Annotated in this window: 50 protein-coding genes, 1 tRNA gene and 1 pseudogene (2 of these 52 cut by a window edge); 20 read left to right on the forward strand and 32 right to left on the reverse strand. The window is 47.6% G+C overall.

Annotation, left to right across the window (positions count from 1 at the left end):
* The 5 genes from NDI44_RS17065 to NDI44_RS17085 form a co-directional block, all read right to left on the reverse strand.
* Positions 1–56 carry the 5' portion of a PP2C family serine/threonine-protein phosphatase gene (locus NDI44_RS17065; protein ID WP_190414405.1) on the reverse strand. 673 nt of this gene lie to the left of the window's left edge, so only the first 56 of its 729 coding nucleotides appear in the window; the start codon lies at positions 54–56; the stop codon falls past the left edge of the window.
* 39 nt (positions 57–95) lie between these two features.
* Positions 96–1,853 carry an AarF/UbiB family protein gene (locus tag NDI44_RS17070; RefSeq protein ID WP_190414482.1) on the reverse strand — a complete coding sequence of 586 codons (1,758 nt, stop codon included), beginning with the start codon at positions 1,851–1,853 and terminating at the stop codon, positions 96–98.
* A gap of 140 nt (positions 1,854–1,993) precedes the next feature.
* Positions 1,994–2,320, reverse strand: coding sequence for a DUF6825 family protein (locus NDI44_RS17075; RefSeq protein ID WP_190414406.1), 327 nt, complete (start codon positions 2,318–2,320; stop codon positions 1,994–1,996).
* A 69-nt stretch (positions 2,321–2,389) separates the two neighbouring features.
* Positions 2,390–3,838 carry a serine/threonine-protein kinase gene (locus tag NDI44_RS17080; RefSeq protein WP_190414407.1) on the reverse strand — a complete coding sequence of 483 codons (1,449 nt, stop codon included), beginning with the start codon at positions 3,836–3,838 and terminating at the stop codon, positions 2,390–2,392.
* 139 nt (positions 3,839–3,977) lie between these two features.
* Positions 3,978–6,713: a CBS domain-containing protein gene (locus tag NDI44_RS17085; RefSeq protein ID WP_190414483.1), complete on the reverse strand. Its 2,736-nt coding sequence runs from the start codon at positions 6,711–6,713 to the stop codon at positions 3,978–3,980.
* Positions 6,714–6,871: 158 nt separating this feature from the next.
* Here NDI44_RS17085 and psbZ point away from each other — a divergent pair, with 158 nt between their 5' ends.
* Positions 6,872–7,060, forward strand: a complete 189-nt coding sequence (gene psbZ / locus NDI44_RS17090; protein ID WP_190414408.1) for a photosystem II reaction center protein PsbZ — start codon at positions 6,872–6,874, stop codon at positions 7,058–7,060.
* Positions 7,061–7,185: 125 nt separating this feature from the next.
* Positions 7,186–7,668: pseudogene (ribH, locus tag NDI44_RS17095) on the forward strand (6,7-dimethyl-8-ribityllumazine synthase); the annotation flags it as partial.
* A gap of 262 nt (positions 7,669–7,930) precedes the next feature.
* Here the strand turns inward: ribH and serS are convergent.
* Together serS and NDI44_RS17105 are read right to left on the reverse strand one after the other, a co-directional pair.
* A complete protein-coding gene (gene serS, locus NDI44_RS17100) occupies positions 7,931–9,223 on the reverse strand; it encodes a serine--tRNA ligase (protein WP_190414410.1) in 1,293 nt (430 codons plus the stop codon).
* Positions 9,224–9,358: 135 nt separating this feature from the next.
* The gene (locus tag NDI44_RS17105) at positions 9,359–9,952 is read right to left on the reverse strand and encodes a DUF3611 family protein (protein WP_190414411.1); all 594 of its coding nucleotides are present in this window, start codon (positions 9,950–9,952) and stop codon (positions 9,359–9,361) included.
* 136 nt (positions 9,953–10,088) lie between these two features.
* Here NDI44_RS17105 and NDI44_RS17110 point away from each other — a divergent pair, with 136 nt between their 5' ends.
* From NDI44_RS17110 to NDI44_RS17120, 3 genes are all read left to right on the forward strand, one after another.
* Positions 10,089–10,682 carry a hypothetical protein gene (locus NDI44_RS17110; RefSeq protein ID WP_339380741.1) on the forward strand — a complete coding sequence of 198 codons (594 nt, stop codon included), beginning with the start codon at positions 10,089–10,091 and terminating at the stop codon, positions 10,680–10,682.
* 188 nt (positions 10,683–10,870) lie between these two features.
* Entirely contained in the window at positions 10,871–11,224 is a 354-nt protein-coding gene (locus NDI44_RS17115; protein ID WP_190414485.1) for a PadR family transcriptional regulator, read from the forward strand.
* A 100-nt stretch (positions 11,225–11,324) separates the two neighbouring features.
* Positions 11,325–11,858: a cofactor assembly of complex C subunit B gene (locus tag NDI44_RS17120; RefSeq protein ID WP_190414412.1), complete on the forward strand. Its 534-nt coding sequence runs from the start codon at positions 11,325–11,327 to the stop codon at positions 11,856–11,858.
* 164 nt (positions 11,859–12,022) lie between these two features.
* Here the strand turns inward: NDI44_RS17120 and NDI44_RS17125 are convergent, their stop codons facing one another.
* Complete coding sequence (locus NDI44_RS17125) at positions 12,023–12,343, reverse strand: DUF3155 domain-containing protein (RefSeq protein WP_190414413.1); 321 nt, start codon at positions 12,341–12,343, stop codon at positions 12,023–12,025.
* 443 nt (positions 12,344–12,786) lie between these two features.
* Between NDI44_RS17125 and NDI44_RS17130 the strand changes: the two genes are divergently transcribed.
* Positions 12,787–14,286, forward strand: coding sequence for an ATP-binding protein (locus NDI44_RS17130; RefSeq protein WP_199304901.1), 1,500 nt, complete (start codon positions 12,787–12,789; stop codon positions 14,284–14,286).
* 317 nt (positions 14,287–14,603) lie between these two features.
* On the opposite strand, the gene NDI44_RS17135 is transcribed toward NDI44_RS17130, so the two are convergent.
* From NDI44_RS17135 to NDI44_RS17145, 3 genes are all read right to left on the reverse strand, one after another.
* Complete coding sequence (locus NDI44_RS17135; RefSeq protein ID WP_190414415.1) at positions 14,604–15,854, reverse strand: S-layer homology domain-containing protein; 1,251 nt, start codon at positions 15,852–15,854, stop codon at positions 14,604–14,606.
* Positions 15,855–16,190: 336 nt separating this feature from the next.
* Positions 16,191–16,613, reverse strand: coding sequence for a TerB family tellurite resistance protein (locus tag NDI44_RS17140; protein WP_190414416.1), 423 nt, complete (start codon positions 16,611–16,613; stop codon positions 16,191–16,193).
* Between the two features lie 72 nt (positions 16,614–16,685).
* Complete coding sequence (locus NDI44_RS17145; protein ID WP_190414417.1) at positions 16,686–18,071, reverse strand: 16S rRNA (cytosine(967)-C(5))-methyltransferase; 1,386 nt, start codon at positions 18,069–18,071, stop codon at positions 16,686–16,688.
* 365 nt (positions 18,072–18,436) lie between these two features.
* Here NDI44_RS17145 and NDI44_RS17150 point away from each other — a divergent pair, with 365 nt between their 5' ends.
* Positions 18,437–19,585: a GerMN domain-containing protein gene (locus NDI44_RS17150; RefSeq protein ID WP_190414418.1), complete on the forward strand. Its 1,149-nt coding sequence runs from the start codon at positions 18,437–18,439 to the stop codon at positions 19,583–19,585.
* 18 nt (positions 19,586–19,603) lie between these two features.
* A complete protein-coding gene (locus NDI44_RS17155; RefSeq protein WP_190414419.1) occupies positions 19,604–19,783 on the forward strand; it encodes a hypothetical protein in 180 nt (59 codons plus the stop codon).
* Between the two features lie 45 nt (positions 19,784–19,828).
* On the opposite strand, the gene NDI44_RS17160 is transcribed toward NDI44_RS17155, so the two are convergent.
* A complete protein-coding gene (locus tag NDI44_RS17160; RefSeq protein WP_190414420.1) occupies positions 19,829–20,974 on the reverse strand; it encodes a PspA/IM30 family protein in 1,146 nt (381 codons plus the stop codon).
* Between the two features lie 193 nt (positions 20,975–21,167).
* Between NDI44_RS17160 and NDI44_RS17165 the strand changes: the two genes are divergently transcribed.
* Positions 21,168–22,364 carry a Coenzyme F420 hydrogenase/dehydrogenase, beta subunit C-terminal domain gene (locus NDI44_RS17165; protein ID WP_190414421.1) on the forward strand — a complete coding sequence of 399 codons (1,197 nt, stop codon included), beginning with the start codon at positions 21,168–21,170 and terminating at the stop codon, positions 22,362–22,364.
* 61 nt (positions 22,365–22,425) lie between these two features.
* On the opposite strand, the gene NDI44_RS17170 is transcribed toward NDI44_RS17165, so the two are convergent.
* Positions 22,426–23,655, reverse strand: a complete 1,230-nt coding sequence (locus NDI44_RS17170) for a methionine gamma-lyase family protein (protein WP_190414422.1) — start codon at positions 23,653–23,655, stop codon at positions 22,426–22,428.
* Positions 23,656–23,827: 172 nt separating this feature from the next.
* Between NDI44_RS17170 and NDI44_RS17175 the strand changes: the two genes are divergently transcribed.
* A complete protein-coding gene (locus tag NDI44_RS17175) occupies positions 23,828–24,679 on the forward strand; it encodes an acyl-CoA desaturase (protein WP_190414423.1) in 852 nt (283 codons plus the stop codon).
* A gap of 81 nt (positions 24,680–24,760) precedes the next feature.
* On the opposite strand, the gene NDI44_RS17180 is transcribed toward NDI44_RS17175, so the two are convergent.
* The 3 genes from NDI44_RS17180 to NDI44_RS17190 form a co-directional block, all read right to left on the reverse strand.
* On the reverse strand, positions 24,761–26,020 hold the full coding sequence (locus NDI44_RS17180; RefSeq protein WP_190414424.1) for a glutamate-5-semialdehyde dehydrogenase: 1,260 nt from the start codon (positions 26,018–26,020) through the stop codon (positions 24,761–24,763).
* Positions 26,021–26,024: 4 nt separating this feature from the next.
* Positions 26,025–26,441: a hypothetical protein gene (locus tag NDI44_RS17185; protein ID WP_190414425.1), complete on the reverse strand. Its 417-nt coding sequence runs from the start codon at positions 26,439–26,441 to the stop codon at positions 26,025–26,027.
* 275 nt (positions 26,442–26,716) lie between these two features.
* Positions 26,717–26,788: transfer RNA gene (locus NDI44_RS17190), tRNA-Gly, on the reverse strand.
* Between the two features lie 275 nt (positions 26,789–27,063).
* On the opposite strand from NDI44_RS17190, the gene rseP reads away from it, so the two are divergent.
* The 3 genes from rseP to rpsN all read left to right on the forward strand — a co-directional run bounded on the left by rseP (position 27,064) and on the right by rpsN (position 29,322).
* Positions 27,064–28,155: an RIP metalloprotease RseP gene (rseP, locus tag NDI44_RS17195; RefSeq protein WP_190414426.1), complete on the forward strand. Its 1,092-nt coding sequence runs from the start codon at positions 27,064–27,066 to the stop codon at positions 28,153–28,155.
* 89 nt (positions 28,156–28,244) lie between these two features.
* The gene (nth, locus tag NDI44_RS17200) at positions 28,245–28,961 is read left to right on the forward strand and encodes an endonuclease III (RefSeq protein WP_190414427.1); all 717 of its coding nucleotides are present in this window, start codon (positions 28,245–28,247) and stop codon (positions 28,959–28,961) included.
* Between the two features lie 58 nt (positions 28,962–29,019).
* The gene (gene rpsN, locus NDI44_RS17205) at positions 29,020–29,322 is read left to right on the forward strand and encodes a 30S ribosomal protein S14 (RefSeq protein WP_190414428.1); all 303 of its coding nucleotides are present in this window, start codon (positions 29,020–29,022) and stop codon (positions 29,320–29,322) included.
* A gap of 63 nt (positions 29,323–29,385) precedes the next feature.
* Here the strand turns inward: rpsN and NDI44_RS17210 are convergent, their stop codons facing one another.
* Positions 29,386–29,715, reverse strand: coding sequence for a hypothetical protein (locus tag NDI44_RS17210; protein ID WP_190414429.1), 330 nt, complete (start codon positions 29,713–29,715; stop codon positions 29,386–29,388).
* Between the two features lie 189 nt (positions 29,716–29,904).
* Between NDI44_RS17210 and aat the strand changes: the two genes are divergently transcribed.
* Entirely contained in the window at positions 29,905–30,480 is a 576-nt protein-coding gene (gene aat, locus NDI44_RS17215; protein ID WP_190414430.1) for a leucyl/phenylalanyl-tRNA--protein transferase, read from the forward strand.
* A 46-nt stretch (positions 30,481–30,526) separates the two neighbouring features.
* On the forward strand, positions 30,527–31,366 hold the full coding sequence (crtA, locus tag NDI44_RS17220; RefSeq protein WP_190414431.1) for a cyanoexosortase A: 840 nt from the start codon (positions 30,527–30,529) through the stop codon (positions 31,364–31,366).
* 157 nt (positions 31,367–31,523) lie between these two features.
* Here the strand turns inward: crtA and NDI44_RS17225 are convergent, their stop codons facing one another.
* The 7 genes from NDI44_RS17225 to kdpA form a co-directional block, all read right to left on the reverse strand.
* Positions 31,524–34,694, reverse strand: coding sequence for a VIT domain-containing protein (locus NDI44_RS17225; RefSeq protein ID WP_190414432.1), 3,171 nt, complete (start codon positions 34,692–34,694; stop codon positions 31,524–31,526).
* A gap of 82 nt (positions 34,695–34,776) precedes the next feature.
* Complete coding sequence (locus tag NDI44_RS17230) at positions 34,777–36,045, reverse strand: anhydro-N-acetylmuramic acid kinase (RefSeq protein WP_190414433.1); 1,269 nt, start codon at positions 36,043–36,045, stop codon at positions 34,777–34,779.
* A 43-nt stretch (positions 36,046–36,088) separates the two neighbouring features.
* The gene (locus NDI44_RS17235; protein WP_190414434.1) at positions 36,089–37,222 is read right to left on the reverse strand and encodes a sensor histidine kinase KdpD; all 1,134 of its coding nucleotides are present in this window, start codon (positions 37,220–37,222) and stop codon (positions 36,089–36,091) included.
* 75 nt (positions 37,223–37,297) lie between these two features.
* Positions 37,298–37,906: a K(+)-transporting ATPase subunit C gene (gene kdpC, locus NDI44_RS17240; protein ID WP_190414435.1), complete on the reverse strand. Its 609-nt coding sequence runs from the start codon at positions 37,904–37,906 to the stop codon at positions 37,298–37,300.
* Positions 37,907–38,012: 106 nt separating this feature from the next.
* Positions 38,013–38,276, reverse strand: a complete 264-nt coding sequence (locus NDI44_RS17245; protein ID WP_190414436.1) for a potassium-transporting ATPase subunit F — start codon at positions 38,274–38,276, stop codon at positions 38,013–38,015.
* A gap of 48 nt (positions 38,277–38,324) precedes the next feature.
* Positions 38,325–40,427 carry a potassium-transporting ATPase subunit KdpB gene (kdpB, locus tag NDI44_RS17250; protein ID WP_190414437.1) on the reverse strand — a complete coding sequence of 701 codons (2,103 nt, stop codon included), beginning with the start codon at positions 40,425–40,427 and terminating at the stop codon, positions 38,325–38,327.
* Between the two features lie 60 nt (positions 40,428–40,487).
* Complete coding sequence (gene kdpA / locus NDI44_RS17255) at positions 40,488–42,179, reverse strand: potassium-transporting ATPase subunit KdpA (RefSeq protein WP_190414438.1); 1,692 nt, start codon at positions 42,177–42,179, stop codon at positions 40,488–40,490.
* A 315-nt stretch (positions 42,180–42,494) separates the two neighbouring features.
* On the opposite strand from kdpA, the gene NDI44_RS17260 reads away from it, so the two are divergent.
* Genes NDI44_RS17260 through NDI44_RS17270 form a run of 3 tightly spaced genes read left to right on the forward strand, consistent with a single transcriptional unit; the run spans position 42,495 to position 45,045 of the window.
* Positions 42,495–43,550 (forward strand): HAMP domain-containing sensor histidine kinase, encoded by a 1,056-nt coding sequence (locus NDI44_RS17260; RefSeq protein ID WP_199304903.1) that lies wholly within the window; start codon positions 42,495–42,497, stop codon positions 43,548–43,550.
* A gap of 48 nt (positions 43,551–43,598) precedes the next feature.
* Complete coding sequence (locus NDI44_RS17265) at positions 43,599–44,279, forward strand: response regulator transcription factor (RefSeq protein ID WP_190414440.1); 681 nt, start codon at positions 43,599–43,601, stop codon at positions 44,277–44,279.
* A gap of 37 nt (positions 44,280–44,316) precedes the next feature.
* A complete protein-coding gene (locus tag NDI44_RS17270) occupies positions 44,317–45,045 on the forward strand; it encodes a Uma2 family endonuclease (protein WP_190414441.1) in 729 nt (242 codons plus the stop codon).
* A gap of 29 nt (positions 45,046–45,074) precedes the next feature.
* On the opposite strand, the gene priA is transcribed toward NDI44_RS17270, so the two are convergent.
* Positions 45,075–47,693 carry a primosomal protein N' gene (gene priA, locus NDI44_RS17275; RefSeq protein WP_190414442.1) on the reverse strand — a complete coding sequence of 873 codons (2,619 nt, stop codon included), beginning with the start codon at positions 47,691–47,693 and terminating at the stop codon, positions 45,075–45,077.
* 808 nt (positions 47,694–48,501) lie between these two features.
* Here priA and NDI44_RS17280 point away from each other — a divergent pair.
* Positions 48,502–49,632 carry an RNA polymerase sigma factor, RpoD/SigA family gene (locus NDI44_RS17280; protein WP_190414486.1) on the forward strand — a complete coding sequence of 377 codons (1,131 nt, stop codon included), beginning with the start codon at positions 48,502–48,504 and terminating at the stop codon, positions 49,630–49,632.
* Positions 49,633–49,700: 68 nt separating this feature from the next.
* Positions 49,701–50,216, forward strand: coding sequence for a GNAT family N-acetyltransferase (locus NDI44_RS17285; RefSeq protein WP_190414443.1), 516 nt, complete (start codon positions 49,701–49,703; stop codon positions 50,214–50,216).
* On the opposite strand, the gene NDI44_RS17290 is transcribed toward NDI44_RS17285, so the two are convergent.
* The 7 genes from NDI44_RS17290 to NDI44_RS17320 all read right to left on the reverse strand — a co-directional run.
* Positions 50,181–51,002, reverse strand: a complete 822-nt coding sequence (locus tag NDI44_RS17290; protein WP_190414444.1) for a phosphate ABC transporter ATP-binding protein — start codon at positions 51,000–51,002, stop codon at positions 50,181–50,183. The genes NDI44_RS17285 and NDI44_RS17290 overlap by 36 nt on opposite strands.
* Positions 51,003–51,062: 60 nt before the next feature.
* Positions 51,063–51,980 (reverse strand): phosphate ABC transporter permease PstA, encoded by a 918-nt coding sequence (pstA, locus tag NDI44_RS17295; protein WP_190414445.1) that lies wholly within the window; start codon positions 51,978–51,980, stop codon positions 51,063–51,065.
* Positions 51,973–52,827, reverse strand: a complete 855-nt coding sequence (pstC, locus tag NDI44_RS17300) for a phosphate ABC transporter permease subunit PstC (protein WP_242037128.1) — start codon at positions 52,825–52,827, stop codon at positions 51,973–51,975. Before pstC ends, pstA begins: the two co-directional genes overlap by 8 nt.
* Positions 52,808–53,647 (reverse strand): phosphate ABC transporter substrate-binding protein, encoded by an 840-nt coding sequence (locus NDI44_RS17305; RefSeq protein WP_348235301.1) that lies wholly within the window; start codon positions 53,645–53,647, stop codon positions 52,808–52,810. Before NDI44_RS17305 ends, pstC begins: the two co-directional genes overlap by 20 nt.
* A 36-nt stretch (positions 53,648–53,683) precedes the next feature.
* The gene (locus NDI44_RS17310) at positions 53,684–53,998 is read right to left on the reverse strand and encodes a metalloregulator ArsR/SmtB family transcription factor (protein WP_190414447.1); all 315 of its coding nucleotides are present in this window, start codon (positions 53,996–53,998) and stop codon (positions 53,684–53,686) included.
* A 294-nt stretch (positions 53,999–54,292) separates the two neighbouring features.
* Positions 54,293–57,130 carry a GAF domain-containing protein gene (locus NDI44_RS17315; protein ID WP_190414488.1) on the reverse strand — a complete coding sequence of 946 codons (2,838 nt, stop codon included), beginning with the start codon at positions 57,128–57,130 and terminating at the stop codon, positions 54,293–54,295.
* Between the two features lie 462 nt (positions 57,131–57,592).
* Positions 57,593–57,671: the 3' portion of an ATP-binding protein gene (locus tag NDI44_RS17320; protein ID WP_190414448.1), read on the reverse strand. Its footprint extends 2,543 nt past the window's final position; only the last 79 of its 2,622 coding nucleotides appear in the window; its start codon lies beyond the right edge, outside the window — the gene reads right to left on this strand; its stop codon occupies positions 57,593–57,595.

Genomic DNA, 57,671 nt, shown 5'->3' on the forward strand with positions numbered 1-57,671 from the left:
TGGTTGACGGAACGAAGAAGTCCCGCATCAGAGAGGCCCGTGGAGCGAGGAATCATATATTGTCTGCTGGCAACAGCAACTTTACTTTACCCGAATCAAAACATCCGATCAAATCGGTCGAGGCGCATGAGCAAGCGAATGAGGACAAACGCGATGGCAGATGCCCCCAGAGCAACCACGACTGCCAACCCGACATAACCCTGAACGAAAAGGATGGTGGCTGACAGAGTGAAGGCACTGATGAGCAAAGTATAGTTGGTTCCTAACTGAATACTGCTCATTCGCCGAAGAATGCGATCGCTCTCAATAGAGCGCACTCGAATTCGCAGGTCGCCCTGCTCTAATTTCTCAATCGTATCCTCAATCCGCCTGGGCAAACTCAAAGCCGTACTGCTAACTTGAGCCGCTTGCCGTCCTAATTCATTCAAGAAGCTACTACTACTATTACTGCCATTACTATCTGCCATAAGCTGCATTGCAAAGGGTTTTGCAACCTCCATAAAGTTAAATTCCGGGTCTAAGCCTTTTCCAACCCCTTCTAAAGTTGAGAAGGCTCGCATCACAAAGGTAAAAGTCGCCGGAAACCGAAAAGGTTGGTCGTAAGCAATTTCATAAAGGTCTTCACTAATCTGACTCACCGATTGGTTTTCAAACGGCTTGTCCATAAAGTGATCCAGCATATACTGAATCGATCGCCGTACGGGTCCCATATCATCAACCGCTGCCAGCGCTCCCATTTCGACGAGCGAATGCATCACTCGGTCGCCATCTTTTTGGGCAATGCCAAACAGCGTTTCCATTAGTTGCTCGCGAATGTTGGACTTAATCCGCCCCATCATGCCGAAATCATAGAAAATTAGGGCACCTTCGGGACTGACTGCGATATTGCCAGGATGCGGGTCGGCGTGGAAGAAGCCATCGTTGAGCAATTGTTGCAGGTAAGCTTTAGCACCCAGATGAGCCAGTTCCTTTCGATCTAGCCCTGCTGCTTCCAGCGCTTCATAGTGACTAATTTTGATGCCCGGAATGTACTCAAGAGTGACAACCCGTGGCGACGTATATCGCCAGTAGACACGCGGCACTTTTACCCAATCATAGGCGCGGAAGTTGCGGCGAAACGTATCGGCGTTGCTGCCTTCATTCAGGTAATCAATTTCTTCCCAAAGAATTCGGCTGCACTCCTCATAGATTCCCAGCCAGTCACGACCCCGACCCCAGTCGGGATGGTTTTGAAAGAAACGGGCAATTCCTCTAAGAATTTGCAAATCAACCGTAAACAGCTGCCGCAGTCCGGGTCGTTGTACCTTGACCACGACTTCTTCGCCGCTGTGGAGAGTTGCTTTATGTACCTGTCCCAAGCTAGCAGCCGCGAGGGGAATCGGGTCAAAAGTGCGGTAAAGCTGCGAAACTTTCTTGCTGAAGTCCTTCTCAATCAACACCTCAGCTTGTTCGTAGCTAAAAGCAGGCACTTTGTCTTGCAGCTTAGAAAGTTCCTCCACATACTCCACAGGGAATAAATCGGCACGGGTGGAGAACAGCTGCCCAACTTTAATAAAAGTCGGCCCTAGGTCTAAGAACGTCTCTCGAATCCAAATCGCTTGTGCTCTGCGTCTGTGGGCTTGTTTTTCCTCTGTAACTCCGCCCGGATAGCTCCAAGATTTGTTGTAGCGCCAGAGCTTAAACAATAAGGTTAAAACAAACCCCCAAATATCTACGAAGCGCCGTTGATGGGAGTAACTTTCGCGGTTCCACCGATAAGCCTTATCCTTACGGGCCTTATCAGCGGCACGCTGGGCACTCGGCGTGCTAGCCGCGTATCGCTTCAGTTTAGAGTCATTAGGATAGGCTGACACTCGGATTCCTAAGTCTGTTTTTTCAAGTAGTTGGCGCGATCGCAGTTGAGTGCGTGAGTTTTGGATAACTAACAACTCACAACTGAACTTTTAACTGAATTCCCCCTCAGCACGCGAACAGAGCGCTGCGCTCTCAGGATTTATACTGAGCTGCTGCGATAGCGTTGTAATTCGGCGCGAAAGCGAGCGACTTCTGCCCGAAGTTCATCAATCGTCGCTTGCAAATCTGTTGTTTGGGTGCCTTGAGGCACAATGCTGGTAGTGGTTCGCCCCCGCATCACCGTTTCAGCTTGGGCGTTAGAGCGTTCGGTTACTCGTGAGGTGAAGTGCCGCAAAGACTCTCGTTGTTCAGCATCAAATTTGCCGAGTTCTGAGAGAGCATTGGTGACGGCGTTTTCTACCTGTTCATTGAGAGCTTCTGCAACCGCTCTGCCGACAAAAAAGGCATGAACTACAGGATTCGTCATGAAAAAATCTATTTGTGCGTCCGAAACAAATTATAACTTGCTTGCTCTCGATACTACATACAGCCTAGGTTACAGCTTAGGCTTTGGCAGTGTACCTGAGGAAGGTGGTACGGGTGCGACAACAGCAGCGGGGGGTGATAGCAGGTTAGCGTTGGACGTGGGATCGGGGGTGTCTGAGATGGGCCAGTCGTCGCGGGGTGGAAAGGATTGTTCGGTATGCAGGATAGAAGATCCCGGTCCCATTGCTCCGTTCAAGCGAACTGCCAAGCCGAATCCAGCACCCGTACAGGTAGCGATCGCAGCGGTCATCATCAGCCCTCTGCCTAGTGTCAGTTTGGGAAACTTTAAGTTTTGTAAGCTAGGAAGGTTCGCTGACGAGCCAAGCTTTGTAGAGACGCGATTCATCGCCTCTGGAATCTTGAAACTCTCTAGCGAGATTTTCAGTTTGGCAAAGGCAATCGGGAAGTTTGCCCGTATCGCTGTTTTGAGTTTTTTCGGGGCAGCACTCACTTTGGCTAGTCGAGTTTTGTAGGGGCGGGTTTTGCCCGGTCGCTTCACATCCTGGCTAAGATTCCAGTTCACTCCGCTAGCAAGCGATATCTTCGGTTTCGTGTTGCTGGCTGGTTGCGGCTTTTGGGGGGCAGGCTGAGATTTGGGGATTACAGGGCGACGAGCCGTTTGGGTCGCGCGGGGAGCCTGTGGAGCCTTGCTAGCTGGCAACAGGGAGAGCCAATCTTCTACTTTTTGGGGACGCTTCTCGGCTTTGATTTCTAAGCCACACAAAATCGCAGCGATCGCAGTCGGGCTGAGTTTGGGTTGAATTTCCCGTAAATTTGGCAGAGGGATGCGATCGCGTAGCGGTGCCGGAACCGGCGGTTGCCCTGTCAGCAAGCAATACAAACTTGCTGCTAAAGCATAGACATCTGTCGCTGGGGTGAGTTGTTTCGGGGAAAGATATTGTTCGATTGGGGCATATCCGGGACTCAGCAAACTGGCTTGGGTTTGCGTCACTCCCTGCGTAAATTCAGCACAAAAACCAACGTCAATCAGCACAACATCATCAGTTTCTTGACGCCGGATGATGTTTTGGGGTTTGACATCTCGGTGCAGTAACCCTGCCTTGTGGATAACCGTTAAGGCACTGCCAATTTGACGAATATAGTCAAGGGCTTGGGCTTCTGGCAAAATCTGACCCGCGGGCAGCGATTGGGCCAGGGTCTGCCCCGGTATGAACTCCATGACGATGAAACATCGCCGAGATTCCTCAAACAAGTCGAGAACCCGAACCAGGTGAGGATGCTTGCAGCGAGCGAGGCGACGTACCTGGGTGAGAAATTGCTGCCCAAACCGCTCAAAATCGGGATGAGTCCTCAGACTGTCGTTGAGGGTTTTGACGACGACCGCTTTCCCCGATTGAGTATGAGTCGCCCGGTAGGTGATCCCAAAGATACCTTGACCCAGTGGGGCGTCGAGGACGTATTTGCCGTTCTTCAGGACTGCTCCAGCCGTTAAGTTCATTAAAGATTTGTTACAGTTTTCCCAACTATGCTACCGTCTTGGTACGAATTTTGAGTCTCAGGAGGGAGGGAAGCGGCGGTTGATTACCGGGCTTGCTTAGGGCGGGTGTTTCCGCTCCTGGATTTGACTCTTAGCCGCTTCAAAGTGGATAATACTCTGCCAAAAATTTTTCAGCATCAGCGCGATCGCGGATTTCTCCATCCAGCGTTGCTGCCAACAGACGATCTAACATGGGTTTAAATTCACGCCCCGGTTTGTAGCCGAGGGTTTTCAAATCATTGCCGTTTAATATCGGTTGAATATTCGCCCAGATAGTGAGATATCGCCAAATTAGCCGCCGAATCAGACGCGAATTTTTGACAGCAATCAAAATCAACGTAGGCAATTCGTACCGTCTCAGCAACACGACAATTTGACTCGGTCGGTGACATTCGGGCAAAAATTTCACCACATCCGCTCGATCCCGATCGAGTTGCTCTAATCGTTCGATACTGTCTGTCGGTAATTGCAGATTGATTGCCACTTTCGCGCGATATTCGCCAGCGAGGTAGGCAATTAAAATTTCTAGCCGCATCTGCCAATGATCGAGGGTTTTCTGGGGATCAAATCGGCGCAGACACCGATCTAGTAAACGCACCTGCTTCCATAATGGCTCATCTAACTCTAGCGTGGGATGGAGGCACCGCAACGCCCCCAGATCGGCAAGTAACTGCAACGCGGGTTTCCAGTAGGGCGCTTGGAGGATGTATTTGAGTTCTGCTTTCAGCCGTGTTTGTAGCGCTGGGGCTTTGCTATTTTCAGAGAGCGATCGCTCGTAAATTCCACTCTCTAGCGCATAGCGGATATATCCTTCCGTCTGTGGCTCAATCTGAAATCCCAGGCGCACTGCAAACCGCACGGCGCGATAAATGCGCGTCGGATCTTCGATAAAGCTATTGGCATGGAGGACGCGGATTTGGCGCGATCGCAAATCTAGCATTCCGCCAAAGAAATCTAATAATTCACCCGCGCGGGGTGGCGTCAGTCGCATCGCCAAGGCGTTAATAGTGAAATCTCGCCGATATAAATCTTGGCGAATTGAACTTGCTTCAACTTCTGGGTTCGCCGCTGGGTAAGGGTAAAACTCGGTTCGAGCTGTCGCAATATCTACCCAAAGAGAGTCTAAAACTGGGTCATTGTGCCACAGTAGCGCGGCTGTTTGAAATTGACCGTGGACTTCTAGACGGGCATTTGGATAGGTTTGTTGAAGTGCTTTCGCCAGTTCTACTCCAGCACCGACATCCGCCGAACGGTGAAAGCCATCTACTACCAAGTCAATATCTGAAAGCATCAAGGTTTCATGGGGATTGGCGAGCAGTAAATCCCGTACCCCTCCGCCAACCAGATAGAGATGCCAGCCGCGTTGTTCTGCCTGCTGGGAGGCTCTGGTGAGAAATTCCCACAAGGGAGGAGCAAGGCGATCGCGCAAAATATCGGTCAGGGGTTGATGAGTATTCGGAATTGATAATCGGGAATTGGGAAGGGGATTTTTTCTCTCGTCATCTGTAACATATCCTCCATTCCCTCTTCCCTGATGCAACTGCCGTAAGACATCGGTGCGCGTCACCATTCCGACAAGTTGCCCATCTTGCAATACTGGCAACCGCCCGATATCGTAAGTCACCATAATCGATTCAATCTCTGGCAAGGACGTATCCGGGGTAATCGTCTTCAGATTGTTAGCCATGTAGCCTTTTACCGGCGCATGACTAAAGCCATGATGCAATGCCAGATCGATATCCCGCCGGGAAACAATCCCCACCAGTTGGTCTTCGGAATTCACGACCGAAAGACCAGAATGCCCATAACGTAATAAAATTCTCTGGGCTTGCTCAATGGTCGTGTCCGGGCGAATTGTTCGCACTGGCGATGACATCAATTCCCGAGCTGTCAGCGGCTGGGGAATTTGATGTTTTAGCTGACTGACGAGCTGCTCCAGGGTTGCCTGGGAATCGACGCCGCGAAGTGTCACCGACGCCGCCTGGGAATGCCCCCCGCCACCCAGCGGTTGAAATAATTCATTGAGATTGGTGCCTTCAATACGCGATCGCCCAATGACCGTAAATCGCTCTTCACCTCCATCCCCCACTGGATACGCCGTAGCGAGTAGCAAAGCATCGCTTTCGCCCAGATCCAGAAGTCGAGTCGCAAGCGTTGACAAGCCGGGAACGTAGTCAGAGGTTTTGAGCAGCACCCAAGAAACGGTATAGCCGCACGTTGTCGCTCTTTGCAAGTTGTCCAGGGCTTCCGTCAACAGTTCCTGCAATTGAGGCGATAAACCCGGCTCAACATAATCGGCAATTAAGCGCAAGCTTGCCCCCTGTTCCATTAACCAAGCCAACGCGATCGCATCTCTTGCCGTCGCCCCTTCATAAGTTAACGATCCTGTATCCACATGGATTCCCAACGCCATCACGGTTGCCTCAGAAGGTGTCAACTGGATGCCTTCTTGCTGGAGTTGCTCGGCAATCAGAGTAGTGGTTGCACCGACAGGCTCAACTTGGGTGCGGGTAGCGGGGATATCTCCGTCCCCATCTGGGTGATGGTCGTAAACGACAACTTCCCATAAATCCGGTAAATCCAGCCATTCAGACGCCTTTCCCACGCGATCGCGTTTTTGAGTATCCACAACGGCAATCGACCGAATCTGCTCTGGGTTCACAGCGCGACGCTCAATCAGCGCATACTCATCTCGGTGCAACGCCAAAAAATCCCGCACTGCTGGATGGCAACCGCCGGTCAGCACGACCCTAGATCCCGGCTGGAGACGGGTTAGCCCCACCGCCGCTCCCAAGGTGTCAAAGTCCGCTGTTGTATGGCACAAAATCACATTCATCATCATGAGTCCTTAGTCATTAGTCCTTTGCCCATGACCCATAACCAATGACCCATGACGAATGACCAATGAGTGTCGATTTTTGATACGGTACTACTGTATAGAATTGCGGCTGAACTATTTCTATCCAGCCCATTGCTGTCTTGGGAGAAGAGAAAATGACAATTTTATTTCAGTTGGTACTAGGTGCTTTAGTCTTTTTATCATTCGTCATGGTCATTGGGGTTCCAGTTGCCTATGCCACTCCTCAGAACTGGGATCAGTCTAAGCGCCTCCTTCTTTTAGGATCTGGAGTTTGGATTGCTCTGGTATTTCTGACAGGTGCCCTAAGCTATTTGGTAGTTTAAGGATAGTCAGAGTCAGTCATCGGTCAGGGTTCGATGGTCATCAGTCCACTGCACCCGACTCAGGACTAAAGACAAATGACTGATGACTCAAAACAACTGACAAAAAGCTTCTTATATCTAAAATCATGGCAGTTTTCGAGGGAACGTTTACTCAGACTCAACCCCTACGGTTTGCGATCGTCATCGGTCGCTTCAACGATTTGGTGACGACTAAACTATTGGAGGGGTGTCAAGATTGTCTGAAACGCCACGGCATCGATGTCAATCCTCAAGGCACTCAAGTGGACTATGCTTGGGTTCCTGGGAGTTTTGAGGTGCCTTTGGTGGCTCACCAGTTGGCACTCACGCGCCGATATGATGCTGTAATTTGCCTGGGTGCAGTCATTCGGGGTCAAACTCCCCACTTTGATTATGTCTCCTCGGAAGTCTCCAAGGGAATTGCCAACGCTGGGTTTCAAACGGGTGTGCCGATAATTTTTGGCATTCTGACGGTAGATACAATGCAACAAGCCTTGGAAAGAGCTGGCATCAAGAGTAACCACGGCTGGGAATATGCGATGAATGCCCTAGAAATGGCAAGCTTGATGCAGCAGCTCAAAGGGAATGTAGGTGGCGCATCCTACGGTAATAATGCGGTTCATACAGTAACAACTCAAGCACTGCCAGTTTCGCCGAACCTGGCGATTTCTCCAGAGTCAGCAGTTGAACGCAACGCATCTGATTCTCTTTGATCGTTGCACTGAGAGCCAGGCGCGCTGGAGCTGGGGCGGGGTTTTCCCGCCCAGAGCTGCGAATTTAGGCCGCGAATTTAGAAAGATTGATCTCTCGTCTTTCATGCCACCCTTCAGGAAGGGCAAAGCCGGACATCCTTCATTTTTGCCCTAGCACTTCTCGTCCTAGGTAAGGTTGCAGCGCTTCGGGTATCTTGATGGTGCCATCTGGTTGTTGATAGTTCTCCAGAATCGCTGCCATTGTGCGCCCGATTGCTAATCCGGAACCATTCAACGTGTGGACAAACTGGGTTCCTTTTTTTCCAGCTTCTTTGAAACGAATGCTGCCGCGTCGAGCCTGAAAATCCATGAAGTTAGAGCAGCTAGAAATCTCGCGGTATTTCTCAGCAGACGGCAGCCATACCTCTAAGTCGTAGCACTTTGCTGCCCCAAACCCTAAATCCCCAGTGCATAACTCAATGACGCGATAAGGCAACTTCAATGCCTGCAAAATTGCCTCGGCATTTTGTACCAACGATTCATGCTCTGCGGCAGAGTTATTGGGATGGACAAGTTTTACTAACTCGACTTTATTAAATTGGTGCAGTCGAATTAGCCCTCGCGTGTCTCGTCCGTAGCTACCTGCTTCCCGGCGAAAACAGGGAGTATAGGCACAGTGATAGATAGGCAGCTGCGACGCCTCTAAGATTTCGTCTCGATAGAGATTCGTCACCGGCACTTCAGCAGTGGGAGCTAGCCACAAGTCATCTTGAGCGCATTTAAAGCTTTCGTCGGCAAATTTGGGCAGCTGACTTGTGGCGGTAAGCGATTCGCTGTTGATCAGAAAGGGGGGAATCACTTCTACATATCCAGCCGCGATTTGCCGGTCGAGCATGAAGCTAATTAAAGCTCTTTCTAAGGCAGCACCAGCACCAATTAATGTGACAAAACGACTTTGTGCAACTTTCGCAGAGCGCTCAAAGTTGAGAATTCCTAATTGTTCGCCGATTTCCCAGTGGGGAAGAACTTCGGAATTTTTAGGTAAGTATTCATCCCCCCAACGGCGGACTTCTACATTCTCTTCTTCAGTTTTACCAATCGGTGTGGACTCACTGGGTAAGTTAGGAAACGATAACAAGAGCGCTTCTAACTCGGCTTTCAGGGTTCTTTCCTGGGGTTCAAGTTCGGCAATCTGGTTTTTGATTTGGTTGCCTTCTTCCCGCAATGCTTGGATTTCTGAGCCGTTGGGATCGCTACCCGATTTAATTTTTTGACCAACTAATTTGCCGATTTCGTTCCCACGAGCTTGGAGCTGACTTCGCTTTGCTTCTAGTTCTCGTTGCTGCTGGTCGCGCTGCAAAATCGGCTGTATGTCATATTGCCCGATCCCGCGACGATTCAGGCGCTCTTGTACACCTTCTGAATTTTCCCGTATCTGCTTGAGGTCTAGCACAGATTTTTTCCAGCTTTTTTTGCCAATTAATCAGAATACACTGCGATCGCGCGATCGCGATGATACAGCCGAGAGTCTGTATGCGCTCTCAGCCTTCTTTACTTGCTGATGCCGCAATTCGACCCTTTGCCTCCATTACTGTCGGTTGATGCGACTATACAACCACAAGGAAACAACAATCCCGGCAAAATGAGCGGTAATTGTATGTGTATTCGCCAGCACCACAAAAATATCTAAAGGTTGAATCAACCGATTAATAAATTGGGGATCGTAGATGGCTACCCCACCTTGAGCCTGAGCCAGCGACTTTGCCAGCAGAGTGCCGGTAATCGCTTCTGCGCCCAGAACTGCTAATAATAATCCTCCTAAACTAACGAGTAATCCAAACCTTAAAACTTTAATCGTATCTGCCTTTTTCGGGCGGAGGTTGGGATTAGAATCTTTTAGCTGTATGCCCAAACGGGTGTAACGCCAAGCTTGATAAACACTGAAATACAGCACTAAAAGACCGCAAACTGCAAAAAAGATACTGCCACCCGTCCCTGGGCTAGCAGCGGCAGCGCCACTGGCACGCGGCTGGGCGGCGGGGATGGCAAACAAGAAAATTATGCTCGAAACAACGGCTAGGACTAACTGAACCCAGAAGCCAGCCCAGCCAGCGATCCGAAAAGAGCCAGCGATTCGCTGTAGAGCTGAAGGAACGGGAGATGAATCGAACTGTTCTCGCATAAATTGATTTTAAATCGGTTTAATTCCGGATTTATCTATAAACAGAGCGTTTTGTTGAACAAGTAATGCAATCCCAAATTTATACGGTAATCTTCCTAACCACCAGTTTGAGGCAATGGGGCAGCAAAATTCAAAGATGTTTAACCTCTGGAGAACTTTTAACCCAATGGAGCCGTCTTTCTTTCGAGAGCAGGCTTCTAATTTACTTGGCTTTGATGACGGCCTGCCATTTCCAGAGCAGCCCTCTCGAAGTGGAAGCAGCATGATGAAATTCCTGCAACCAAATCTCAGGAAGCATTTACTCTCCGTCGCTTATGCAGTTGCTTTGGTAGGTAGTTTGGCAGCCTATCAAAGGACGGTGATGCCGAAACCGCTTTCGGTAGCGCAAAAACATTGGGCAGCGATCGCTACGGAAAACCCGGAGCGAACAGTCACGCAATACAGTGACAATGCCATTTTAATGCGCTCCTATGGCGTTCTGGACGAAGTCTATCAGGGGAAATCCATCTACCCAGCCTGGGAAGAATTCTTCTCGAAGTACAAAATCCAAGATTTCCAGGTTGTTAAACAACAGCAACGCGATCGCGCTGTCGAAGCAGTCATCACGATCTATGCCAAGTCCAAGCACGGAACCCCTGTTGTTTTGTCGCTTTCCTACCAGGTGCAATTTGATAAGGATGGCAAAATCATCCGTGAAGTCTGGCAGGCCAACCCAGAATTGAGTGTCTAAAATTGATGGTATCGTTCTGTCATTTTGCCAGCTGACATCACGCGCTGCTTTTGATCGTTCGCGGTCTTAATACACCAGTGATAGCAGCCTTGTTTGGGGTGTGTTTTCTGATTGATAAAGGCATCGTTAGATTGGGCAAACCGATCCTAATCCAATTTATTTGGCTGGGAGTTCAGTGAATTATGCAGATGAAATTTGAGGATATTTATCAGTTTTTTCAAGACCCTCCTCCCACTTATCTCAACAAGGAACTAGCGGTGTGTTATGTCCTTTCAGTTTTGATGAGCGGAGAATCCTATGGAACAGAACTCATCGGGCGACTAGAGAGTGAATATCCTACCTATCGGCTTTCTGATACCGTTTTATACAGCGCCTTAAAATTTCTGGAAGACCAAGCCGCTATCACAGGGTATTGGAAAAAAGTGGAAGGCAGAGGAAGACCTCGTCGAATGTATCAAATTCGCCCAGAGTGTCTGGAACAGGCTCATGACCTGGCTCGCCTTTGGGATGAATACACAATGAGAGAATCTCAAGCCATCTGAGCCAATCCCAAAGAAGCTCTCTTGCGATAGGCTATAGGTTATAGGCGATCTTGTATCTCTTGGACAAGAGCCTATTTTCCATTGTCCTATCTAGAAATTCGTGAATACGACAATTCTCTTTTCAACATTTCTGCTAACACTGTTGTTAGCAGTCGGTCTATTTTTCTTTATTCGAGCCTCCGCTAAGGATCGAACGCAACAAGTGAAACTGATTGCGGAGCAACCAGAAGAATCAATTTTAATTCAATTGCAACAATATTTCGATCGGCGTGCTTACCGGATTGCGGCGGTGGATGCAAAGCAAAATCAAGTTACATTCCAAGGCTTTGTCCGCCCCAGCTGGTTTTTGGCAATTTTTCTGAGCTTATTAGCTTTTTGTGGCTTTCTTTGTTTGGCGTTAGTTTTAGCAATTTTATTTCCCCCATTCGCTAAAATCTTTCTAGGTTTGGTTCTCCTTTCACCAGCCGCTGGCGTTTTTTACTGGAAAAAAGCTGGACGCAGCGAACAAGTTTCCCTGAAGGTGGAAACATTTGCAGGTGTCGAAAAAGAGACCAGAAGTTTAATTACTGTCATCGCCCATCGTGATGAATTGGCTCAATTGCAACAGGAACTGCAATTAAAGCCTTGCGAATGACAACTCTCTGGCTAAAAATCTTAAAAAATTCTAAAACCTGGTCAGTTTGTGAATCCAAAAGAATTTTAATTATGAGGAAAAATTCAAAATTCCTCCTATAAAACAATAGGGGCGGTTCGCGAACCGCCCCTATAACCGAGTTTTCACGTTTAATGCCTAAAACTTCAGCTGCTACGAACAGCGGCGAGGGTAGGCTTTTCCACAGGATTGTCGATTATCCTAAGGCTAGGAAACAGAAAATGATTTTCTTCAACATATTGGGCACCAAATAGCCCCTTTTCCGCCCAAAAGTACCGATCTGTGGTGTGTTCGTTCCGCTTCACGAGCAGCAAAGCAGGCGGAAGGATTCCTTCGGTTTGAATAAACTTTCGCGCGGCGGTGACTGGTTTATCTTCGCCACTTTCAATACTATACTGAGGGACATGCTCTAAAATTCTACGTCCTTCCTGGCGACGGCGACTTTTCCGCTTGCGTCTTCTAGCCAACCTCCTTACCTCCCCTTTAATTCTGACAGTTGTAATGATAGATACAAAAACCGTCGCAAGTATATCGGTTTGAGTTCAAAATATCAACCGCTTTTTACCGATTGATACAAACATTACAGCCCTCAGAAATTAAAATCGACAGCAGCAGAACGGGCAATAGACGCTATATATGCAAGCTTGTCCAAACTAGAGCCTAGATATAGCGTATAAAGGGCTATATTTATTCGACCTTGACAAAATTTAGCCAGTTTGGAAGCAGTTTCGTAACCAAACTATCATGAAAGCTCGCTAAAATTTTTGTAATAAAAAGAAACAAAAATGACGTCTTTGCACGACCTTTGCCGCTTCAGCGCAATTGCGTGTCAGGATCGACGGAAGAAAACCCGATCCGATGAATGCAATTTTCCTCGCTGTCAAGTACCCAAGTATAAGCGAATGTGTCTATGTCTACCAGTTCAGAATTCATAACTTTGTGCCAATCACAAGTAGCACTATTAACTCAAGGACTGGAAGCTGCCTTGAGTGTTGTGTATTTAACGGAAGAACTGGTAGAGGGCGTCCCAACTAAGCTAAGGCCGGTTGTTGCTTACCCACAGACAGCGGTGGAATGGGAAACGGATGAGATTTCGGCTTTGGGATTTTCCGATCGACCGTTGGCATCCATTCCTCGGTTATTGTCAGCGGCATCTCCGGTTTCTCAGGAGTCCGATGCGGTTTCTGAGATGGGTTCAACGGAATCGGCGGCTGAAGTCGGGAAAGAAGAAACGATTGATGAATTGCAGGCAAAGGCGGGGACATCGCCCCTCCAGCGATCGCTCTTCGCCGATGCTGACTTGAGTAGCTCCTCGCGCCAAATTGTGGTGCCTTTGTTGCATGAAGGTGTGGTGATGGGGCTGCTGGTGACAGCTCGTGAAGATAGACCTTGGAACCAGCGGGAACGAACCGCGATTGAACGGATTGCCGATACACTGGCGAGCGCTTGTATTCTGGATCGGCGTTCCCAATGGTTTGAGCAACAGCTGAGTCAGCAGCGTCATCTTCAGGCTCAACAGCGCGATCTCATGGACGATCTGATACATCAGTTTCGCAATCCCATGACCGCCTTACGGACGTTTGGCAAGTTGCTCCTCAGACGATTGGTACCTGGAGATGCGAACCGCGAAGTTGCCAACAGCATCGTGCGTGAAAGCGATCGCTTGCAAGAGTTGCTTCTACAGTTCGATCGGGCAGTGGATATGGACGAAGGAGAGTTAGTGCCTTTGTACGGGCAAATCGCGGATCGTTCTTACGATGCAGTTCCCGTGCCGATTGCCCCGTCTTGCCCGCTTCCCCGAAAAGGTGAAGATTTAGGAAATCTCTACTCTCCCTTGGGATTGGAGCCTCAAACAATTCCGACGAGAGCGCTGGCATTGGAATCCTGCTCGGTGGCGAAAGTTTTGGAACCGCTAGTGGTGACATCCAGCGCGATCGCCCAAGAAAAAAATCTGGCTTTATTAGCAGAAATTCCTCCGAATTTGCCGCCAGTACAAGCCAATGCCAAAGTGCTGCGCGAAGTGTTAAGCAATCTGATTGACAATGCTTTGAAATATACCCCGGCGGGTGGGCAAGTTTACATTCAGGCAGGAAATCGACGACATACTTCTCAAGGAGATTTTCAGGCGATCGCAATTAGCGATACTGGCCCTGGCATTCCCGTGCAAGATAAAGAGCATTTGTTTGAGCGACATTACCGAGGCGTCCAGGCAGAAACTGAGATTCCGGGGAGTGGATTGGGTTTAGCGATCGCGAGAGATTTAGTAGAACAAATGCAGGGCGAAATTGAAGTCATTAGCCCCGCCGAACACAACTGGCTCGATCGCAGTATTCCCCACACTCAAGGACCCGGAACGACCTTTATTGTCTGGTTACTAACTGAAGCCTTAAAGGGCGAAGATGAAGTTTGATAAGTTGCTCTTACATTTATTTGTATTTGAGCTGGTAATGGGTAATACGATTACTTATCTGAGGCGATCGGTCTGCATGGTATAGCAGTCATCAATGATTCGTGAAAACGAGATGCCCGACTTCCTGGAGAAGTTGGGCATCTGAACTGCTGGCATCTCACAACTTAAATAGGATTGTGATAAGACGCCATTTAGAATTAAAAACCCGATTTCTTCTAGAAACCGGGTTTAGAAAATACTTATTTCTTTGTGCCTATCTGCTTAAAGAATGAAGCAATCAGCAGTCAACTAGAATTGCACGCTTCATTCTGCAAATATTACTGCTCTAGCACTAACTCGTCATTTAACCGCAGATTCAGATCCGTATCCGGATCAATCGCAATCAGATCCACTCTATCCCGACCGAGGAACAGTCCGATGAGTCCACCAATTCCCAGACCGCCCAAGACTTCTTCGGTAGCGATCGCTTTGTCACCCGTCACCGCAGAAACCGCAGCAGCAGCAGCAGCACCTAATGCGGCATTCTTGAGGATCCCACCAACGCTAGTACCCTTGGTAACGGATTCGGTTTTGGTAATGGTTTGAGAAGTAGCATCGATAGCCACCCGTTGACCGTTCGTGAAAACCAGTTCCTTCGCCACAAACTGAGAGCCTCCCTGAGCCGGTTGCAGTTCACCGACCACTTGGCTGCCAGAGGGGATTAGCACCGTTCCATCAGATGTGGTGATATTTGCTGCCACCGTTAGCGTCAGCGGTGCCCTTTCGTCCTTTGTAACCAGAATTTTTTCTTTCTCGTACCTAACTGGGATGGTGGTTCCAGCCGGAATCGCGACTGTCGTGTCCTCTGGCGGTGTGTCGTTGAGAGAGACAATATAGGGCGAATTAATTGCCGCTACTTGTCCAGAACTCACCAATGCCTGATAGATGAAAGCTGCTACCTCCGCTCTGGTGGCATTCCGAGTTGGATTCAGCGTCTGGAGAGTCGGATAGTTCACCACAATGCTCTTTTCTGTTGCCGCAGCAATGCTACTACGAGCATAGGTAGAGATGGAAGAAGCATCGTTATACACTTGCAAATCAGCCGATACGGGATTGCTGGCAGTGTAATTCAAGCCATTCGCCAAGGAAACTAGAACTTGTTCGCGGGGAATATTTTGTGTAGGTCTAAAGACGTTACCGGGATAACCCGACAAAAATCCCATTTCGTAAGCTTCACGGATAGCCGAGTATGCCCAGTAGGTCGATGAAAGATCCACAAAATTAACAGCATTGCGGATTTTATTCTTGTTGAAGGCCTTACGAACCATCGCCGCGAATTGGGCACGAGTCACCGGATCGTTGGGTCGAAACGTACCATCGGGGAACCCGGCAATTACATCACGTTGTGCCAGTTCTTGAATAAAACTAGCAGCCCAGTAGCTTGAGGATACATCACTAAAATTGATAGCTTGAGCAACAGCTGGTGCCGGTGACATAATTGTTTCTACTAGGGGAGCCATCGAACCTGCCGACATTCCCAGCATTAGTAGTAAAGCTGTTCCAGATTTCAAGCGCTTTAAGTTAGACATTGAGAACTTCTCCACTTTTCGCATTCCTTTGATTATTTAGACCTAAGATTACCTGATAGGTTCCTAGAAATTTCAATCTCAACAAATTTATTTACTGCCGTGACAGATTATAGAGATATAGACAGTTTCAGCGGAAAGTTCTGGACTGCCTAAGAAGGAAAGACGCATATTTTGCAAAAATAGTTGCTTGTTGTAGAAAAAATTGGCTTCCGGAGCCTCTAGAAGCCGATCACAATATAGATTGGGAATGCAAAAAAAAGGCACGCTATGTGTAGCGTGCCCTAACTTGTGGAATGATGATGTCAAAATTCGGGTCTTTATCTATTAGTCTTAAAGCTAGTTCTGATGGTCAACCCACCGACGGTAGAGTTTTTGAATCGCTTTGAGGACAGGACTAGGGGCTGACTTCTGAGAGGCACTGTTGGGATCTAGAAGCTGTAATCGAGTCAGGAGTTTAGCTTCCTCAATCGCTACCTCGCCATCGCTATAAATTAAAGCGCTGAGGGCTTCGATGAGGCGCTGGTAATCGTCGGTGCTGGGGCGATCGCCTAAATAATCTTGCACCCAATTGTAGACCTCGCTTGGGCTTACAGCTACGAGTTCATACAACAAAGGCTGAATCTCTGGATCGTCAGCAATGCCCTTTTCCTTCGCCACTCGCTGAAGATATTGCCGTTCCTCTGACTGAATTTTGCCATCAATCCAAGCTGCGCCGATGAGAATTTTAACAAGCTGTTTAACACTAGAATTGGCTACCATTGGCTTTTCCCTTATTTCCCCTAACAGATTAATCCATCAACAGATTTCTGCAACCACAACTACCATAGAGGTTTAGCTATTTTTCTTCTGTAGCCGTACCATAAAGAATCCATCCATTTGATGCCGGTGGGGCCAGACTTCGATCCATCCAGCAGGGGTAGTATAAGCTGCCGCTGGTGAATTGGGGTTGGGGGGCAAAATCTGCCACTGGGGGTAACGCTCTAAAAAGGCGCGAACAACACCTTCATTCTCCAATGGATGCAAGGTACAAGTTGCATAAACCAGAATGCCATTCGGTTTAACCCAGGTAGCCACTCGATCTAATAGTTCGCCTTGCAGAATTGAAAGTTCCTGAACTGTCTGTAGAGTTTGCCGCCAACGGGCGTCAGCATGACGATGTAGCGTCCCCAGTCCAGAGCAGGGGGCATCGAGTAATACCCTATCAGCTTGATTGATAAACTGGGGTAGGTTGCGGCTGTCCCCCTCCTGAATTTGAATCGAGTGCAAACTTAACCGTTTGGCATTTTCTTGCAGTTTCCGAAGACGGGAAGCAGTCTTGTCACACGCCCAAACAGTTCCCCGATCTTCCATTAATTCTGCGATGTGCGTTGTCTTTCCCCCTGGTGCTGCACAGGCATCAATGACTACTTCGCCCGGTTGGGCATCTAGCAGATAACTGACTAGCTGGGCACTACTATCTTGCACCGTCCACCAACCTTCGCTAAAACCAGGTAAATTTTGAATTGCACCTGTGCCACCAGTTAGCCTCAAAGCTTGCGGTAGATGGGGCACCCGACTAACTGAGATATCCGCAGCTTGCAGTGCTGCCTCAACTTTCTCTATCTCAGCGCAGAGGGGATTTACCCGCAAGTCAATTGCTGGTGTTTGGTTCATCCATTCACACAGCTGTTCTGTTTCTTCTAAACCCAGACGTTCTAGCCATACTTCGATAATCCAGTCGGGATAGCTGTGTAAGATGCCTAATCGTTCAACTGGGTTTTTTGGCAGATGTAGCGGGTCAGATTCTAAGTTCTGAACTTCTCCTCCCCGGTTCCCCGGCTTTTTGCTTTCCGCTAGACGAATATACTGTCGCAATAGACCATTGACAAAGCCGGAAAGCCCAGAAAATCCGTTTTCTTTGGCTAATTGCACGGTAGTATTCACAGCTGCCGACACAGGGATTCGGTCTTGATAACGAAGTTGATATAAGCCTAGATGCAGAATTGCGCGGAGGTCTAGGGGTTGTTGGTGGGCTTTCTTTTTACCTAGATGGTCGATGAGTGCATCGAGCGATCGCTGTCTTCTCACACTCCCATAAACTAACTCTGTCACTAAGCGCCGATCGGTAGCACTTAAGTCTGCTTGGCGCAGCAGTCGGTCGAGTGCCACGTCAGCAAAAGCGCCTTTACGGTGGACATCTCGAAGTGCCAGAAATGCTATTTGACGAGGATTTTGCATACTAAATAGTATGCGTTAGCAGATACATTTGGAAGCATTGCTGTCTCACTTTGACTCAGCCGGTTTCTCTTTATGTTTTCATTAAAACAACGATTTACACGTTCCCTTCAACTGTCTGTGTCACTCTCTTGATTGTCCCAGCGACCGCCACAAGGCTTCAGGAGACGCAGAAAACCCCTGTTAGCCTTCAAACCCCATTTTTTCTCAGACAGAACGTCTCTGCTTTTTCTGGAAACAACTCACAAGGGCTTGTTTCCACTTAATGTCACTCCAAGTATTGACACACCACCTCACCAGTTTTCTGCTGACGGCTTTCTACAGTAGAGAACGTAAGTAATTAGTCATTCATCCATCTCAGAAACAAAATGTACCGCATCCGTAAATCAGCTTTATTTTCTTTTGGCTTGTTATTAATAGTTTCGGGTATCAGTGCTTGTGACACTCAAGTTACAGATGCCGCACCCTCCTCAGAAACACCCAAACTCGTAACCGAATCATCAATTAAACCCTCGACGGAACCAACTCAACCCCAATCAAGCTTAGAAGTATCTTCTTCAGAAAAAACCGCTCAAACTAAACAAGCTGTTCAAAGCAGCTTCGAGCCGGTGAAAGCAACTCCAAAAAAGGTAAAAGTCTTTTTTCCTAAAAACCCCCAAAGCGGGCAAGATTTCACTTATGTTGAGCCAGTTTGGCGAACAACAAACAGTCCGAGTACAGCCCAGTTTGCCATTGAGCAATTAATCGCAGGGCCTACAAGTCAGGAAAAAGCTCGTGGTTTAATCGACCCTATTGAATTCAAGGGCAGTTCCAACTGCGGCAAAGATTTTACGATTTCCATCACGAATGGAATTGCTAAACTGAAATTCTGTAAGTCGGTAATTTCAGGAGGTACTGGAGATGATGCTCGTCAAAAATTCTCTATTAATACCACCCTTAAGCAATTTCCAACTGTCAACTCAGTTATTATTCTGGATAGAAACGGCAAATGCTTAAACGATCAAAGTGGCGAGAATACTTGCCTCAAGAAAGCCGAAAAACTGACAACCGAATCGGGACTGTCGATTAACGGCATTGGGTCAGTTAAAATTAACATGACTGTTGCTGAGGCATCAGGCGTTGCTGGGACTCCAATCGTGCCATCCCGGCAAAATCCCAATCGCGTCTGTGACTATTACAAGCCAGCAAATGGGCCTGAGGGTGTTACTTTCATGGTCACTCAAGGTCGTATCGCTACGGTAGAAGTTGAAACCAATAAAATTACCACTGTTCATGGTATCAAAGTTGACGATACAGAAAGCACGATTAAGTCTGCCTATCCCGGACAAATTCAGGTAAGTCGTCTTCTCAACAGCGAAAAAGGTAAAGCCTGGGTCGTTCAACCAAGCAGCTTTGCTAACAAAGACTTCCGTCTCGTTTTTGTCTCTCCGAATGGCGAGACTGTATCGCGCATGATTGCTGGTAAAGTTCCAGAAGTTAATTATGCAGAAGGCTGTCTTGATGTTCGCCCTGGTTGATAGGGTTTTAGTGTAAATTTGTTAACCCAGCTACCAAAACTAGCTGGGTTTCGCGTTTTAGTGGAAGGTGGGAGAGCGATCGCGCTCCTACATTACCTATCTGCACGGAAGAAGTGGAACCACGAAGACGCAAAGAACACGAAGGAAGAGAAAGAAAGAGCGATCGCGCTTTTTCCTTTCCCCGTCTGCCCTAAATAATGAAGCAGGGTAAGCGAGTCTATTTCCTATGCGACAGTCTGCCTTTTAAAGGTTATCTAGTTGCTTTTTTAAGTCTTCTAATTCGTTATCAACTGCTAAATTAGATTTAGAGGAAGTAGTAGTTGGGTTAGCTGCCGGTAGTTGCGCTTGGGTGGTGGAAGAACCAGTCAACTGCGCTTTCATTGCTGCCAATTCATCATCAACGTCATTGCCGGATTCGAGCATGGCAAATTGCTGATCTAAATTATTGCCAGTAAGCTCGGCTGCTGCTGTGGAACGAGCTTCTAGTTCCAACACTTTTTCTTCCATCCGCTCAAAGGCTGCCATCGATCTGCTGGTATTCAGCCGACCGACTGTGTTTTGCAGCTGCTCTTGAGCCTTGGCAGCTTGTATTCGTGCCTTAAGGATGGGCTTGTACGCTTTGGCTTCAGAAACCTTACTTTCAAAAACAGCTAAATTGCGCTTGAGCGTATCTACCTGAGCTGTTCCCTGGTCTATTTGGGCTTTTAGAGTGCTTGCGGTTTCAGCGTGAATCTTTTTCCTCAAGATCGCTTCACGAGCCAAATTCTCATCCTCTTTTTGGAGAGCCAACTGAGCGCGTTGATGCCAGTTGTTCACTTCGGTTTGAGCTTGGTTGTACTGTTGCAGGAGGCGTTTTTGAGCGACTATGACTGGAACAACAGCTTTACGCAACTTCACCAAGTCTTCGTGCATATCCTCAATAGCTAGCTCTAGCAGCTTTTCGGGGTCAATTCCTTGTTGAATGAGCCGAGCCAAGCTAGCGATACCAAGGCCAGCTACAGCTCCAGCAGCTGCCATAGGAGCCATACCAACAGCAAATGCAGTTCCCCCAGCAGCTACTCCTACGCCGCCAATAGCACCTGAAATACCCGCACCTGCTGCTGCTCCTGCTGCTGCCGCACCAAGAGACCGAGTATTTCGCTCTGCTATTGCTCTTATTGCTTCATAAAGGGCAAGACCAGTTAATGCTCCAGCCGCACCTAAGGGAACTGCGCCAACGCTAAAACCACCGCCTTTTGCGACTATTCCAATTTTGCCGATGGCAGCACCAGATGTAGCCCCTCCAGCCGCAAATGCTGTACCATCTCCGAAGTTACCTGTATAGTTTTCACGGTTAATATGGTTAATCTCAGCTCTGACTATGCGGCTGATGCGCTCAAATAATCCCATAGCTATATGTTCCCGTTTGCTTATTAACTTTCTATTAAGCAGTCTGCACCCTCATAAGCATAGAAAAAGTTACTTGTTGCGTCTTCGTAATAATTACTGAAATCCTTATCACCTCTCTCAGTTTTTATGTAAAAGTAAGCTTTGAGCTATCTTGCTCAGATAGATGTTTTTAGTTAATAAACTGCCCTTAATTATGACTTCGGTGCGCCCTCACGATAAAGCCAAAGCCCTCAAACCTTCTAGTCGTCGCCCTGCTAAAGAACTCTGTAGCGAGTGTGGGCTATGCGACACATACTATATTCACTATGTCAAGGAAGCGTGTGCATTTCTTAATCAGCAGATAGCGGAACTAGAAGAAGAAATCCACGGAAGAAGCCGCAATCTGGATAATCCCGATGATTGGTATTTTGGGGTTAGTCAAGAGATGATGGCGGCGCGGAAAACTGAGCCAATCGAGGGGGCGCAGTGGACGGGAATTGTCAGCACCATTGCCATTGAAATGCTCAATCGCGGCATGGTTGAGGGCGTTGTCTGCGTCCAGAATACGAAGGAAGACAGATTTCAGCCGATGCCGATAATCGCTCGCACGCCAGAAGAAATTCTGGCAGCGCGGGTGAATAAACCAACGCTGTCGCCTAATCTTTCGGTATTGGAGCAAATTGAGCAATCTGGGATGAAGCGGCTGTTGGTAATTGGTGTTGGTTGCCAAATTCAAGCATTACGAGCCGTTGAGAAGGAACTGGGATTAGAAAAGCTTTACGTTTTGGGTACGCCCTGTGTCGATAATGTTAACCGCGCCGGGTTGCAAAAATTCTTGGAAACCACTAGCCGTTCCCCGGATACAGTGGTGCATTACGAGTTTATGCAAGATTTCCGGGTTCACTTCAAGCACGAAGATGGCTCTACGGAAATGGTGCCTTTCTTTGGACTGAAGACAAACCAGTTAAAGGATGTTTTCGCTCCTTCTTGTATGAGCTGCTTTGATTATGTGAATTCTCTGGCAGATTTAGTCGTAGGCTACATGGGCGCACCCTTTGGCTGGCAGTGGATTGTGGTGCGGAATGACACTGGCAAAGAAATGCTGGATTTGGTGCAAGATCAGATAGACACGCAGCCAGTGATGTCCCACGGAAACCGCAAAGAAGCGGTACAACAAAGTATTCCCGCTTACGATAAAGGCGTTACTCTCCCGATGTGGGCGGCAAAGCTGATGGGAGTCGTGATTGAAAAAATTGGCCCCAAAGGTTTAGAGTATGCCCGTTTCTCAATTGATTCCCACTTCACCCGCAATTATTTGTATGTGAAGCGCAATCATCCGGAGAAGTTAGAGGCGCACGTACCAGAATATGCCAAGCGAATTGTCGGGCAGTATAAATTGCCGGAATCTTGAAGGTTTCGCGCCAAGACGCAAAAGCGCAAAGTTTTTCTTGGCGTCTTGGCGCGAAATTATTCTAAGCTGGCCCCACAGCTTCAATTGCGGCTTCTAGCGCGATCGCTACATGAGTCCAATGGGTTCCCCCTTGACAAAATACAACGTATGGCTCTCGTAGTGGTCCATCGGATGACAATTCAGAGGTGCTGCCTTCAATAAAGGTACCTCCAGCCATCACTAGCTGGCTCTCATATCCCGGCATATCACCGGGTATCGGATCGACATAGGAATCGATAGGCGAGTGCTGTTGAATGGCTTGACAAAAGGCAATCATCTTCTCACGCGAACCCAATTTGATGGCTTGAATCACGTCGCGGCGGGGTGCCATTGGTAAAGGATTCACTGCATAACCCAATTGATCGAAAACGTAAGCCGTCAGGTGATTCCCTTTCATGGCTTCCCCGACCATTTGTGGTGCGAGGAACAATCCTTGGAACATCAGGCGATGTTGATCGAAACTGGCACCACCACTACTGCCAATTCCTGGTGCCGTCAAACGACAGGCGGCGGCTTCTACTAAGTCTGCCCGCCCCGCAACATAGCCGCCAGCGGTTACGATAGTACCACCAGGATTTTTAATCAAAGAGCCAGCCATTAGATCGGCACCGACAGCGGTAGGTTCCTGTTCTTCAATAAATTCCCCATAACAATTATCGACAAAGCAAACTGTGTTGGGATTTTGTTGTTTGACCAGGAAAACAATTTTTTCGATGTCGGTAATGGAAAGACTGGGACGCCAGGAATAGCCGCAGGAACGCTGGATTAACACGAGACGAGTGCGATCGCTAACTCCTGTCGCCAGCGCTTGCCAATCAATAATTCCTTCTTCCGTAAGAGCCAATTCTTTGTAACTAACGCCAAAATCAAGTAAGGAGCCTTGGCCTTGCCCACGCAAACCAATAACTTCTTCTAGCGTGTCATAGGGGGCACCGACCACTGCCAGCATTTCATCTCCAGGACGAAGAACGCCAAATAAGGCACAGGCGATCGCATGAGTACCGGACACAAACTGCACTCGAACCGCAGCAGCTTCGGCACCCATCACGTCCGCAAATACCCGATCGAGCGTCTGACGCCCTAAATCATCGTGACCGTAGCCGGTGACACCAGCGAAATGGTGCGCCCCCACCCGATGGTGACGAAAGGCTTCCAGCACTCGTTTAAGATTTTGCTTGACTGTTGCGTCAATTGCGGAAAAAATCGGAAACAGTACCTTTTCTGCTTCCTGTAGCTGTTGAAAGCTGTTCATCAATACCTGGAGAAAGAGATTTCTTATTTATTTTAGATTTTGGAGCTTTTGGCAATGTAAAAATTTGCATTTCCAGTAAAAGCAGGGCAAACAAGCCGCCCTTACAAGACCAAGATCAAAATCCCAAATCCAATAGCAGGTTGGGCTGCACAATTTTTATCAAGGTTACTGCATGACTGTTGCGACCACAACTAAAGATCAAGAACAGGTGAGACAAGACTCGCCTCTCCGTCCTGATTGGGTCATTATTATCTACATGGCTGCGTTACACATCGCAGCGCTTTTCGCCCTATTTCCCAGTAACTTCAGTTGGGCTGCGGTTGGTGTCGCCGTCTTTTTCCACTGGGTAACGGGTGGCTTGGGAATTACGCTGGGATTTCATCGTCTGGTAACGCATCGTAGTTTCCAAACCCCTAAGTGGTTAGAATACTTCTTTGTTCTCTGCGGCACCCTTTCCTGCCAAGGAGGTCCGATTAACTGGATAGGCATACATCGCCTCCATCATTTGCACTCGGATGAAAACTTAGATCCTCATGATTCCAACAAAGGTTTTTGGTGGAGTCACATGGGCTGGATGCTTTATCAAAACCCTGCGGATACAGACATCCCTCGGGTTACTAAAGATATTTCTGGCGATCCGGTTTATCAGTTTTTACAAAAATATTTCATTCCCATTCAGGTTGTCTTAGGTTTAATTCTTTACGCCTTGGGCGGTTGGCCTTTTGTGGTTTGGGGAATTTTTGTTCGGATCGTTGCAGTGTTTCACTGCACTTGGTTTGTCAACAGTGCAACGCATAAATTTGGCTATCGCACTTACGAATCTGAGGATCGCTCGACTAATTGTTGGTGGGTGGCTTTACTCACCTATGGCGAAGGTTGGCACAACAACCACCATGCTTTTCAATATTCCGCTCGACATGGCTTAAAGTGGTGGGAAATTGACCTAACGTGGATGACCATTCAATTTCTTCAGTCGCTCGGTTTAGCCTCAAAGGTAAAACTGGTCGAAGAAAGTAAACAATAAACAGTAAAAAGGCAAAAGAAAGCGGAGAGAAGGATAAAGTATGAAGCAGTTTTTCCCTTCATCCTTCTCTCTTTTGCCTTTTTAGTTGTGTCCCTGCACGACGTGCTTAACGGTGGTAAAAGATTCTAAGCCAATCGGCCCTCGGCGATGTCCTTTTTGGTTAGACATTCCCAGAAATAAGGAGTCTCCGCCCTTGGGGTTACGCGAAAATCGGGGAGAAGAATTGAGATAGACTGAGGCACTATTAACGCCGAGAGCAAATTGGCGGCTTTCTTGATAGGATTCAGAAACTAGACAGTCGGCGTGACCGCTGCTGTATTGATTAATACAAATAATGGCTTCCTCGATACTCTCTACCAGTTTAAAAGCCACAATCTTATCAAGATAGGCTTGACTCCACTCTAATTCATCAGCTAGTTTCAAATCTGGAAATTGTGTCACCAAATCCCTATCTCCTCTGAGTTGAAACCCTTTTTCCTTAAGACTGTTCCAAAGCATTGTTAGAGAAGAAGGTTTGCAAGCTGGATGAATCAAAACCTTTTCAATCGCATTAACAGGGTCTGGCTCGCTTTGATGACTGTCTAAAATTGCGTTCCGAGCCATCTCTAAGCTACCCGTAGGCGACCAATAGAGGTAGCAGTTTCCCATCGCCGACTTCAAGACGGGTGCAGTTGAGAGCTGGATCACTTTTTGGACTAAACTAGGGCGACCATAGGGAATCACCAAATTAATGTATCGGTCTTGAATGACTAAATCCCGAATGGAAGCGCCTTGCTCTGATGGTAGTAGCTCCAGACAACCCGGTGGCATACCTGCTCGTTCTAAGGCTGATTGTAAAACTTGGGCAATGACCGTATTAGAGTGGCTAGCTTCACTTCCACCTCGGAGAATCAGGCTGTTGCCAGTTTTCAGACACATCCCGGCAGCGATCGCTCCTAGCTCCGGAAAGGCTTCGTAAATCAATGCAATGACCCCCAGCGGCATTAGCTGGGAGTAAGTTTGCGAGTGTTCTAGCTGATAAGTCGCGTTCATCACCCGCCGGATCGGATCGGACAACTCAGCTAACCGTTGCAAAATGTGGATGGTGGTTTGCAGCCGCTCAGGTGTCAGCTTCAGCCAATCTAAAATCAGCTCATGTGCTGCCATTTCGCGACTGGCTTCCAGATCCAGGGTGTTTGCTTCCAAAATATCGTCTAAGGATCTCTGAAGTGCCTGCGCCATTGCGGCGACAGCACGGCTGCGCTCTACTCCCTTGGTAGTTGCCAATTCCAGGGAAGCTTCATAAGCGCGACGAACAGCGTTCATTGGGTCGGGGGTCGGAGTAATATCGTTGATTGCCATTGGGCTAACGTCGGTGAGTCAGCCAGATGATCAGCGCTGGCACCAATAGCGCCAACACGCTCACCATCGCACACAGCACAATAATGATACCAGGAGGGGCGGGAGGTGAAATCTGAGCTAAGCAAAGCCCTGCGATCAGTACCACCGCAATGATTCCTAAGGAAACAGGTAGGTAGCTGTCCCCAAGCCCTGGATGAGCAGTACTCCAGCGATGACCCGTCCACCGCCACGAGCGCTTGTAGGGATAGCTTGTAGACAGTTGTTCGATCGCATACCCACTCTCTTCAACCACGAAGATTTGCTGACAGCGATCGCAGCCAAACGCTTCTGTCAGCGTAATCGGTACTAAACGCCCTCTACGTCGGCATGGGCACGGGTAATCGTTATTTAAGTCAATCTTCTGATCTTTCTGAGATGGCACAAGCGCTATTTAAACAAAGATATGAAAGTGTCAACTTAAGATTTTCGGAACCGGGTTCGTCTGTTAGACTTTTTTTAGTTTGCACCTAGTAGCCGCCTTTCTTCGGACTAGGTACGACTGAATGCCTTTAAATACACAGACAATCTAGGCGAATTTTAACACTGTAAACCTTTGCCTAGAAATGCTCCGACTTATAGATAATCAGATTTATCCTCTCTACCTCTGAAGACCTACGCCTGAAGAAAGGCTACTTCTTATATGATTTTAACCAGAAGAGCGGGTAACGCGATTCGAACGCGCGACATTCACCTTGGCAAGGTGACGCTCTACCACTGAGCTATACCCGCAAAACTTTATCTTTATCTAGATTCTCAAAATTTTCAGCATCTGTCAACTATCTTTTTTAATCATTTCACTAACCACTCGATGAAATTTGAAGTTGGCGAGAGTGGGAGCGCTTGGTGAAGCGATTTCTGCGGGGAGGCGAGGAAGGAATTCCTCACGCTGTATTTGGAACTCTGTATTTTGATGCTTTCCGGCTCCTCTTCCCTGAACTCACCCAGCTTCCGGACGCAACACCGTAGAATGAAGAAGTATGTAGTTAGTTGAATTAATTATTAATATGCCTGTTTTTGCGGCGATCGCAGTCTTGGCGCTTTTGATTGTGGTACATGAGCTGGGTCATTTCATGGCAGCTCGTCTTCAAGGAATTCACGTCAACCGCTTCTCCCTCGGTTTTGGCCCGATCCTCTGGAAGTACCAGGGACCGGAAACCGAATATGCCATCCGGGCTTTTCCCCTAGGCGGATTTGTTGGTTTCCCTGATGATGATCCCGACAGTGATATTCCCCCAGAAGACCCCAATCTACTACGCAACCGACCCATCCTCGACAGAGCCATTGTCATTAGCGCTGGTGTCATCGCCAACTTGCTATTTGCTTACTTGCTGCTAGCGACTCAACTGGGTCTGGTGGGCGTTCAGGAATTTAATTATCAGCCTGGTGTCTTGGTTCCCCAAGTCGCCTCAGAGGTAAGTTCTGCTGCACTTAAGGCTGGCATCAAAGCAGGAGACATTATTCTCTTGGCAGACGGTCAACCACTGAAAGCCTCCAAGGAAGCCATTCCAAAGCTTATGGAGGTCATTCAAAATAATCCCAACCAGCCGGTCCCCCTGAGCGTTGAACGTCAAGGTCAAATCATTTCCCTGACCGTGACACCGCAACCCGGAAGCGATGGGAAAGGTCGCATCGGTGTCCAGCTAGCTCCTAGCGGCAAAGTAGTGCGTCGGCACCTCAAGAATCCTGTAGAAGTTTTGACCACTGCGGCTACAAAGTACCAAGAATTTGTCGTTTTAACGGCTCAGGGCTTTGTACAACTGATCAGTAACTTTGGCGAAACAGCCGATCAGGTTGCTGGGCCGGTTAAAATTGTGGAACTTGGTGCCAGTATTGCCAAGTCAGACGCAGCGAATCTGTTTCAGTTTGCTGCCTTGATCAGCATTAACCTTGCGATTATCAACATATTGCCGCTACCGGCTCTCGATGGTGGTCAACTAGCTTTCTTATTGATTGAAGGCTTGCGGGGTAAACCTTTGCCGACTCAAATCCAAGATGGCATTATGCAAACTGGTTTGATGTTGCTTCTGGGTTTGGGAATTTTCTTGATTGTTCGAGACACTGCTAACCTGGAGTGGGTTCAAAAACTCTTGCAATGAACGCAGTTGTCTATCGTTTTTAACAATGGATAACTGACCTGTACGGGCGCAGGGTCATGCGCCCCTACCAACTAGACAATTGACGATTTATGAACATTACCCGTACATGGTCAGCTAAGCAGCAGCGTGCTTTGGAGATTTTGATTCGCCTGAAGCGATTGTATCCAGATGCACCCTGTACGCTGAACTACGAGACGCCGGTACAGTTATTGGTCGCAACCATTCTCTCCGCTCAATGTACCGATGAACGGGTGAATCAAGTAACCCCCTCCTTATTTTCTCGGTTTCCCGACGCCCCAGCTTTGGCAAACGCTGATATTGCCGAGTTGGAAACCCTGATCCGTTCAACCGGCTTTTATCGCAATAAAGCTAAAAATATTCAAGGTGCCTGCGTCCTGATTGTGGAGAAATTTAAAGGACAGGTGCCAAAACGAATGGAATTGTTGCTGGAATTACCAGGAGTAGCGCGAAAGACGGCGAATGTCGTTCTGGCTCACGCTTACGGCATCAATCAAGGCGTAACAGTGGATACTCATGTGAAGCGCCTCAGCTACCGATTGGGTTTGACAGAATATACAGACCCAGTGCGGATAGAGCGAGATTTAATGAGACTATTGCCCCTAGAGGATTGGGAAAACTGGTCAATTCGGTTGGTCTATCATGGTCGGGCAATTTGTAAAGCCAAAAATCCGGTGTGCCATGCTTGTGTCCTTGCGGATTTGTGTCCTTCTGCTAATTTGTCGCCCTCAGATTCTGTAAATATTAGCCTCGCCACATCTCCTCAAATTGTGGAAGCTTCTAATTGATACCATCCGCTAGAATGGAGAATGGTGTCTTTATTGCTGGAACAAAGTAGGATAATTCATGGCTAAAAAGAGCATGATTGAGCGGGAGAAAAAACGCCAGAAGCTGGTAGATAAGTATGCCGCTAAGCGTGAAACGTTGCAGGAAGCATTTGAGAATGCAACAACCCAACAACAGAAGCTGACGATTCATCGGCAGATACAGCAACTGCCGCGCAACAGTGCGCCCACACGACTGCGGAATCGCTGCTGGGTGACTGGGCGTCCTAGAGGCGTATACCGAGATTTTGGTCTGTCTCGCAACGTTATGCGGGAATGGGCACACCAAGGCCTGTTGCCGGGAGTCGTCAAGTCTAGCTGGTAGTCTTTAGTCTTTAGTCTTTAGTCTTTAGTTGATTGCGTTTGACCAATGACTATTGACTATTGACTATTGACCGCAACAGCGGTCGATGCCAAGACTGTCTAAGAGCAATTCACTGACCGCATTCGCGATCGCAAACTCGCTATAAAAACTTCTGGAAAAATCAAACGCCTGCATCTCTGTCAGAATGGCAATCACCAGGGAACCCAGGTCGTTTTCCCCTTCCATCCGCTGGCGGACATAAATCTGGGAAGCTCGTTGGGCAATCTCTTGATTGACAGCCTCTGGAATAAACTCTTCATCGAGCCACTTGTGTAATGCGCTTTGCAGCCATTTGCCTTCCTGTTGAGGATTTTCGGCTGGTGGTAAGGTGATCGGTGGGATAGGTTGAGACATTTTCACGTATCAGCTTTTCGCTTCTCAGCTTTTAAATTTCAGACGCCGACTCAATGATTCTAAAAGTTGGGGCAGTATTTTAGATATTAAGGTGGTTCTATCTCATCAGGACATCTATGCAGCCATTTGTGGCTGTTAGAGATATACATAGATCGGATAATACGTCATTAACCCGCTTGGATTGAGTGCATGGAGTTTGATATTCCCACCATTATTCAGGGGTATGCCCAAGGCTACTTCCTGATGGCGGATGACGACAATGGCTTGGGATGGTATTCCAGCCGTCAGAGAACACTCGTTCCCCTCGATGAGCAGTTTCGCTACCCGAAGTCACTGCGGCGTATTCTCAACCAAGAACGCTTCGCTGTTGCCGTCAATCGGGATTTCCAGGGTGTGGTGGCTGGGTGTGCGGATCGAGAAACAACGTGGATCTCCCCAGAACTCCAAGAGATTTATTTGGCACTTTACGAAGAGGGCTGGGCTTATAGCTTCGAGACTTGGCAGGGAGAGGAACTGGCTGGAGGAATTTTAGGAATTGTCATCGGGGGTGCGTTTATTGGGGAATCTATGTTCTACCGGATTCCAGAGGGGTCAAAGGTGGCGATGGTGAAGTTGGTGGAAAGATTGCGATCGCGCAATTTTGCTTTCTTTGACGCCCAAATGATGAACCCCCATTTAGAGCGCTTTGGTGCCTACATCATTGACGATTCACAATATCAAGTCCTGTTACGGAAAGCGTTGCAGCGTCGGTGTTCTTTAGTATAGCCGCAACCAGCGGGTGTGTCCTACCGAGCAAAACTTTTATCGAATCATGAGCAGGCTAAAACTTGTCAAAGACTTGAAATTCTGGTTGATAGCGATCGCGGCAGGCTTAATTACAATTCATCTTACTTTGACTTGGAGGAGTGGCAATACTGAATTGCTGAGTACAAGCTTCCTATTTTGGGCTGCGGTATCATCCCTACTTTGGCAGAAACGAGACAGATTAGAGCTAAAAAGCGATGATTTTTCTAGTATTGTTGGGTTCGCGCTGATTAGTCTGGTACTTTTTAAAAGTCTGAACCCTGGCTATGGTTTTACCCTTCACGTTACACCTTTGATTTCAATGCTGGGCTTGGGTTTAATTGCCTCTGGGGTTAAAGGATTAAAGCAGTATTGGCGGGAATTGCTGCTACTGGCTTTTTTCGTCTTAAATCAAGAATTAATATTGAAATTTTTTAATGTATCTTTATTAACCGCTAAATTTACATTTATTTTTCTTTGGTTTTTAGGATTCCCCGTTGTGCAGCGAGGGGAGATTTTAAGTTTGCCAACCGGGTCTGTACAAATTGGCGGAGCTTGTGCAGGTGTAGGTACTATCCTTCAGCTATTGGGATTAGCTTTAGTTGTTTTACTCATTTTTCCAACTAAATTGAAGGAAAAGATTTTATTACCATTCGTTGCTGTCATCGTAGCCTTTACGCTAAATGGGATACGGGTGGCTTTGATGACGGTTTTGGCAGGGTTATCAAATAAAGAAGCTTTTGAATATTGGCATCTTGGTGATGGTTCTGTAATCTTTCCTATGATTTCTGTATTTATTTTTGGATTAATTTGTCGATTTTGGCTGTTAAAACCAGGCAGCAAAAATGAGAATTCTGTAGAATTTTAATTGCACCTATAGCACTCTTAAAGGATGCGTGAAAGCAAGCTCCCCGACAACTTTTACGAAGTCGGGGAGCGGAAAGGTTGGAAGCTCACAATTAAAACAGGATTGCTATATTTTTGACTGATGAAGCTTAATATAGCGGTAAAAAAGTGGACTGGGATTAGTTTCCAGGCGGAGTGCTTTTCAAACCCTTCAACCGCTTCCAGGCAAAGTACATTCCCAGCAAGAGAACAGCCAAGATGTTGCCTAAGATTTGGCTGGGTTCGGGCACTGGATCGGGATCTAACGATTGGCTGGATGGCTGTGCTGAGCTAGATAGCGGCTGGCTGTTCGCTGCTGACGGTGCTGACGGTGCTGACGGTGCTGACGGCATTTTGCTAGCAGTAGGTTTGCTAGCTACTAACGCTTTGCTAGATGGTGGCGCTTGGCTGAGTGGAGGCACGTTACCGTTTTGGCTAGACGTTGCTTCGGCGTTCATACCCTCTGGCGTTTCTACCGGCACTTGCACCTGCTGAGTTTTCTGGGAATCGACTCGCACTTCTTCCGTGACAGCAACAAAGGAGGTGTATTGCGACAACAACCGATAAGCGAGCGCGGTATCAGTAACGGCTTTGACATTATTTGGGTTTTCACCAGCATAGATTTCATTCATCAAATCTTTAATCCGGGCGCGTCCCCAAAGTTGAGCGATCGCGCTATTGCCACCGCCGTCAAATTCAATCGGTAACTTCTTCTCATAGCGTTTGCCACCCGCGACGATTCCAGTAATTCGCAAAGTTCCTTTAGCGCGATCGCCTTTACGTCCAAACAACACCAAAGGCTGATTGGCAAACAAATCAGGGGGTTTGATCGGATAGATTTGCGGTGCTTTTCCACTCCCTTCCCAGTTCACTTCGATATTCGTAAGTACGGGATTATTGATCTGTTGGGAGAACTTTTCGACGACTTTTTGGGCGGATTCTCTAGGGGGAACGACTTCTGAAGTGCCCCGTCCTTCCTCTGCCAAACGATCGATCAAGAAGCGGTTCACTGAAGGGCCAACACCGAAACTATAAAGCCGATTTCCCGGCTTCAGCCGCTTTTTAATTTCTGCGATCGCTTGCTGGTCTTGATCGATCAAACCGTCAGTAATCAAGACAATACTCCGCAGGCGTCCTTCTGGCGCGGCGGGGAAATTCAACACAGTTTGAATGCCATTAAATAACTCGGTGCCACCGTTAGCATCTAGGCGATTGATATAATTTAGGGCTTTCTCACGGTTTTGCGGCGTATTCGGTAAAGGTATAGGAGATAGCTGCGTCGCGCTATCGGAAAAGTCAACAACATTAAAGGTATCGCCGGGATTGAGTCCATTGATAAACCGGCGCATCAGTTCCTTTGATTGCTCAATTGGCGGTCCACTTTGAGAGCCAGAAGTATCCATGAGAAATACCACATCTTTGGGTACAATCTCATTACTTTGATATTCCACGGCTGGAATTAAATAGGTGGCAAAGTGACCGCCGCGTTCATCCGCCTCTGATAATACTGTGGACTGGGTTTGGGCACTCGATACCTGATAACGTAAAATCAGGTCTTTATTCGGAATTGCGTTTTCCTTGCTCAATTCAACCCGCATGATGCGACCATCTTGAGTGGTACGGATTTGATGAGAAGGCGATCGCACTTCTTTGACTGGCACCCCGGCTTCTATTTCTACCGTTACGCCAATATCTTGCCCAGAACGGCTTCCGGCTGGTAAAGTCGGCGGATTTATCTGCGAAGTGTCGGTAAGGTTTGTATTGCCTTGATTATTCGTTGAATTTCCTGAGCTGTAACGTGGTCCTACCACCATTGGGAAGACAAATTCATAGTTACCTTTTTCAAACTTCAGGCTTTCACTGTAGCGAATGGTGACATCGATTTTTTCGCCTGGTTTGATGTTAGCCAAGGACTGAGTAAAAATATTGTCTCGTTCTTGGTCTAATAAGGCAGCAGTTTTTCCTTCTTGTTTGGCTTGTTCGTAAATTTGCTTTGCTTCTTCGCGTTTTTTGATGACACCTCGGATGATGCGATTGCCTACTTTTATTTCCATGTCATCCACCGCCGCTTCATCGGGCAGTGGAAACTTATAGACAGCTTCTAAGGGATTGTTAAAGGGATTTTCAAAGGTCTGCGTTACCTCCACCCGCGACACATTTCCTGTAACTTTCGCCACAACTTCCGTATGTTTCAACGGAAACACTTGCTGCTGTCCATCCACAATGGCGAATAAGCTGCCTTCCGTCAGAGATGGTTGTTTCTCAATTTGCTGAGTCACCATCTCTACCACAGGCGAAGCTAAGTACCGCACTCCCGCATATCCAAACAATAGGAAGGCACCGGCTATCAGCCATTTTTTCTTAGAATTACGTTTAGTAGTTGGGAGCGATCGCCCATTCAAATCTTGCAACACTTCATCTGCTGATTGATAGCGCCGCTTCGTACCCGTTTGCAGCATTTTGTCGAGAATGCTACCGAACTGTTTGCTGACTGGGGTCTTTAAAAAATGTCGCCAAACCCAGGTATCTTCACTGGTATCGCTCAGATCGAAAGGAGGAATTTGGGTGAGCAAATGAATACAAGTAACACCCAAACTATACAAATCGCTGGCGAAAATCGCTTTCCCTTTTACTTGTTCGGGAGCCGTATACGCAGCAGAACCGATGACCGTTCCAGTTTTGCCTAGCATCGTCTCAGTCGCATACTTTGCTGCGCCAAAATCGACTAACACGAGTTTGCCATCTCGACGGTTGCGGATGATGTTTTCGGGTTTAATATCCCGGTGAATCATCTGTTGACTGTGGACAAATTGCAACACTGGCAGCAAACTTTGCAGGAGTTGCCGAATTTCTACTTCTTTAAACGGCCCTTTTTTGGTTAATTCTTGAGCTAAGTTTTCTCCATCGATAAACTGTTGCACTAAATACTGATGGTCATCTTGCTCAAAATATGCCAGCAGTTCGGGAATTTGATGATGTTTCCCAACAACCTCTAAGCGAGTTGCCTCTTGACGGAATAACTCTGCTGCTTTTTGGCGATTATTAGTTCCTTGTTGTTGAGGAAAAAACTGTTTAATGACACAGCGCGGTTCCGATGGCTGGGATATATCCACAGCCAGGAAAGTTCTCCCCATACCTCCTTGACCAATCGGTTTAATCGCACGATAGCGATCGCTCAGCAGTAATTGCGATCCGCAACTTTCGCAGATAGCGGCATTTCCAGGATTTTCTGGCTGCTTACAATTAGGATTCAGGCAATAACACCGACGTCGATCGTGAGCTGTGCTTTTTTGAGGCGGGAAGGTCGTCATAGCAGCCCTTTTTCAAAACCGTTCACGCCATTCTAGCCATTTCATTTCTAAAATTAATATAAAGAATCGGCTAGAAACGCTCTCAGCGCAAGGTTTTGAGCTTTGTAGGAAGATAAACTTCTCCAAGTAGTACGGCAGAAGTTGCGCCGGTAACTTGGGGAAGATTGCCAGGGATGCCTAACTGACGCCAATATGCCAAAACAGCGAAAGCGATCGCTTCTTTGAAATCAGCATTCACACCCGCCTCATCCGTTGTCAACACTGGCACGGGTTGTAAAGTCGCTTGTAGGCGCTGTTTTAAATAGAGATTGCGACTGCCACCGCCACACAATAACACCTCGTCAGGCATCTGCGGCAGGAAAGTGCGGTAGCTATGAACAATTGACGCAGCAGTGAGTTCAGTCAGCGTTGCCAGCAGATCAGCGCTACTCAACTCATAAGCAGAGGCATCTGCGATACACTGCCGGAGATAGGTGTAGCTAAATAGCTCTCGACCCGTTGATTTGGGCGGTTGCTGCTGGAAGTAGTCCTGCTGTAGCCATTGCTCTACTAAATCGTTGCAGATTGTGCCTGCTGCGGCCCATGCTCCATCCTGATCGTAGGTTTTGGCTCCATTCGTTAAATATTGCACCGCCAGGTCTAGAAGCGCATTCCCCGGCCCGGTGTCCCAGCCTCGGATCTCTTGTAGCCAGCTGCCCCGACGCGCCGGTAGGTAAGTGACATTCCCGATACCGCCAATATTTTGGACACATCGGTACTTGTCAGGGTGGCTCAATAAATAAGCATCTACTGCTGGCACCATAGGCGCACCTTGTCCACCGGCGGCAATATCCGCCGCCCGGAAATTACTTACTGTGGGAATACCTGTCAGATGGGCAATTAAGGCACCCCGACCTAATTGCAGACTGTAACCTAAAGGAGTGCTGAGGACGGATGACTGAGGACTGAGTGAAGGGTCGAGGACTGAGGACTGAGGACTGAGTGAAGGATTGAGGATAAAAGATGAAGTCTCTTCTTTTCCCTCTCTCCCCTGCTCTGTGGGCGGGCGATGAAAAACAGTTTGTCCGTGAGAGCCAATTAACTCGGCTGGGGGGTTGCCGTTTTGAATGTTTTGGGCTGCTTGTGCGAAGGTGTAAGCGATCGCATCATCTAATTGGGCAAATTCTTCCATTGACAAGGATGACCCGCCACAAACTTCTAAAATTTGCTTTGAGAGCGCATCTGGATAAGGATAGGTCGCTCCTGCTAGCAGAGTCACTTTTATATCTAAGTCTTTACCGGAAATTTCTACTAAAGCGGCGTCAATACCATCTACCGAGGTGCCGCTTATCAAACCAATTACGCGCATCATTTTAGTAATTAAAAATTAACCCTGAAAACTTAATTAGTTGTATTTATTGCTTAGATGAGTTTTGTTCGGCTGCAATGATGTGCAAATCGATATTCTTGAGATAGCGCATCAACTTCTGAACAAAAGACCCCTTCCAGAATAACTCCCAACGAGATTTTTGAGAATGCCCAAGTACCACTTGAGTAATCCGATACTGTTGAGCGACAGAGGCGATCGCTTGCGGTACGTCATGATTAGTTACTCTTAAAAATTCCCCGCCAAATTCTAAAGTCAGCTTCTCACAAGCCTCAATATATAAACCTTCCTCCTTCGTTAAAAAGCGTTCCGGATGGGACACAAACACCGCATACAGGCGACCTCTCATATAATCAGTAATCCGCGCCCCGCGTCGCAACAGTTGTACCGAATTTGGATAAGTCGAAATACACACCAGCACCCGTTCGTGAACCGAGCAAAATCCATCACTGGGTGTAGAGGTAATCGCGTCCTCTTCAACGTTGTCCGCCACTTCCCGCAGTGCCAACTCTCGCAACGCTACTAAATGACGCCGTTGAAAGAAATTTTGTAGCGCCCGATCTATCTTATCCGGCGCGTAGATTTTCCCCTCTACTAGCCTTTCTTCCAAAGTTTCCGGCGTAACGTCAATCACCACCACTTGCGTTGCTTCATCCAACAGCCGATCTGGAATACGTTCTCGCACCACAACGCCAGTAATTCGCGCTACCAAATCATTAAGACTTTCTAGATGCTGGATATTTACCGTAGAATTTACATCAATTCCCGCATTCAAAATTATCTCAACATCTTGGTAGCGTTTTTCCCGTGGAGAACCAGGGATATTTGTATGCGCCAGTTCATCTACTAACACTAACTGCGGCTGGCGCTCCAAAATGGCATCTGTATCCATTTCTGTCAGAGTCATCCCGCCTCTGATAATTGTTTTACGGGGTATTACCTCCAGCTCCTGAGCTTTTTGGGCCGTTTCCTTGCGCCCGTGGGTTTCCAGCAACCCGATAACAACATCAATCCCTTCCTGTTTAAGGTGGTGGGCTTCTTCCAGCATCCGGTAAGTTTTGCCGACACCGGGAGCCATGCCAATGTATATTTTGTGGTTGCCGCGTCGGGCGGAACGAATGTTAGAATTCAGCGCTCCTGAAAACTCACTTTTAGGGATCATAATTGTTGAAGGTTAATTGTTCATTGCTGATTGCTGATTGTTAATTGTTCATTGCCTTTCACGATGAACGACAAACTATGAATTACTGGCAGATTGTAAATTATCTAGCGCTAAATTCAACTTGAGGACATTCACCCCAGGTTCTCCAAAAATTCCCAAAAATCTACCATCAGTGTATTTGGGAATTAATGCTTGAACTCGATCTGCTGATAAAGAGCGAGCCGCCGCCACCCTTGCGGCTTGGTTATAAGCCGTTTCTACGCTGATATGCGGATCTAAGCTAGAGCCAGACGTGTAAACTAAATCGGCTGTGGGCTGGATACCAGATACTTTCAATTGTTGGGTTGTCGCTTCTACCCGCTTGAGTAAATCTGGATTGCTAGGAGCCAGGTTGCTGGCACCAGATACACCAGTGATTTGACCTATATTTTTTGGATCGCGTTCTGCGCCTGTAAAGCTGCTGTAGTTCGTCGTGCTGGGACGACTTGTGAAATATTGAGGAGAAGAGAAGGGTTGACCAATTAAGGCAGAGCCATAGACTCGTCCTTGATTTTCGATGATGCTGCCATTTGCTTGATAGGAAAACAAAACTTGCCCAACTATTATCGTGAACAAGGGATAAATGATTGCTGTTAGGAGCCAGAGAACTAAGGCGACTCGAATTGCTTTAATGGTTTCTCGCATAAAAGACCTAATAAATGGGATTTTTGTGTGGGCGGGATCTCCCTACCCTTGCTTGCAGAAGTTTGAATTTTATTAAAAATTTAAACTTCAAAACTCAAAATTTTTTTTAGAAGCGTTCCGGTTGGAAAATAACCACAAACAGGTAAATCGACGAGGTTATCGTTAGCAGACCGAGTGCCATCAACCAGAAAGTTTGTCCAGAAGAAAGCGTTCCGCCGGTTGCGGCTTGCACAGCTGGCGTTATCAGCAGGTTCAAGCACAACAGAATAAATAGTTGCCGCAGCAAAGGTTGCTTGCGCCATTGCGCCTTCAACAAATCAATACTCTGCGCCATTTCTACCGATATTTCACTCAAATTAAATCGCTTCATAAATTTCCGAGTTCGCGCCTTCTCTTTGTGTCCTAGAGCAGTTCGTTTTTAAGCCAAACCCACAGCAGCAATCAAAACATCAATCACTTTAATTGCAATAAACGGCGCAATTACTCCACCCAACCCATAAATTAGGATATTTCGTTGCAGTAATTGATTAGCTGTGAGTGGTCTGAATTTAACTCCAGTCAGTGCCAAAGGAATCAAAGCGGGAATAATCAAAGCGTTGTAAATCAGAGCTGATAAAACCGCCGATTTGGCACTCGCTAATCCCATAAGATTGAGACTATTAATTCCAGATGGAGCAAATATCGCCGGGATAATCGCGAAGTATTTGGCAATATCATTAGAAAGGGAAAAAGTGGTCAGCGCCCCGCGAGTAATTAACAGTTGTTTGCCGATTGTCACTAAGTCGATTAACTTGGTGGGGTCAGAATCCAAATCCACCATATTCGCCGCTTCTTTCGCCGCCTGAGTGCCAGAGTTCATCGCTACGCCCACATTAGCCTGAGCTAAGGCTGGGGCGTCGTTGGTGCCATCGCCAGTCATGGCAACCAATTTACCCGCAGCTTGTTCGCGCTGAATGACGGCGATTTTGTCTTCTGGCGTAGCTTCGGCGATGAAGTCATCGACTCCGGCTTCTTGGGCGATAACGGAAGCGGTGATTCGGTTGTCGCCAGTTAACATCACGGTGCGAACGCCCATCCGCCGCAGTTGGTCAAAGCGATCGCGTATACCTGGTTTGATGATATCTTTCAGGTAAATGATGCCGTAGATGTCGCTTCCTTGACAAACTGCTAGAGGTGTGCCACCGAGTCGGGAAACTTTTTCGTAGGCTGCATCGAGGTCTGGTGCCAGATTACCGCCACGGGAACGCACAAATCCTTTGATCGCATCTACTGCACCCTTACGGACTTCAGAACCATCGGGCAAATCCGTACCGCTCATGCGCGTTTTAGCAGAAAATTCGATTGCCTCAGCTGCATTGCGGTCAAAATCCACTGTTGACCCTAACTTCTCTGCGAGTCTGACAATTGACTTGCCTTCTGGCGTCTCATCAAATACGCTGGCAGCCAGAGCAACTTTCGCAATCTCATCCATCGAATGACCGTTAACTGGGATGAATTCCTCGGCTAAACGGTTTCCTAGGGTAATCGTGCCCGTTTTGTCCAAAATCAGGGTATTGACATCGCCACAGGCTTCTACGGCTCGTCCAGATGTTGCTACTACGTTAAACTGGGCGACTCTGTCCATCCCGGCAATCCCAATCGCACTCAGCAAGCCGCCAATCGTGGTCGGAATCAACGCCACTAACAGAGCAATCAGCGTAGCTACGCCTATCGGGTTATTTACGTAGTTGCCGTATGATGGCAGCGTTGCTACGACAATCAGAAACACCTGAGTCAGAACTGCCAGCAATACCGTCAAGGCAATTTCGTTGGGTGTTTTGCTACGTTCTGCGCCTTCCACTAAAGCAATCATCCGGTCTAAAAACCCCTTACCTGGGTCTGATGTTACTCGCAGAGTTAGTTCATCGGAGATAATCTTCGTGCCGCCTGTAACAGAACTCGCCATATCTGAGCCTGGTTCTTTCAACACTGGCGCAGATTCCCCAGTAATTGCCGATTCATCGACGGAGGCGACACCAGCAATTACTTCCCCGTCTGCGGGGATGATATCACCAGCAATCACTTTAATGCGATCGCCTTGCCTTAAATTAGTTGAAGAGACTTCCTCAATTGAGCCATCGGGCAATAATTTCCGAGCAGTTGTGTCGGATTTTGTTGCCCGCATCGAGTCAGCTTGTGCCTTACCGCGTCCTTCTGCCACCGCTTCCGCAAAATTAGCAAATAGCAGGGTAAATAGCAGAATTACGGTAATTAGACCATTAAATAGCCGCTGGTTTTCGCCCGGTACTGTGCCAAACAAATTTGGGTCAATTGTTACCAGTGCAGTGATGATGGTACCAACCCACACTAGAAACATGACTGGATTTTTCAGCATCATTCGTGGGTTGAGCTTGACAAAAGCATCCCGGAAGGCTCTCTGATAAAGCCCTTTGGTATTTACCTTGGAGGTATGTTTGCGCGAAGAACGTGGTTGGCGTGGTTGGCGAATCTGTTGAGGCGAAGTCGAATTTTCAGATGTCATAAGTAGTCAGGGAGAAACTAACCGCAAAGAACGCACACAGAGGAGGAAAGTAAGGTTTATTTATCCTCCTTTAGCAATTTGGAAGGCTTCGGCTATCGGACCAAGTGCTAAAACTGGGAAGAAGGTTAACGCGCCTAAAATCAAGATGATTCCCGCGGTGACGGCGGTAAATAGAAGCGTATCGGTGCGGAGGGTTCCGGTAGTTTCGGGTACTGGTTGTTTGTGAGCCATGCTGTCAGCTAACAGCAGCATGGCGATAATCGGGATATAGCGACCGAGTAAGAGGCTGAAACAGGTACTCAAGTTCCACCACAGGGTAGTGTCGCCCAATCCTTCAAAGCCCGATCCGTTGTTGGCGGCGGCTGAAGTGTACTCGTAGACGACTTGGGAGATGCCGTGAAAGCCGGGATTGCTGATTCCAGCGAGGGTGTTGGGAAAGGCGAGAGCGATCGCTGAGGGAATTAATACTGCTATCGGATGGATGAGTAGCACGACGCTGGCAAGAACGATTTCTTTTTTCTCAACTTTTCGTCCCAAAAATTCTGGGGTTCTTCCCACCATCAAGCCGGTCAGAAATACGGTCAAAATCAGGTAGATGAACAAGTAAGCTGTTCCAGTTCCCTGACCGCCCCATACAATCTGAAGGAACATATTAAACAGGGTGGAAAAACCTCCGAGAGGCATTAGGGAATCGTGCATCCCGTTGACAGCACCGCACATAGTTCCTGTTGTCGTAATTGCCCAAAGTGCTGTCTGTGCCCAACCAAATCTAACTTCTTTGCCTTCTAAGTTAGGAATAGGTTGCTGTCCTCCTAGGAGATTATTAACTAGAGGATTTCCTTGATATTCGCCAATGGCGGTAATGATAGTCAGAATGGTAAAGATAATAAATACCATCCCAAACAGCAGCCATCCCTGTTTTTTGTTATTAGCAAAGATGCCGTAGGTTATAATCAGCGACGCTGGAATGCAAACCATCGCAATTATTTCTAGCAGATTGGAGAAACCATTTGGATTTTCAAATGGATGGGCGGAGTTAATGGCAAAAAATCCGCCGCCATTTTCTCCTAACTGTTTGATACTTTCAAAATGGGCTACAGGACCACGGGCAATGATTTGTATTCCATTTTCTAACGTCGTAGCTGTCTGCGGCCCAGCTAAGGTTTCTGGAACGCCTAGAATGATTAACAATAGCGCTCCTAAGATGGACAGAGGTAGCAATATCCGGGTAATGGATTGAATTAAATCAACGTAAAAGTTACCTAACGAGTTGCCAGTTAAGCCGCGAATAAAGGCGATTGCCACAGCTAATCCGGTCGCGGCTGAGGTAAACATTAGATAACCCAGTGCTAACATCTGACTGGCATAGCTGAAGGTAGTTTCGCCAGAATAATGCTGCTGGTCTGTATTGGTCAAAAATGAGATTGTTGTATGGAGTGCTAAATCCCAACTAGGGGCATTTAATCCGGTAGGATTTAGGGGCAGGAATTGCTGTAGTATGAGAATTAGATAAACTAATACACCCATGACCAAGTTGGTGTAAAGCAAGGCACGGGCATACTGCCAACTCGTCTGATTCTCTTTGTTTCGCACGCCCCCTAGTGCATAGATAGTTTTTTCTATTGGTACCATTATTGGGTCAAGAAAGGTTTTCTCTCCTTTAAATACACCAGCTATGTAACTACCCAAAAACTTACTGATTGCCACCACAATCAGTAAGTTTATAACAATTTGAAATAAGCCTTGCCACATAAATTAAACCTAATTTAATCGAAGCTATACAATTTTTTCGCAGATAAATCAGACAAATAAATCTTTAATTTGCCCGACTATCATCCTAATACGTAGGAGGGAAATACCACAATTAGATTAGATATATAACCTAGATATATATGTATTAATACACCTTCTATACCTGCAAGTATAGATTCAGGTTTATCGCTAAAGTGAGGATATAGTATATGTCATGTGGTGCCATTCATCAGTTGGAAAATACATCTGATGAGGAGGTTACGCACCTTGGTAGCTATCAAAGCAAATCTTGTGACTAAAAATCAGCACTCAACTATGCATTTGCTAATTGTAGGGGCATTTACTGTCTTGATTATACTGGAGTTTTCCACACCTCCATCCTATGTATTTGGCTACCTCTATATCGGACCAATTTTACTAACGAATTCACGCTTGAGCCAACCTGCAACGCTTATACTCACCCTTTCTGCTGCTAGTCTAACTATCTTAAATTTGTTTTCTCCTGCTCTTGAACCGATCCAACCGTCAACAGTGGCAAACCGATTGATTGCAGTGATGGCGTTGGCGGTAACTTGCTGGTTGCTGCGTCGAAATCAGCATTATGAAGAGGCGATTCAGAGACAACAGGCGCAATTGCGATCGCAACAACAACTGGCAAGTATTCGTGAAGATTTTGCCTCTACTTTGACACACGATCTCAAAACTCCATTGCTAGGCGCGATTGAAACGATTAAATCTTTCCAATTAGGACACTTCGGTGATTGTACGCTTCAGCAACAAACAGTTTTGGCGATGATGGTTCGTTCTCACACTTCGACATTACATCTGGTGGAGACGCTGCTGGATGTCTATCGTAACGATACCAAAGGACTAAAACTGGTGAGATCGCCCGTAAATCTAGTTACCTTGGCTACTGAAGCGATCGCTACATTGACAGATTTAGCTTCTTCGCGTCGGGTGTATATTACTCTCCGTCATGGTTCAACCGATTTTTACCGCTTTTTGTGGGTGAATGGAGATGCCTTGCAATTACAGCGAGTCTTCATAAATTTACTCACTAATGGCATTAATCATTCCCCGCGTGGCGGTAAGGTAGAAGTCATACTGGAGTACCATGCTAATTATCAAATTGTGAAAATTATCGATAATGGGCAGGGCATCACCGAAGAAGAGTTACCCTACCTATTTGAGCGATTTTATCAAGGACATAGCGATCGCGTTGCCACAGGATCGGGACTGGGTTTATATTTGACTCGTCAGATTATTGAAGCGCACGGCGGTACAATTTGGGGAGAAAACCAGAAACCACGCGGGGCAATGTTTGGCTTCCGATTGCCTCCCCACTTAGTGGAAATTGAAAATAAAAAATGATAAATTACCTTTTTTCGGTTTTCCGACCAAAACTCCAAGACCTTTGAAATGAAACCTTCACTGCGGATTTTGTTGGTGGAAGATGATGAACTGTTTCGCCTGGGACTGCGGATGCGGTTGCAACAGGCAGGGTTAGAAGTCGTTGGTGAAGCAGTTGATGGCGAAACCGCTGTGGAATTGACGAATTGCCATTTACCAGATGTAGTGCTGCTTGATGTGGGACTACCTGGGTTAGGAGGCGTTGAAGCGTGTCGCCAAATCAAACAACGTCATCCAAAAATGCCCGTTTTGGTTTTAACTTCTCATTCCCAAAAGCCTTTGATTGAACGGTTAATTGCGGCTGGCGCTCATGGCTATTGTCTCAAAGGAATTGAAGCTGAGGTGTTAATTTTAGCACTGCGTTCAGTCGCCGCAGGTGCCTCATGGTGGGATCAAACGGGTACAGCAGAAATTCGCGCCGCATTTGACGATACACCGCCACCAACTTCATCCAAAACCGCTGAACCTTTAGCAACTCCGCTTACCAGTCGGGAGCAGGAAATTTTGGCATTGATTGCCGCTGGGAAGACAAATCAAGAAATTGCCGAACGGCTGCATATTGCCTTGGGTACAGTTCGGGTTCACGTCCATGCCATTTTACAAAAATTGGAAGTGCGCGATCGCACTCAAGCCGCTATCTTGGCAATTCAAGAAAGATTAGTAGCCGCAGATTTGTTACTACAAGAATAATTAATCAAGATTCATTTATATATAGTAGGAGGTTTCCATGACCTCAGCAGAGACACCATTTGCCGTCGGTTTCACCCTCCCAGACCATACCCATTTACCAGACTCCGACGGCAGATTTGTGAAAAACTTTCAAGAACCGCCCCAAGGCGATTTGCTGACCCACTGTATAGAACCAGTTTTGCAGCAAATTCATCCCGATGGACAATACTGTATCGGTCGGGATAGCGGGATCTATTGGCGGATAACGAAACCGCCTGAAAGAGGAGCAGAAACACCAAATTGGTTTTATGTGCCGAATGTCCCGCCGACTTTGAACGGTCAATACCGACGTTCTTATGTCTTGTGGCAAGAATACGTTGCGCCGCTGATTGTGTTGGAGTTTGTCTCTGGGGATGGTTCCCAAGAACGAGACAGAATGCCGATAACTGGCAAGTTTTGGGTTTACGAGCAGGCGATTCGCGTTCCCTTTTATGGCATCTATGAAGTCAATCTGGCACGAGTGGAAGTGTACCAATTAATTAACGGGCGCTATCAGATGATGCAGCCTAACGAGCGCGGACACTATCCCATCGAGCCTTTAGGGGTAGAGTTGGGCATTTGGCAGGGTCGATACACAAATATGGAATTTCCCTGGTTGCGCTGGTGGGATGCTCAGGGAAACTTGCTGCTAGACGGTACGGAAATCGCACAGCTTGCAGAAGAACGCGCTGAACGCTTGGCAGAACGATTAAGAGCAATGGGCGTTAATCCCGATGAATTAGTATGAGATCGGAACCCGGTTTTCTGGCTTGGGTCTTACATCAAATTCAGCGGGTCAACGTCTATTGTCAAGCTAACTGAGGATGGGCACAAAAGGCGCAACTCGTTGAAATCCGGTAATTCTGGCAGCGAATCAGGTGCAAACTTGAGCATAATCTGCCATCGATATCGATTCGCCACCCGTAAGATACTCGCTGGTGCTGGCCCTAACACCTCATACATCGGGGTGGTGGGATGGGTATCTGAACTGCTATCCCCCTGGGGTGTATTAGAAGCTAGCCCCGCAGCTAGCATTTCGGCAGTTTCCTGAACTTCTGCGGCATCGGTGCTGCTTAGCCGCAACAAAATGAGACGTCCGTAGGGGGGATAATTTAGTGCCTCTCGTTGTTCTAACTCTGTCTCGATGAAAGATTGATACTGGTGACGCCTTACTGCTTGAATGACTGGGTGTTCCGGGGAGTAAGTTTGAATAATGACTTGACCGGGATCGTCGCCGCGACCGGCACGACCTGCAACCTGCGTTAGGGTTTGAAAGGCTCGTTCGGATGCCCGATAGTCGGGTAGATGCAGCAACCCATCCGCAGCAACCACTCCTACTAGTGTCACTTGGGATATATCCAGCCCTTTGGTGAGCATTTGAGTCCCAATTAACAAGTCGGCTTCTCCGTTGGTAAAGCGTGTCAGCAGGGTGCGATGAGCGCCTTTGGTGCGGGTGGTGTCGCTATCAAACCGGATATAGCGCAACTGAGGGAACTGCTGCGCTAATTCTTGGGCGACTCGCTGGGTGCCGCTGCCAAAAAATTTCAGGTAGGGAGAACCGCATTCGGGGCAGGATTGAGGATGCGATCGCACAAAATTACAGTAGTGACACCTCAATAATTCAGCGGCTTCTTCATGGGCGTGGTGATACGACAGCGAAACATCGCAGTGAGGACACTCAATCACATACCCACAGCTGCGACAAGAAACAAAGGTGCTATGTCCCCGCCGATGAATAAATAAAATTCCCTGTTTCCCCTCATCTTGCAGCTGCTGCAAGCCTTCCTGAAGCGACCGACTAAAAATTGAGCGATTCCCTTGCTGCAACTCTTGGCGCATATCCACCACTTCTACCGGCGGTAGCGGGCGAGATTGGATGCGTTCAGGCAATGAGAGGTAATGGGTAAGCGCGTTTTGAGTTGGAGAGACGCGATTCATCGCGTCTGAGTTTTGAGTTGAATCGGTTAACTCCGGACTCGTAATGTTTAGCCAGGTTTCTAGGGAAGGGGTGGCGGAACCTAAGACGAGGGGGCAGTTTTCCAACTCAGCCCGCCAAGTCGCGACGGTGCGGGCGTGATAGGTGGGTGCGGGTTGGTCTTGCTTGAAACTAGAGTCGTGTTCCTCATCCAACACGATTAGCCCCAGACGTGGCAGTGGGGCAAAGATAGCTGAACGGGTGCCAATCACGACTTGAGCTGCACCCGCCAGCATTTGCCGCCAAGTGTCGTAGCGTTCGCCATCGGAAAGGGCGCTGTGATAGACGCAGACTTTGTTGCCAAAACGGGCGCGGAATCGGTCGGTGAGTTGGGGGGTAAGACCAATTTCTGGGACGAGGACGAGGGCGGATTGTCCCCGTTCTAAGATGGGGGCGATCGCTTGTAAATACACCTCTGTCTTCCCGGAACCCGTGACTCCGTGCAACAGCACCTTCGCAAAACCGGATAAAGACGCGATCGCTTCTAGCGCCTCAGATTGAGCCGGTGTTAATGCTTTCGGTTGATCCCCAGCCAAGAGCGGTTCTGCGGAAGTCCGCAACATCTCCCGTTCTTGAATAACCACGCAGCCTTTTTGCTCCAGCGTCTTGATGGTGGATGAACTGGCGTTGCAGATTTGCAGCAACTCCGTCAACAACAAATCGCCGCCGCGCCGCCGCAGCACTTCCAAAATTTCCCGTTGGCGCTGCGTCAAGTCGAGGGGAAAAACATCAGCAACCAGCGTCACAGCCTTCTGCAACTTCGGTCGCTGGGTTCTGGGCGGTTCCAGGTAACTTTCGACTAACTTCGCCCGCAGTAACTCCCGGATGGCTCGATACGCTCCTCTAACTTGACGCTGGAGGTAAACGAAGCTGTAGTCTCCAGAGGGTTGAGCTTGCAGAAGTTCCAGAATCTTACAGGCAGTTGGACTCAGGTAATTAGCATTTCCCGCTTGTCCGACTTGTCTCCCCTCTCCTTCTCCTTGGGCAAGGCGGAGGCGACGCTGCGATCGCCCCAGTAATCCCGGCGGTAGCGCGACTCGAATTACCTGAATCAGCTGGGTGTAGTAGTATTGGGCGACTTGGTTCAGCAGTTGCCAGTAGGCCGGCGGGAAAAACCCAGCACTGACCACATCCTCCACATCCCGAATTTTGGCTGGGTTCAAATCTGGCGGCGGTGCATCGCAAATCCGAATCGCGATCGCTCCCAAAACTTGCGCCCCAAACGGTACGCTCAGAATATCCCCCGGCTGCACTTGCAACTGGGCAGGCAACCGATAGGTATACAACCGCTTCTGCGCTTCTGCTTCTGGACAATCCACCAGCACTTCTATCCATCGATTCTGTCCAGAATCAGACTGGTCGTAGGATGCTCTACTCTCCAGCACAATGCCCGAACGCCCGACATTGGGATTTGACGACATATTCCCCCTCTCCCTTGGCAGCCGGATACTACAGCCAGCTTTCCAGACCGCCATGCTTGTCGCTTACTGTAGACCTGTTAATTTTAGCTGGCTGTAGACGCTTGAGAGACTTGAAATTCAACAACATCCGAGGTCGCAACCAAGAGGATAGAAGTTAGGATACAAATGTCTCGCTTGGATGCTTGTATGTGAGTATACTTGCTATCCTCTATCTATTGTGCAGAGCGCGGATGCCTACTTTCTCCCTATCGATAGAGAGGAAAGCTCACAAGTATATGAGATCCTGTGTGAATAGCATGGGAAATTTAAAAAACTTTAAACTTTCCTTAATTAGGAGCCAGAAAAAATGGAAAGAAACCCCAGACTTGGCATTGATTTAAGTTTAATTTAATTGAAATTTATCTACGGCATCACATCTGACGGCAAGCTTCTAATAGACTAGGGCATCACCTTCATGTTTCCTGATTTTTTCTTAAGACGCATACCCAATCTAAAGCGCTTCTAGATTCTGTAATCGAGAAATGTAATCAGGGAAACAATCAAAAAACTATTTTCTGGTAGCCTTAAAAAGCTATTTGTAAATTGAAAGGTTGAATAAATTTTGAGTGTTCCAAAGCGGGTACCCGATCTGGTGTTGCCACGAGCGGATAAATGAAGCTCAAAATTAGCAAAGAATGCAGACAGTAAAAATAAAGTTGACCCTTGAGTCTATGCTCGTAGAGCCTGTCTTCAGTCCGTCATGGATATGTACAAAGAGAGCATCCGTTCCCATCAACTCGCTTTATCCAATACCGACTCAGACCTTGCTATGAATATTGCTGACTTGAACCGAAGCGACGTGGAATCTACATCCGATCGGGATTTTGTAGATATTACCGACCAGCAAATGGAAGAAACCACTGAAATAGAAATCGTCAGTGTTGAAGATGAAATTTCAGACGAAATTGATAAATTAGCCGGTGGTCGCCCCTCTGAATACCGCAAAACTGTCTCCGATGATACTGTAGGAGCGTTTTTTAAGGAGATGGCACGCTATCCCCTTCTGAAACCAGATGAAGAAGTCGAGTTAGCCCATCGCGTCCAATATTTAGTCAAGATAGAAGCGCTCCAAGAAAAATTACAAAAAGAGTTGGATCGCGCTCCCACGAAAGCAGAACTGGCAGCAGCAGATGGGCTTTCGGAACGGCAGATGGAACATCAACTGTATCGCGGACGGGTGGCGAAACGGAAGATGATTCGCTCGAACCTGAGATTAGTTGTTTCTATTGCTAAACGATATTTGAACCGAGGTGTTCAATTCCTCGATTTAATTCAGGAAGGGGCGCTGGGATTAAATCGCGCTACAGAAAAGTTTGATCCCGACAAAGGTTATAAGTTTTCTACCTATGCCTATTGGTGGATTCGGCAAGCAATCACGCGGACAATCGCTAACGATGCGCGCACGATTCGATTGCCGATTCACATTGTCGAGAAGTTAAATAAGCTCAAAAAAGCGCAGCGAGAACTCAAGCAAGAACTGCATCGCAATCCGACAGAAGAGGAACTGGCGCAATCTTTAGATATTGAGGCTTCGCAGTTGCGTCAGTTGTTGCAGCTTAGAAGGCGATCGCTTTCTCTCAACCATCGCATCGGGAAGGGAGAAGAGACGGAACTGATGGATCTGCTCGAAGATGGTGATAATCAATCTCCTGAAGAGCAGATGAGCGAAGCCATGATGCGCCAAGAAATTTGGGAAGTGTTGGGCGACGTTCTCACCGATCGGGAAAAAGATGTTATCTCGCTGCGGTATGGTTTAACCAGCAGCGAACCCTACACCTTAGAAGAAGTGGGCTGTTTATTTAATTTGTCCCGCGAACGAGTGCGTCAAATTCAAAGTAAAGCGATGCGGAAACTGCGGCGTCCCCAGGTTGCCAAACGCTTGAAAGGATGGCTCACCTAAAAGTTGTTGGCGATCGGTAATTAGTCATTCGTTTTATGATTGACCAAACGATCGCTGACTGATGACGAATGACTACTGAATTGATTTTACGTCCAGCAGAGCCTGGAGATGCGTCGGTGCTATTTGAGCTAATTAAAGCACTCGCGGAGTATGAGAAACTCTCTGACGCTGTCACAGGCAATACGGACGCCCTGAAAGAGCATCTGTTCGGTTCTAAGCCTTATGTAGAGGCAATTCTAGCAGAATATGCGGGGCAAGCCGTGGGGTTTGCCCTGTTTTTTCATAACTATTCCACCTTTCTTACCAAGCCGGGAATTTATCTGGAAGACTTGTTTGTACTCCCAGAATATCGGCGTCAGGGGATCGGGAAGGCGCTTCTCACCCACCTCGCTCAGTTGGCTGTATCTCGCGGCTGTGGGAGATTGGAGTGGAGCGTTTTAGATTGGAACGAACCGGCGATCGCATTCTACGAGCGCATGGGTGCTGACGTTTTGCCCGACTGGCGGATTTGCCGCGTTACGGGCGATTCTCTCGTGAGTATGGCTGCACTAACCCCTTCTGCCAGTGACGTAGGCAGCCGTTAGAGGGTGCTGCGGAGATTCAAAAATCTGCTCAACCGAACCGGATTCGATCAATTGTCCAGCGCCATCCTGAACCCAAAACAGCGCCACATCATCCGCAATCCGTTTTGCCTGTGCCAGATTGTGAGTGACGACGAGGACTGTATATTTGCCGCGCAGATTGACGATTAAATCCTCTACGACTTCACTAGAAAGGGGATCGAGGGCGCTGCAAGGCTCATCCATCAGGAGAACATCGGGTTTGAGGGCGATCGCTCTGGCGAGACATAGCCGTTGTTGTTGTCCGCCAGAAAGGGAAAGGGCAGGAGATTTCAGCCTGTCCTTCACCTCATCCCACAAGCCGACATCGCGCAAAGCATCCTCGACAATTTCATCGATTTTTTCTCGATTTCTAACTCCGTGTTCTCTAAGCGGAAATTCAAGATTTCTGATAATGGAAAGTGGGAAGGGATTGGGTTTTTGAAATAGCATTCCTATTCGGCGACGCAATGAAATCACATCGATTTCTTGCACATCTTGATCCCCCAAAAGAATCCGCCCTGTTAACCGACAGTTTTTGGTTAAATCGGTAAGGCGGTTTAGACAAGTAAGAAAGCTTGTTTTGCCACAACCGGAAGGGCCAATTAGGGCTGTAATTTCACCCGATTTAATAGAGAGAGTGACATTTTTAAATGCGGGTTTATTCGCGTAAGAAAGGCTTAAATTCTCAGTTTTGATTTCTGGGGCATTACTGGGAAGTGAGGCTGAAGTTTTCTCTTGAATTCTAATTTCGCTTGTCGATTGTTTCATGAAAAATTTAAACTGTAAAGACGCGAAGTACGCAAAAAAAGAACGCGAGGTAAGCTTGGTTTACGCTACCCAAATTCGGGATTGCCGAAACCGTTCTGCTAGCCAAGAGATTGCAGCATTAATGAGTAATAGAAAGCTGACTAATACGAGAGCAGAGGCGTAGGCATTTGGTTCGCCGCCAGAGACGTTCATAGCGAGATCGTAAATGTGAACCGAGAGCGATCGCCCGGAATCCCACAAGGACTCTGGCATCCGATCGACGTAACCACTGGTAAAGATTAAAGCAGCCGTTTCAGCGATCGCTCTCCCCAAACCCAACAGCAACCCCACGACTAATCCAGGCATTGCCGCTGGTAGCAGTAACTCCCATAAGGTGGCTGTACGAGAGAGTCCCAGCGCCGCCGCCGAACGTCGGTAGTCATCGGGTACGCCTCGAAAACCTTCCTGGGTTGAGCGAATCAAAATCGGCAGCACCATACACGCCAGCGTCAATCCACCAGAAAGAATCGAAAAGCCCATTCCCAAAGTTTTGCAGAAGAAAGCGTTCCCAAAAAGACCAAAAACAATTGAAGGGATGCCTGCTAAAACATCCAAACTCAGTCGCACTAACCGCCCCAAAATACTCTCATTTGAGGTAAATTCAGCCAGTAATATCGCAGTCCCCACTCCCAACGGAATTGAAACTGCCATGCATACTCCTACGATTAGCGCGGTCGAGACTAAAATGGGTGCGATTCCTCCATCTCGTCCAGCATTATTCGGTACAGTTGTCAAAAAGTTCCAGTTAATTTGACCGATACCAGAAACAAAAATATTGCTCAATAGCCACAACAGCGAAGCTGTTATTAAAGCGACAGATACCCAGACGATTGCAGTCGGAAGTAATTCAGGAGAAGGCAAACAATTAAAAGGCGAAAAATTGTTTTTTTCTTGCACCTTTTGTTTTTGTAAGTTTGTCTTCTCAAAGGATTCACTCATAAAGATGCCCTTGATTAATCATTTCGGCAGCAACGACTAAAACCACAATCATCGCCATTAATATCAACCCGCTGACAAACAAGGCGGCGCGATGATTTCCCACAGCATAAGCCATCTCTAGAGCAATATTTGCCGTTAACGTCCGCACTGGCTCAAATACACCTTTTGGTACCTGCACGACATTACCGCAAACCATTAACACCGCCATTGTTTCGCCAATCGCCCGTCCGGTTTCTAAAATGACGCCAGTTAATAGCCCTGATTTTGCTGCCGGAAAAACTACACCGCGCACCATTGCCCAGCGTCCCAATCCCAGCGCCGTCGCACCCCGCAGATAATCTGCGGGCACGTTAGCAAAGGTGGCATCAGCGACGAGGGCAATGGTGGGGAGAATCATCAGGGTTAGGATGAGAATTCCAGCGAATAAACTCGGCCCCGGTGGGTGAAACCGCCCGATAATTGGCACCAGCACCACTAAACCCCAAAAGCCATAAACGACTGAGGGAATCCCTGCTAAAAGCTCAATCAGGCTTCGGTAAATTTTGGCTAAAGCGGGAGGTGCGTAATAGTGGCAGAAAACTGCGGAGAGAATACCCAGAGGTGTTGCAACTAGCACAGACCCCGCCGTGACAAACAGCGATCCCCACAGCATCGGCATTAGGTTAAATGCTTCGCTAGCTGGATGCCAGGAGGGGTCGTTGAAGAAGCGTGTCAGTCCGATATTTTGCAGGATGGGTAAGGTTTCCCAGATGAGGAATAGCAGAATTAAAAGCGCGATCGCGCCCGAAATAATCGCCATTCCCCGCAACATCCAGACGAGAATGACTTCATTTCGCGACTGGGACAAAATATTGCTCCTTCACAATGTCTTGCACATCTTTAGAACGGGCAAAATCAATAAATTCTTTTTGCAATCCGGTGGGTGTAGTTTTCGTCACTAAATTGAGTGGACGAGAAAGCGGAAATTTACCGTTGCTGACGTTGGCGATGGAGGCGTCTACCCCTTCGACTGGCAACAATTTGATCGGAGTATTGTGAGTGACACCATATTCGCCAGAACCAATAGAGACATAAGCGATCGCGTTGGGATTCCCTGCTACGGTTTTGATTCCTTGTTCGTTATCGCCAATCACCACATCGGCACGAATATCGGTTGTCTTTAATTTGAAGTGGTCGGCAAACAGTTCCAGCGTGGATCGACCCTCAGCTTTATTGACCACCGTAATTGGGGCATCTTTCCCGCCGACTTGTTTCCAATTATTGATTTTGTCGGTGTAGATATCGACAATTTGCTTGTCCGTCAGATTTTTAACTGGATTGTCTTGATTGAGAATGACCGAGACGCCATCGTTAGCAATCATAAAAGCTTGCAAATCCTTCTCGCTGTCTTTGAGGCTTCGGGAAACCATCCCAATATCCGCCACCCCCTGGCGGGCATCTGCGACTCCCCGCGAAGATCCGCCCGTTTGCACGTCAATCCGGACTCCCGGATGTTGAGTTTCATAGCGCTTGGCCATCTCAGCCGCCAGAGGTGCTACCGTACTCGATCCCGTCAAAACCAGCTTGCCTTGTAACTTATCGGATGATTGGGTTGCCCCTTCTGGAGGCTTCCCGCAAGATTGCAGCCAAAAGCAGGCAGCTAACCCTAGAGAAAGCGGCGCAAGCATTCTTAGATTCTTCATCAGTTATGTAATTGAAGTTTTTTATGTGTTGGAATCAAACGAAACCAGGCAACATCCCAAGTCAATCGCCCGACCAGCATTTGTCCTCTGGATTGCAGGATCTAGCTGATAAAGTACCGCCTTGCCATCTCGCGTCGCCGTCACAAAACCCTCTTCTCGCAAAACTTTTAGATGATGCGATAGCAAACTCTGTTGCAACCCCAGCACCGCATTCATCTCGCCAACGTGCTTAGGGCCACTCATGAGCAGTTCTAAAACCTCAAGCCGCGTTGAATCTGCCAAAGTTTTCAGTTTTTGGGCACAAAAGGACTGCGATGAGACTTTTTGGGTACTCATGGATTCACCTGTGTGAAGTTGGGAACCAACCCAGGCTTGCCCTGGATCGAGATTGATATTAACTTATATTTATATCAATAATTGTTTATTAATTCTAGCTTGATTTTTTCTTAACCGATGCTGAGGATGTCGGGAAAATTCAGATTTTTCACTTGAAAAACCAAACCTCCTTCCCTGCAAGGAAAGGAGGTTTCCGAGTACAAGGCGTTCTATAGCGCTCCTAAATGATTCCTAAAGGCGAGATCCCCGACTTCTTGGAAAAGTCGGAGGTCTGAACCGCTGGCATCTTAAAACTCAAATAGGATTGCTATAGCAGCTTTGTGCTAACTGGCTCTTCAGAGGAATTTCTATCCAGAACTCAGTACCCTGACCGGGTTGAGACATACATTTAAAGAAACCGCCGTGTTTGTCTACCACAATCTGGTAGCTAATGGAAAGTCCCAGACCCGTGCCTTTCCCAACCGGCTTGGTGGTGAAAAAGGGATCGAAAACTTGGCACTGCACGCCTGGACTCATGCCAGGGCCATTGTCACTAATCTGAATGACAACGCGGGGGACACCCGCTGGGTTATCCGACATCACAAAAGTGCGAATCGTAATCTGGCTGGGTAAGTTTTTAATTTCCTCCGGCGATCGCGTTTCATCGCGTTGCTCTAGAGCGTCAATGGCGTTGCCGATCACGTTCATAAAAACTTGATTCATCTGACCGGCGTAGCACTCGATAGGCGGTAAGTCTCCATACTCTTTCACCACGTCGATCTCGGCATGGTCTGGCTTTGCTTTCAGTCGATGTTGCAAGATTAACAGAGTGCTGTCGATGCCCGTGTGGATATCGACAGGTTTCCTTTCAGCCTCGTCCAGCCGGGAAAAATTGCGTAACGACAGAACGATCTGGCGGATGCGGTCAGCTCCAACTTTCATGGATGAGAGCATCTGCGGAAGATCCGAAGTCAGGAACTCTATGTCAATCGCTTCTGCTCGATCCACAATTTCAGTATGGGGATTTGGGTAATGCCGTTGGTAGAGTTCCATGAGTTTGAGCATATCTTGCGTATACTCATCAACGTGGCTGATATTGCCGTAGATAAAATTAACCGGATTATTAATTTCGTGAGCAACACCAGCAACCAGTTGACCCAAACTCGACATTTTTTCGGTTTGAATTAGCTGGGTTTGGGTTTTCTGTAACTCTTGGAGGGCGTTGGAGAGTTGTTCGGCTTGTTGCTGGGTTTGAGCAAGTAATTCCGCTTGCTGTTGGTAGAGTTCGGCTTGCTGAATCGCGATCGCAGCTTGAGCGGCGAGTTGTTGGAGCAGATCGACTTCCTCCGCCTTCCAAACTCTGGGTTCATGACACGCATGGGCAACCAATAGCCCCCACAGTTTCTCTCCTCTGCGAATCGGGACGACTAAATTGGCTTTTACCTGAATCTGTTCCAAGAATTCGACATGACAAGCTTGCAAAGAAGCTTGATGCACGTCGCTAATTGCCCGAACTCGTCCCCCCTGGTATAAGATTGCGTACTCTAGGGGAAAGCAGTTCTCGTCATAGACTTGCCCCAGAATTGATTTGGTATTGCCCGTGACCTCCTCGACAACTACCTTGCCTTGCCAGCGTTGGGTGAACTGGTAAACGATCACTCGGTCTGTATTTAACAGGTTCCGGACTTCGCGCACGATGGTTTGCAAGATAGTTTTTAGTTCCAACGTGCTGCGGATTTGGTCGATGACTTGCTTGAGAACGCTTGCCCACTCCAAAGATTGTTGTAACTTGACTGTACGCTCTTGGACTTGACAATCGAGGTTGGCATTCAGACGCTGCACTTTTTGGTACAGTCCATACTGCTCAATCGCCATTGAGAAGCGATCGCCCAAAGCATCAGCCAGTTCAATCTCTTCTGGAGTCCACTGGCGCGATTGTCCTCTTTTTAGCTGTCGCCAAACTTCAAAGGATTTACGGGGGTGGACTTGTCGCGTGTCGGGGTCAAAACACCCAGCCCATAAGGTTTCCGTGTCAATTTCATCTCGAAAAACTGTCAAGTATCCGACCAACTGTTGACGGTGTTGGAGGGGTACAATCAACACGCCTCGAATCAAAGTAGATTGAAATCCGGTTTCAAGCGGTTGTAAATACGTTTGTTTATACAAGTCAGCGATCGCAATGATGCCACTGCTACCCCTAGCATTTGCGGTAGCCGCAGGGTTGAAATTTGCCCCGCCTTTTAACCATTCTTGCCAGAGAGGATGCTGCTCAATGAGAACGGATGAGGCAGGTACTGCCACCACGCCCGGTTCTAGGAGCATCAATTGATCGCCACAGGTGTACACCACCGCTGACAAACCAGTGGTTTCTGGGGTGATGTACAGTCTGCCACCGGAACCTTGCAGCGCGCTAACGGTTTCCTCAAGGGCTGATTGCAGCTCAATGGTAGGGAGTGAATGCAGCAGAGTAGCAATATGGTTAAGCGTGACTTCCCGTTGAGCTTTTTCGCGGGTTTGGGTGAGTAAAGTAGATTGAGCGATCGCAATCGACACTTGATCCGCTACCGTCTGGACAATTTCCAGTTCCCGTTCTGAAATTACTTGCGGTTGCGCGTAGTGACCGACTAAAAGCCCCCACAAGCGATCGCCATGCAGAATCGGCACCACCAGAGAAGACTGCACGCCCATTGCTTTGAGATACGCCACATGGCAAGGATCGATAGGGCGATAGTGGATCTTTCTGATTTCTAGGGATTCTCCGGTTTCTGGGGAATCTAGTATCGATAAACCAATGAGTCCGGAAGCAACATTCACAATCGAACGCAGACGCACTTTCTGATAGAGTTCCCGTGCTTGGGGAGGAATGTCATCCGCTGGAAAGTTCAAACCTTTTAAAGATGGAAGGCGATTTTTATAAATAGATTCGGCAATCACTTCTCCACTTTCATCACCATGAAACCGATAGACCATGACTCGGTCGGCTTCTAGTAATGAACTGACTTCTGCCACCGTTGCGATTAAAATTTCTTGTAATTCTAAGGATTGACGAATCCGGTTAGTGATTCGGTGCAGCAATCCTTCCCGATCTAATTCTGGCTGTAATTCTGGCTGTAATTCTGGCTTTAAAACTTGCGTATTTTTACTGAAGGTCATTTTTTCATCCACTACGCTTATAATATTTGTGCCTTGTTCCGCACTGTATCTATTTTCGGTGTGCTGACTAAGTTCAGCCATACGTGAAAATATGGAACTTTTTTTAAAAATTAGATTCTATGCCAGTCCGAAATGATTCGTGAAGGCGAGATCCCCGACAACTCTTACGAAGTCGGGGATCAGAAGGGCTGGCTCACAACTAAAATAGGATTGCTATAGATATGTTTATCGATCGGGTTTTAAAATAATGCTGTAGATTTAGGGAGTTTTTAGAAGATGAGTTGCTAAAAATTCTATCCAGCTAAAGGTTCTAACTTTCTTTGTCATCTCCCTAAACGCATCTTGAGCCTTCTAATTTCCCCTAAACAGCCTAGGGTTGAGGATTACCGAGTTAAGGGGCGTTGTGGTATTGGTCAGTCCTGAAATTCCCCAGCGCGATCGCTCTTAATAAAATCAGTTGCTTTAAACTCTAATTGGAATCTTGATAGCAAACTCAGCCCCTTCACCGGGTGCTGAAGTACACTCCAATTGTCCCCCATGT

Origin of the sequence: Trichocoleus sp. DQ-A3, from assembly GCF_039961975.1 — a bacterium.
Classification (GTDB): Bacteria; Cyanobacteriota; Cyanobacteriia; order Cyanobacteriales; family FACHB-T130; genus FACHB-T130.

Excerpts from the sequence above, each read along its gene's own strand:
- NDI44_RS17245 (WP_190414436.1), bottom strand. The coding sequence starts at position 38,276 with ATGAAGCGATTTAATTTGAGTGAAATATCGGTAGAAATGGCGCAGAGT.
- kdpA (WP_190414438.1), bottom strand. The coding sequence starts at position 42,179 with ATGTGGCAAGGCTTATTTCAAATTGTTATAAACTTACTGATTGTGGTG.
- rpsN (WP_190414428.1), top strand. The coding sequence starts at position 29,020 with ATGGCTAAAAAGAGCATGATTGAGCGGGAGAAAAAACGCCAGAAGCTG.
- NDI44_RS17280 (WP_190414486.1), top strand. The coding sequence starts at position 48,502 with ATGAATATTGCTGACTTGAACCGAAGCGACGTGGAATCTACATCCGAT.
- NDI44_RS17180 (WP_190414424.1), bottom strand. The coding sequence starts at position 26,020 with ATGGCAATCAACGATATTACTCCGACCCCCGACCCAATGAACGCTGTT.
- NDI44_RS17080 (WP_190414407.1), bottom strand. The coding sequence starts at position 3,838 with ATGAACTTAACGGCTGGAGCAGTCCTGAAGAACGGCAAATACGTCCTC.
- NDI44_RS17225 (WP_190414432.1), bottom strand. The coding sequence starts at position 34,694 with ATGACGACCTTCCCGCCTCAAAAAAGCACAGCTCACGATCGACGTCGG.
- crtA (WP_190414431.1), top strand. The coding sequence starts at position 30,527 with ATGAGCAGGCTAAAACTTGTCAAAGACTTGAAATTCTGGTTGATAGCG.
- kdpC (WP_190414435.1), bottom strand. The coding sequence starts at position 37,906 with ATGCGAGAAACCATTAAAGCAATTCGAGTCGCCTTAGTTCTCTGGCTC.
- NDI44_RS17145 (WP_190414417.1), bottom strand. The coding sequence starts at position 18,071 with ATGCAAAATCCTCGTCAAATAGCATTTCTGGCACTTCGAGATGTCCAC.
- priA (WP_190414442.1), bottom strand. The coding sequence starts at position 47,693 with ATGTCGTCAAATCCCAATGTCGGGCGTTCGGGCATTGTGCTGGAGAGT.
- NDI44_RS17285 (WP_190414443.1), top strand. The coding sequence starts at position 49,701 with ATGACTACTGAATTGATTTTACGTCCAGCAGAGCCTGGAGATGCGTCG.
- NDI44_RS17235 (WP_190414434.1), bottom strand. The coding sequence starts at position 37,222 with ATGATCCCTAAAAGTGAGTTTTCAGGAGCGCTGAATTCTAACATTCGT.
- NDI44_RS17265 (WP_190414440.1), top strand. The coding sequence starts at position 43,599 with ATGAAACCTTCACTGCGGATTTTGTTGGTGGAAGATGATGAACTGTTT.
- NDI44_RS17135 (WP_190414415.1), bottom strand. The coding sequence starts at position 15,854 with ATGTCTAACTTAAAGCGCTTGAAATCTGGAACAGCTTTACTACTAATG.
- NDI44_RS17075 (WP_190414406.1), bottom strand. The coding sequence starts at position 2,320 with ATGACGAATCCTGTAGTTCATGCCTTTTTTGTCGGCAGAGCGGTTGCA.
- NDI44_RS17165 (WP_190414421.1), top strand. The coding sequence starts at position 21,168 with ATGACTTCGGTGCGCCCTCACGATAAAGCCAAAGCCCTCAAACCTTCT.
- rseP (WP_190414426.1), top strand. The coding sequence starts at position 27,064 with ATGCCTGTTTTTGCGGCGATCGCAGTCTTGGCGCTTTTGATTGTGGTA.
- NDI44_RS17175 (WP_190414423.1), top strand. The coding sequence starts at position 23,828 with ATGACTGTTGCGACCACAACTAAAGATCAAGAACAGGTGAGACAAGAC.
- NDI44_RS17230 (WP_190414433.1), bottom strand. The coding sequence starts at position 36,045 with ATGATGCGCGTAATTGGTTTGATAAGCGGCACCTCGGTAGATGGTATT.
- NDI44_RS17150 (WP_190414418.1), top strand. The coding sequence starts at position 18,437 with ATGTACCGCATCCGTAAATCAGCTTTATTTTCTTTTGGCTTGTTATTA.
- NDI44_RS17210 (WP_190414429.1), bottom strand. The coding sequence starts at position 29,715 with ATGTCTCAACCTATCCCACCGATCACCTTACCACCAGCCGAAAATCCT.
- NDI44_RS17110 (WP_339380741.1), top strand. The coding sequence starts at position 10,089 with ATGTTTAACCTCTGGAGAACTTTTAACCCAATGGAGCCGTCTTTCTTT.
- NDI44_RS17270 (WP_190414441.1), top strand. The coding sequence starts at position 44,317 with ATGACCTCAGCAGAGACACCATTTGCCGTCGGTTTCACCCTCCCAGAC.
- NDI44_RS17305 (WP_348235301.1), bottom strand. The coding sequence starts at position 53,647 with ATGCTTGCGCCGCTTTCTCTAGGGTTAGCTGCCTGCTTTTGGCTGCAA.
- NDI44_RS17315 (WP_190414488.1), bottom strand. The coding sequence starts at position 57,130 with ATGACCTTCAGTAAAAATACGCAAGTTTTAAAGCCAGAATTACAGCCA.
- NDI44_RS17170 (WP_190414422.1), bottom strand. The coding sequence starts at position 23,655 with ATGAACAGCTTTCAACAGCTACAGGAAGCAGAAAAGGTACTGTTTCCG.
- pstA (WP_190414445.1), bottom strand. The coding sequence starts at position 51,980 with ATGAGTGAATCCTTTGAGAAGACAAACTTACAAAAACAAAAGGTGCAA.
- NDI44_RS17085 (WP_190414483.1), bottom strand. The coding sequence starts at position 6,713 with ATGAATGTGATTTTGTGCCATACAACAGCGGACTTTGACACCTTGGGA.
- NDI44_RS17260 (WP_199304903.1), top strand. The coding sequence starts at position 42,495 with ATGCATTTGCTAATTGTAGGGGCATTTACTGTCTTGATTATACTGGAG.
- kdpB (WP_190414437.1), bottom strand. The coding sequence starts at position 40,427 with ATGACATCTGAAAATTCGACTTCGCCTCAACAGATTCGCCAACCACGC.
- nth (WP_190414427.1), top strand. The coding sequence starts at position 28,245 with ATGAACATTACCCGTACATGGTCAGCTAAGCAGCAGCGTGCTTTGGAG.
- NDI44_RS17130 (WP_199304901.1), top strand. The coding sequence starts at position 12,787 with ATGTCTACCAGTTCAGAATTCATAACTTTGTGCCAATCACAAGTAGCA.
- NDI44_RS17310 (WP_190414447.1), bottom strand. The coding sequence starts at position 53,998 with ATGAGTACCCAAAAAGTCTCATCGCAGTCCTTTTGTGCCCAAAAACTG.
- NDI44_RS17290 (WP_190414444.1), bottom strand. The coding sequence starts at position 51,002 with ATGAAACAATCGACAAGCGAAATTAGAATTCAAGAGAAAACTTCAGCC.
- NDI44_RS17105 (WP_190414411.1), bottom strand. The coding sequence starts at position 9,952 with ATGCGAGAACAGTTCGATTCATCTCCCGTTCCTTCAGCTCTACAGCGA.
- aat (WP_190414430.1), top strand. The coding sequence starts at position 29,905 with ATGGAGTTTGATATTCCCACCATTATTCAGGGGTATGCCCAAGGCTAC.
- NDI44_RS17140 (WP_190414416.1), bottom strand. The coding sequence starts at position 16,613 with ATGGTAGCCAATTCTAGTGTTAAACAGCTTGTTAAAATTCTCATCGGC.
- NDI44_RS17115 (WP_190414485.1), top strand. The coding sequence starts at position 10,871 with ATGAAATTTGAGGATATTTATCAGTTTTTTCAAGACCCTCCTCCCACT.
- NDI44_RS17160 (WP_190414420.1), bottom strand. The coding sequence starts at position 20,974 with ATGGGATTATTTGAGCGCATCAGCCGCATAGTCAGAGCTGAGATTAAC.
- psbZ (WP_190414408.1), top strand. The coding sequence starts at position 6,872 with ATGACAATTTTATTTCAGTTGGTACTAGGTGCTTTAGTCTTTTTATCA.